Source organism: Roseibacillus ishigakijimensis (genome assembly GCF_016595415.1).
GTDB classification, from domain to species: domain Bacteria; phylum Verrucomicrobiota; class Verrucomicrobiia; order Verrucomicrobiales; family Akkermansiaceae; genus Roseibacillus; species Roseibacillus ishigakijimensis.
On the sequence record NZ_JAENIO010000010.1, the window covers coordinates 1 to 57671 of the forward strand.

Sequence of the window (57671 nt, forward strand, 5' to 3'; positions counted from 1 at the left end):
TCCCCGCCACGGCGGCCCGCATCGCGGAAAGCGGCTGCTTCTTTGCCCGCAAATTCAGCGCGACCTCAAACATCGGTGACTATGGGCTGCATCTCGCAAGCGCACCGACGATAACGACAGCGAAAGTGGCAAGCTCTTGAGCCTTACGACAACGAAAGCACAACTCCATGAAAATCCTCGTAACCGGTTCAGCGGGATTCATCGGACGGCATGTCGTCCGGGAACTCGAAGTGGGAGGGCATGACGTGATCGGCCTGGATCGCCGGGATAAAGACAGCCCCCTCGATCTCGCAACGGTGAACCTCTCTCAGTTTCCCTGCGAGGTCATCATTCACCTGGCTGCCACCAGCGAGGTGCGGACTTGTGAGAAATATCCGGCGGAAAACTGGAATCAAAACGTCCTCCTAACCCAGAAAGTAGCTCGCTATGCGGAAAAAACCGGACTCCGCCTCGTCTTCGCTTCCTCGGCTTCGGTCTATGGGGACCACGATGGGCCAGCCCGCGAAGACAGTCCCACCAGACCGATAGGAAACTACGGGTTGGCCAAGCTCCTCTCCGAACAACTCGTGCGCGCCCGGGTAGCGGACCACTCCATTTTGCGATACTTCAACGTCCATGGCCCGGGACAAACGCGCGGATTGCACGCACTCTTGAAAAAAGCCCGGGAGCGCTTCACGATCCACGGCGACGGTCGCCAGACGAGGGACTTCGTCGCCGTCCGGGAAGTTGCCCGGATCACCGCCCTAGCCGCCACCGAAGGCCTCGCGGGCACCTACAACCTGTGTTCGGGAGAGGCCACGACCATTCTCGACGTGGTGCGGGGCCATCCCGAGCTGTGTCTGGATTTTGCCCCTCCCCCAGAGGAGGATATCCAACATTCCCTCGGCAGTCGGGAGAAACTGGACACCGCACTCGCGCATCTGGCTTGCCAGAAAATCAGGATCGCCTCCTCGCTGTGACTGACCAAATGAACTCCATTCGGCTGTGGACGGTCTCATCCCTTTCACAGTAACCCAAGTGAGAGCCACTGGACAATTTTCACATCAACTTTGAAAGGAATGCATCCGCGAACTCTCCGCAGCCGGCTTTCACCACCAAAAGACCCTCCGCCATCTCCCCTGGCAGCACTTGATGATTTTCGAGAAAAAAGCCCCATGAGCTCCCGGAGATCGCCAGGCACACCCCTTCCCCGGCACGCTCACTCCGCAGACGAACCGGGCAGGAGCGAGAAATGGCTGTGAACAGCTAAAAAATCATCTCCTTTGGGTCGCAAAAAGAGCGTGCACCGACCGTGACGCTCAAAGCGCTGACCGTTCCGAAAGCCGGTGGATTGCCAAAGAGCGCACACGCAGACTTCGCCACTCGCGGCCGCGATGATGTGGGTTCATTCCCAGTCGAAGGAGAATCCCTCCGTCACTGGCCAGACTTTTTTCCATTGTCCATCAAACAACTCAGGCAATCCTTGCACGACTTCGGCAACGGTCCCGAAAGCGTGAACATCCTCGCAAAACAACCGGCTCCCCCCTGCAAAATCGCGCTCACGCACACATTCGGCAAAGTCCTCTAAGAACTTCCTGACTCGCTCCCGCATCACTCTCGGTTTTTCCTTATTTCTTTCCGCCCCGCCAAAGGCGAATTTTGCGCAGCTTACGATTCAAGAACTGTCTGGAAAGCGCTTTTTCGCACTCGCGGGCCAGCTCGGTCATACCCTGGCGACGGGCCTCGCGAGCGAATTCGGCAAAGAGCCCCCGATTTTGCGTGCTTCCCTTCAGGTAGGTGTCCCTGACAGTCTGGAGGTCGCACCCCTCCCCGAAAGCTCCGGGCCGGGGCACTCCACTGAGCCAAAAACAAATCTGGGTGGCCACGCACTTGAAGCAAGTTCCGCAGTTCTTTCCTTTGTCTTCCCCTTCCCAACAAACGCGCAAGAGATCGCAGGCTGCGGGTGACTTCGCGAGCACACGGACCTTGCCCAGCTTGTTTTGCGCGGCGCCATCGTGCCACCACTCCCTTTCCTCCGAAGACCAGAAGTGATTGGTAACGGGACAGCTGCCCCAGGGAAACTTGAGGTCACGATAGGCAAAGGTGGACGGGATCACGATTTGACCGAAGGCGCCCTCATAGCAGGCCAAGGCACTGGCCAGGGCCAAGCCATGCCCTTCCCGGCCCCAGCTCAAGCCACAGTCGGCAAGAACCTCCCGCACGTTGGTCCGCAGCGAGAGGGGCTCCAGGCCAAAAGATTACATCAGCTCGCGACTCCGCTGCCAGGCTTCGCCAAAATGCTCCTTTTCGCGCAAAGGAATATCGAGGCCATGCACCATCAATCCAGCGGTCACGTGCAAGCGCGGGAGAGACTCCGCCACGTGTCCGCGAAAGGCCGAATAACAGCTATCCACCCCTCCGGAAAAGGCACAGAGAGAACCGGGACGAGCCCCGAGAACCTTCTTTTCCCGGCCCAGCCGCAGCTCGATTACTTGCAGCTTGGGCAGGGCGCTGGCGCAGGCCGCTTGCCATTCGTAAAGATTAGGCAGCGTCACCTCGTCGAGATCCTCAGGCAGCTCCAGAGGCAAGCCCAACCTCATGGCAGGCAGGAGAAAGGCAAAAATCAACGGTCGCACCGTGACCGCTGGCAATCCAGCCGCTAGAGAATCCCCTTCGAAGAACACCTCCCTGCAAGGCTGGCCCTCCACCTGCCAGCGACCGACCAGGCGAAATCCTCCCTCCGCTGTGACCGTGTAGTTGTAGTCAATCGTGCTCATCGTCCAGTCTCTCAGGCGATGATCTGCTCCAACTTGATGCCATAGGTCTCCGCGATCTCCGGGGCGTGGGAGGCTTGGTAAATTTCGCGGTAATAAATCTCCCGAATGCCGTAGGCGCAGAGGGTCTGCATACAGGCAGTGCAAGGCATGGTGGTGGTGGCCACGATTTTGGCTTCGCCCCGCTTGAAGAGGCTGCAGAGATTGATCTCGGCATGCAGCATGAACTTTTGCCGTTTGTCCCGGTCGTCCCAGAATCCCTCGGGCGCGTCGAAGCCCGGCGCCAGGCCGTTGTAGGCGGTGGCGATGACGCGATTGTCGAAGTCCAGCGCCGCCGCCCCCACCTTGCGAAAGGGGTCCTCGGATCGCAGGCTGGCCACCTCGGCCAGAGCCATCGCATAGCGCGGGATAGAGAGTCGCTCACTCATCGCGGCCAGTCTCTTCTCCCCCTCCCTTCTGCCAAGAAGAAAAACGAGCCCGTTTTGGCAGTGCCCGGAGTGGCAAGGAAACGCAAAACTCGCACCTTCCAGCCTTGCACCCAGCCGCGTGCGGGGCTAAGCCTTTCGCCGCACCATGCTCGAAAACATCAGAAAATACACCGGCCTCTTCATCGTGGTTCTGGTCCTCATCTTTGTCGGCCTCGTCTTTCTGCAAGACAATATGGGAGGCAGCGGCGGCCCGGGCAGTGGTCCCGTGGTGGTCAAAACCAATGAAAAAAATTTCTCTTACAAAGACATGCAAAATGCCGAGCAGGACATCCGCCTCGGCCAGCGTCTCATCCAGACATCCATGCAGAATGGCTCCTTCACCACCTACAGCGATATTTCCCAATTTCTTGGCACGCTGGAGGCCGGGGGCACCAGCGACGAGAGCTTGAAGCGCTATCTGGTCCACCGCGATCATTTTGAAAAAGCGAAAGCCCAGTTTGGTCTCTACCCCTCCAAGGAAGCGATTGACCTCTATCAGCGCGAAAACATCTTCACCGACCGCAATGGCCTCTTCGATGACGAAGGCTACAAGGACTTCACCGAAAAAGGGCTCAAGGGCCTGGGCCTCACCGTTAACGACCTCAATGACTTCATCGGCGATGTTCTCGCTTTCCAGAAGTTCAGCGACATCCTGAGCGCCGGTGTGCTGGCCAACGAGACCGCGGCCAAGGAGAACTTCATCGCCGGGAGCCAGCGCTTCAATCTCTCCGTCCTTTCCCTCGACCTCGAGACCTTCAAGGAAGGCCTTGAGCCCAGCGAAGAGGGAGTGAAAACCTACTGGCAGGAGCATCGCGGCCGTTACCTCACCGAGGCCAAACGCCGCCTCACTTACTTCACCGCCCAGCCCGACTTCGACAAGCTGCTGGCAGAGAAAAAAGAAGCGGAAGCCAATCGCGAAAAGACCCCCGCCGAACTGGCCGCGGAAGCGGAGCAGGAGGAAGGCGAAGAAAGTGAAGAAGCTCCCGCCGAAGAAGTGGTCCTCACTCCCCAGGAGCGCAAAACAGCCATCGACGAACTGGGCTTGGAAATCGAAGAAAACATCTGGGTGATCCTGCAGGGCCAAATCGAATCGGGCGCGGAGAAAGCGGACCTGGAAGCCCTTGCCCAGGAATACGGCTACGAGGTCAAGACCACCGAGCTGCTGCCTCTGAGCGAACTGCCGGAGGAGATTCGCGGCCCCGTGCGTGGCAGCACCGCCACGGTGGAGCAGGAACTGCAGGAATCCCTGGCCGACACGGGCGATGCCATGGACAGCCTGAGCGACATTCTCGGCGTGGGCACCGACTCCTGGTTGCTCTACCGCGTGGACGAGTCAGTGGAACCGACGGAGATGACTTTTGAGGAAGCGAAAGAAAGCGCCCAGGCCGATTACATTGCCGAGAAGGCCGAAGAAGCCCTCGCGACGGCCATTGAGGAAGCGCGCGAAGCCGTGGCCAAAGCCTTGGCGGAGGAAACTCCCCTCAATGAGGCGGCCGAAGCACAGAATCTTAAGCTCACTAACCAGCTGGAGATGACAGCAGGAGCCCCCCTTCCCGGCGAGCCCGATGCCCGCGAGGTCTTCCGCCTTGCCTCCCAGACCAAGACTGGTGAACTCTCCGATGCGCAAGTGATCGAGCCCAACAAGAACCGCGCCCTCTTCGTCTACGTCAAGGAGCGTGAATTCGTGGAAAGCCCCGCCAACGAGGCTGGCCTGAGCCGCGCGGTGGACCAGCAGGAGCAAGCCCTCCGGGCCGCCCTCGTCCAGCACTGGTTCACGGCTCAATTCGACGCCGCGGAAGTGGAACTCATCAGCCTCAAGTAATTCTGATGAGCGAACGCGACGAAGCCTTTGACCAAGCCAATACCCACCTCGCGGTGGGAGAATTGGCAGAGGCCGAAGCTTGCTACCGGCAGGCCGTCGCGCTCGATGGTAACTTCTTCGACGGCTGGCACGCCCTCGGCATGACCCTGATGAAGCAGGGAAAAATCAAAGAAGCCATCGGCTGCGGCTTGCAAGCCACCCACCTCAAGCCCAACGACCTTCTCGCCTGGACCGCGCTTTCGCAGATGTATGTTCAGAACGAACAAATCGCGGAGGCGGAAAACGCCAAAGGCAACGCCCGCATCCTTTCCATGGGAGGCAAAGTCGTGCGCGAGGAGGCTTCTTAAGCCTTAATCCAAGGGTTCCCCTTCATGGGAAGCCAATTGAGTGGTGGTCAGGATGTATATGGTCTGGCCACCCTCGTTCTCGGAAACATGGAGATACCCCCAATCTCCCGGAATGATCCCACTTTGTTCCACGTTAATCTGCAATCCATCCGGGAATTCAGCATGGGGATTGAGATGAATCCTCGTCCATAAAGATTGCTCCATCCCAAATCCATACCCCGAACTCTTCGCCAAAACCGAGAGTCCCCGCCAACCCGGGTGTCGGAAATTCAAAGCAGGTAGCGAATCAGGTGCAGCCAACTTCGTGACCTCCGACTCTCCATTGCGGGCGAATGCGGATTCCATGGTCAAGGATTCAACGCCAGAGGCTTGAGCAAGTGACTTCCGGATTTCTGCCAGCTCGCCCAAGGGATAATAACCGCTTTCGTGGGCGGATGCATGATTTGTCGTGATAATCACAGGTTTTGTTTCAAAACGCTTCTGGCTCTTGCCTGACAAGCCCTCCAAGAGATGATTCAGAAATTCGCTTTGGCTCTCGGTGAGGGCAGAGGCTAAAACTCCATCCTGCTCATTGTATTGGATACGCTGACCTTCTACCTTTGGCATCCCGAGCTCCATGAGCAGTTCATGAAGGTCATCGCCCGTCGCCGAATCTCGCCCCAGCAGCTTCGCCAACTGGGAAACCGAGTCCGCAGAAAACTGGTCAACTCTTACAGTTTTCAATTCTTCAGAAGACGAGCCCTCTTCACCGAATCGTTGAAAAGCAAGGTTAGTCCCTTCTTGCTCCAACTGCATGCCGAAAAACGTCGCCAGATAGCGAAACCGGGAGGCTAGGTCTCCAGCAGGCAAAGTGAAGGTGCGCTCGGCCCCGAAATCCGCAGGCAACTGATAATAAAAGGCAAGCGGAGCCTGATTCGTGCGAAGGCAGACCTCGTTGTATTGCGCAATGATCGCTTCCAACGACTCATCCAAGGTGGCGACTTCAACCGAAAGCTCCGGTAACAAAAATCGCCCAAGATCCGCGACTTCATGAACGCCCGGCTCTGAAAAATTCTCCATTGGCTCGATATCCGGGGAGCTGGCAGCCACCTGTAACCACCCTGATTTGGAGGCTTTTCTCTTTTCCTCCGCTGACTTCGATAAAGAAGACTTCGTCGCCTGATATCTCGGTGTGGTATTTGCCTGAAGGGAGGGACGCCAGGGATTCTTCACCAGAAGCGCAGCGAGCAGGAGCAAAATGAAAACTCCCCCTAATGCCCAAGACTTTTTCATGCCTCCCATGCATACAGCTCGCGACCCTCTGTCAAGGCCCATTCCTTGAAATGCCTCCTCGAAGTCCGCAGTAACTCCTCCTGCACGCCATGAAGATTCTGCTCGCTCTCCTTCTTTTCTCCCCCTTTCTCCGGGCAGCGCCCAATATCGTCCTCTTTGTGACCGATGATCAGAGCCCCATCGCCGGATGCTATGGCTCTCCCCTCATCGAGACCCCTCACCTCGATGCCCTGGCGGCGGAGGGCACGCTTTTCACGCAAGCCTACGCCACCACCGCTTCCTGCTCGGCCAGCCGCTCAGTCATACTCACCGGATTGCACAATCACGCCAATGGGCTCTACGGGCACACCCACGACTATCACAAGTTCGAGAGTTTTCTCTCCTCCGCGGCGGTGAGCTTACCGCTGCAACTCAAAGCCCTAGGCTACCGCACGGCCCACATTGGCAAGCTGCACGTCGCGCCCCAGGCCGTCTATCACTTCGACCAATACCTGCCCAAAAAAGGCGGCCACAATACCCCGCAGTGGGTGGAATCCTGCCGTCCATTGTTCGAGGAGGACAGTGACGCGCCCTTCTTTCTCGCCTTTTGGACGCAAGACCCCCATCGCAGTGGCCAGGTGGTCAGTGATGTGCCCGAGAAGCTCAAGCCCAATCGCTTTGGCAATCCCGCACCCGGAGAGTCCTACCCCGGCACCGAAGAAGTGATCTATGACCCGGCCGAAGTGCCCGTGCCCGCCTTCCTCCCCGACACCATCGAGTGCCGCCGCGAGCTGGCCCAATATTACCAGAGCGTGACCCGCACCGACAAGGCGCTCGGAGCCCTCGTTCAAGCCCTGAAAGACGCGGGAGAATACGACAAAACCCTCATCCTCTTCACCGCCGATCACGGAATGGCCTTTCCAGGCGCCAAGACCACCGTCTACGAAGCCGGGCTCCATGTTCCCTTCGTGGTGCGCGATCCCCGGGTGAAAAAAGGGGGCGTCCAGAATGCCGCGCTCCTCTCCCACGCCGACATCACCCCCAGCCTCCTCGATGCCGCAGGCGGACTCCGCGAGGATCAAAAGACCCCCCGCCAGCTCCTTCCCGTGCCCAAACCGGGCAAAGGGGAAAATCCCGGCCGCAAGGTGACCTCCTACCACGGGCGCTCTTGGCTGGGCCTCGTGGGCACCAGCGAGGACGAAGGCTGGGACGAAGTGATGGCCTCCCACACCTTCCACGAGATCCAAATGTATTACCCCATGCGGGCCCTCCGCGACCGCCGTTACAAGCTCATCTGGAATCTCGCCGCCCCCCTGCCCTACCCCTTCGCCTCCGACCTCTGGGCCGCTTCCACTTGGCAGGCCCAGTATCAAAAAGGCCCGCAAGCCCCCTATGGCCAGCGCACGGTGGACTCCTATATCCAGCGACCCGCCTTCGAACTCTACGATCTCCAGGAAGACCCGGCGGAATCACGCAATCTCGCCCAAGACCCCGCGCACCGCGAGCGCCTGGACTCCCTCAAAGCCCGCCTCAAAGCCGCCCAAGAGAACACCGCCGACCCGTGGGTCCTCAAATGGCGCTATGAATGACTCCCGCGAAAAGGGCAAACATAGAACATCCTTACCCTTTCGACTGTTCGCGCTTTCAATCTGAAGAAAAGAAGCAAGAATCCGGCCATGAGTCAGTCGGTCTTGGATTTTTTCTCCATCGGAGTCGGTCCCTCCTCTTCCCACACGGTGGGCCCCATGAAGGCGGCGGCAGCTTTTGTCCACTCGCTGTCCGATCTCCCGGTGGCCCGCCTGAGCTGCGATCTCTACGGTTCTTTAGCCGCCACGGGCAAAGGGCACGGCACGGATGGGGCCATCTTGCTGGGCTTTCTCGCTTGCGAACCAGCCACCCTTGATGTCGACCGCATGCCCGAGCTGCTGGAGGACATCCGCTGCTCACAGCGCCTGACCCTCCCCGACGGCCGCGAGATCGCTTTCCAGGAGGACAGGGATCTCAGCTACCACCCGGGGATCAATCTCCCCCACCACCCCAATGGCCTGCACTTTGCCGCCATGGACGAAAAGGGCCACCTTCTCATAGAAGCGATTATCTACTCGGTCGGGGGCGGATTCATCATCCCGGAGGAGGAGTGGGAAGAGCAATTTCGCGCGGAAGCCCCCGTGCCCTATCCCTTCCGCTCCGCCAAAGAGCTGATGGCCCATGGCGAGCGCACCGGCCTGAGCATTGCAGACCTCATTCGGGCCAACGAAGAGACTTTTCGCCCTGCTGCCGAGACAGCCGCCCGCCTCGACCACATCTGGGCCACCATGCGAGCCTGCATCGAGCGTGGCTGCCAGCAGGAGGGCGAGCTCCCCGGCGGCCTACGGGTGCGGCGGCGGGCCAAGGCCCTGCACGAGCGCTTTCTCGGCCAGCTCGACCACGAGAGCCAGTCCCTTTCCCGCCTCGATTGGGTCAATCTCTACGCCCTCGCCGTCAATGAGGAAAACGCTGCCGGGAGTCGGGTGGTGACCGCGCCCACCAATGGCGCGGCGGGCATCATCCCGGCCGTGCTGCGCTATGCCGAGCGCTTTGTGTCCTCGGCCTTGGCCGCCCCCACGCAGGATTTTCTCCTCACCGCCGGGGCCATGGCCGCACTCTACAAGCGCAATGCCTCCATCTCCGGTGCGGATGTCGGTTGTCAGGGCGAGGTGGGCGTCGCCTGCTCCATGGCGGCCGCCGGACTGGCAGCCTGGATGGGGGGCACCTTGGCCCAGGTGGAGTGCGCGGCCGAGATCGGCATGGAGCACAACCTCGGCCTGACCTGCGATCCCATTGGCGGGCTGGTGCAGATCCCCTGCATCGAGCGCAATGCCATGGGAGCGGTGAAGGCCATCAACGCCGCCCGTCTCGCCCTCTCCGGGGACGGCCATCACCTCATCTCCCTCGACCGCGTCATCGCCACCATGCGCGAGACTGGTCGCGACATGATGGACAAATACAAGGAAACGGCCCAAGGCGGCCTCGCCGTCAGCGTGGTGGAATGTTAGCTGCTTGATGAAAATTTGATTTTCACCCTTAAAAGAATCCATATTACCTTTTGAGATAAACCAAAAAATCAGCCCTGCACCATGAAAACAAAAGCAATCGTTCTCTCCCTCGCCAGCCTCCCCCTCTCCCCTTTGACCTTGTCCGGGCAGAGCCTCATCGTAAAGGACAACGTCGGTTCCGAGGTCGACTTCGAGCTCGGGGCCTCGTGGGTGGGCGGCATCGCTCCCGGCAGCAACGACCGCATCCTCATCGATAGCACCCTGGAAGCAGACAAGGTTTTCGGGCGACTGGGAGCCGACCTGAGTGTCGCCGGCCTCAAAGTGAACGATCCTCAAAGTGCCAACATCACCAGCGGATATACGCTCTCCTCCCGCTTGGAAGAGGGTGTCTTTTTGGGAACCCTCAGCTTGGGGGCCGAGGGAATCGACTTTTCGGAAGCCCAGGCCCCCGACCTTTCTCCTCCCTTCAACACTCTTGGGTGGAACAGCTTTTTTAGCATCTCCACCAGTTTGACCCTGACGGCGGATCAAGAGTGGAACATTCCCCGGATGGAGAAGAATCCGAGCAGGGAGCTGAACATCGCAGGCTCCACCGGAAGCAATCCGCGGGTTTTCCTCGACTTGGGGGGTCACGAGCTGACCAAAAGCGGAGACGGGATCGTCACCTTTGCCTTCAATCGGGACATCGCAAACGGCAGCCTCGCCCTCACCGGAGGCACCGCGCTCTTCGTCAATAGTCACAATGGCTCAAATTCCTCGGACTTGAGTTTGCAAGTGGCCGAGAGCTTTTCGGCCACCGTCGAGTCCCCCGGCACTCTCGTCATCGGGCGCGCTCCCGGGGAAGGAGAGGTCGACTGGCAAGCCGACATCGCCCTCAATGGCGGCACCCTCCACCTCGCCGGGGACAATTACGGGGGGGCACTGGCGCTCGATGGCTCCCTGACCCTTCAGGCAGGAAGCGAGAGCACTCTTCTTTACACCAACGCGGCCCCTGGCGACGAGCCCCTTCACCACCTGCTCAATGGCCCTCTGGCAGGCTCGGGCACCCTCCGGTTGGAAGGCTCCTCAAGCCGCACCCGGGACCTCATCGTGCTGGCTGGCAATGATTCCACTTTCAACGGCTCGCTCATCACCTTCGGCGGTTCCTATTCCATTGAAAACAGCTCTGGCAGTGCCACTGGCACCGGCACCCTCGATGTCGATGCCAATGCCCTCCTGACAGGAAACGGCACCACCGGACCAGTCCTGATGGCCGGATTTTACTATGTCGAGCCGGGGGGCCGCCTCTCGGGCCTGACCGTCAACGGCAGCCTCACCTTCGACGACGCGGTTTTTGACATGCCCGCTGACATCGAACTGACCCGGCCCATCTACATTGTGGCCCAAGCAGATAGCATTACGGGAGAAATCACCCCCTTCAATGCCCTCCCGGAAGGTTACGAGCTGGAAGTGGTCACCGTCGATTCCGGGCAACAACTCTGGCTCACCAATGGGCAAACCTACGATCCTTATGGCGAATGGCTGGCTGATTATCCCTCCCTGACCGCCGAGGAATCCACATTGGAGGCGGACCCCGATGGCGATGGTCTGCCCAACCAAATCGAGTTTGTTCTCGGCAGCAGTCCTCTCTCCGGAACGAGGGAGAACCTCCCTCACATCGACTCCACCGGGGACTCCTACCTCTTCACCTACACCCAGCGCGCGGATCTCGCCCTTGCGTCCATGGAAACGGTCGTGCAAGTCTCCCCCAATTTGGAGGAAAACTCCTGGACCGAGGTCGCCAGCAGCTTCGTGAGCAGCGAGGACAATGAGGAAACCCGCCAAGCCACCCTCACGCTCCCCCCGGGGGAATCCCGGCTCTTCGCCCGTCTCCTCGTGCGTCCCTTGCAGTAATCACTCGCCAAGAACAAGGGACGAGCAAACGCGTCCCCCCGCGCAGACCACTTTGGCTAAAGACTCCTCGCGACGAGGCCTCACCCTACTCCTGCCCAAGGAACCAAAAAAAGAACCGGCTGCCCAGATGTGGGAGAGCCGGTTTTTTTCGGACCCGCCTTCTTGCCGGGAAAAGAGGTCAAGAAGGCGAAAGGAAAGCGGAAAGAGAGAGAGTAGCCCCACGAGGACTCGAACCTCGAAATACTGAACCAAAATCAGGTGTGTTACCAATTACACTATGGGGCTGTTGCTAACCGTGAATCTTGGGATTCGCAGCGCGGGGCGAGGGATTTACCTCATCTGGGAGAAGAATCAACCATGAAATGCCAACTTTTGCAAATTTTCTTCCTCCCCCGGGTTCGATTCGGCAAAGCGCACCCTTGACCAACGGCCAGGAAGGCCAGAACCTAGCGGCCACCCATGGATTACGGCTCTCTCATCGCCAAGCGGCGCGCACGGTTCGACGAAATTGAAAAGGCAATGTCCGAACCGGACTTCTTCAGCGACCAGACGCGCGCCACCGCCCTTTCCCGCGAGCACCAGCAGATCAAAAAGGTCATGGATCTCTGGGACGAGCTGCAGAAGTCCACCAGCGAGCTGGAAGACAACCGCGAACTGGCCAAGGGCGACGACGAGCTCGCCGAGATGGCTGCCGAAGAGATCCCCGGCCTGGAAGAAGCCGTCGAGCGCCTGACCTCCGAGGTGCAATACGCCCTCCTCCCCCGCGATGCCTCCGAGGAGCGCAACGCCCTCGTCGAGATCCGGGCCGGAGCCGGTGGCGACGAGGCCTCCCTCTTTGCCAACGAACTCCTCAAGCTCTACGAAACCTACGCCACCAACCGGGGCTGGAAGGTGCAACACCTCGACTCCTCCCCCAGCGACGTGGGCGGCTTCAAGGAAGTGGTCATCAAGGTCACCGGTGAGGAGGTCTTCCGCTACCTCAAATACGAATCCGGCGTGCACCGCGTGCAGCGCGTCCCGGCCACCGAGACCCAGGGCCGCATCCACACCTCCACCTGCACCGTGGCCGTGATGCCCGAGGCCCAGGAGGTGGACGTGGTGCTCAAGCCCGAGGACCTCCACATCCAGGCCACCCGCTCGGGCGGACCCGGCGGCCAGCACGTCAACACCACCGACTCCGCCGTGCAGATCACCCACCTCCCCACCGGCCTGCAGGTGAAGTGCCAGGACGGACGCTCGCAGACCCAGAACAAGGAGCGCGGCCTGGAGATCATGCGTTCCAAGCTTTACGAAAAGAAGGTGCAGGAAGAGGCCGAGAAGTATTCCGCCCAGCGGCGCTCCCTCATCGGCTCCGGCGACCGATCCGAGAAAATCCGCACCTACAACTTCCCCCAGTCCCGCGTCACCGACCACCGCGTCAACCACACCTCGCACAACATCGAGGGCATCATGCAGGGGCAGATCCACGAATTCACCGAAGTCCTGCAAAAGGCCGAGATGGAGCAAAAGCTCGCCGAGGCCGAAGCGGAGAACAGCTAAACCACCCCACCCGCCCACGCCATGAGCCGCCTGACCGTCATCGACCATCCCCTCGTCCAGCACAAGCTCGCCCTCCTACGCGACGCCGCCACCCCCTTCCCCACCTTTCGCCGCGTGCTGCGGGAGACCACCTGGCTGCTGGCCTACGAGGCCACCCGCCACCTCCGCGTGGAAGCCACCCCCATCGAGACGCCGCTGGAAAAGATGACCGCCCACACCCTGCCCGAGCGCGGCCCCGTCCTCATCTCCATCCTGCGCGCGGGCAACGGGCTCGTCGACGGGCTCATGGACGTCATGCCAGAGGCCGCCGTCGGCCAGCTCGGCCTGGTGCGCAATCCCAAGACCCTGCAACCCGAGGAATACTACTGCAAACTCCCCGCCGCCATCGAGGAGCGCCAGGTCATCCTTGCCGACCCCATGCTGGCCACCGGCGGCAGCACCGTCGCCGCCATCGACCGTTTGCGCGAAAAGGGTGTGCGCGACCTCGTCTTTCTTTGCCTCGTGGCCGCTCCGGAAGGCGTCGCCGCTTTACAAGCAGCCCACCCCGAGGTCCCCGTCTTTACCGCCGCCCTCGACCGCGAGCTCAATGAAAAAGGCTACATCCTCCCCGGCCTCGGCGACGCCGGCGACCGCATCTACGGGACGGAATAAAAACAAGGGTTCGCAGGCATCCCGCCAGCCAGTGGGCATTCGACAAAAAAGGCGAAGAAGACTGAGCTTCTATGCCTTTTGCTTGCGATTCGAAGGTGAGCGGGGACTCACATCGCGGCCAGCTTCTGCAAGTATTTGTCCGGATTGGCTTCGAACTTGGCCACACAGGGCTGGCAGCAGAATTTCACTTCCTTGCCCTGATAAACCTTGCTCACCGGGTCGCCCATGGAGCCGAGCTTGTTATCGGTGACCAGGCAGGTGTCGGCGGGATACGGTTCGGCCGATCCGGTCAGGGCGCTTCCGCCACAGGATGCCAGAGCTAGGAGACCGGCTCCGCAGAGGCTACGAAGGGCCGTCTTGCGCTTGAGAGTTCGTGTTTTCATCGTGTTATTTCTTTGTTTTCTTTTGTTCTTTCTCGAATTTCTTGCGGAATTTTTCGGGATCCTCGCGGAAGTCCTTGGTGCAAGGCTTGCAGCAGAATCCGTAAGCCTGCCCTTTGTATTGGAGGTAGAGAGGCTTGCCCATCTCCCCCAATTTCTCGTCGGAGACGATGCAGGTCTGCAGGGGATAGGGAGTCGGCGTTTCCTTTGCTGGCTCGTCGGCCCAAAGCGGGTTGAGCGAAGCCAAGCCAAGAAGAAGGATAAGGAGGGATTTCTTTTTCATTATTGAGTTTGTTAATCGTTGGGGTTCAGGTCGGGAGGCCCGCGCTTTTCACGAGCATCCAGAGGGACATGGCCATCATCATGAGGTTCTCGGTGAGGGAGATGAAGCCGAGGGGGACGCTACTGCCGCCACCGACGCAGGCGCAATTGAGGTCGCGCTTGTCGAGGTAGACGGCCTTAAAGACCGAGATCGCTCCCAAGGTGCTGACCAACAGAGCCAAGGGGGCAACGAGCCAAGTGAAGAGGCCGGCCACCATGAGAATGCCCGCCCCGGCTTCCACGAAGGGATAGAGGTAGGAGTAAGGAACATACCTGCGGGCGAGGAGGTCGTATTGCACAAAGCCGGTGGCAAAAGACTGCAGGTCTTGCAGCTTCAGAATGCCCAGCACGGCCATACTAAAGGCGGTGAAGAGCTCGCCAATGCGGAGGAGAGCCAACTCGCCCTGGGAAGCCCAGGTCATGGTCACCGCGAGGAGGAAGGTCACCGCGAAGACAGCAATGACGGGTTGGTAGGTCTCCCCTTCCTTGGGATCAGGCGGTAGGCCGAGGTGCTCGCGGAGCTGGTCGTAGCCGCCCAGATGCTCGCCCTCGAGGAAGATTTGCGGGGTCTCCTCATAACCTTGCTCGGCCTTGTAGGCTTTGTTGGCCTCCATGGATTCCAAGTGTTCGTCCTCAATCTCATAGTGATGACGGCGGAGGAGGTCGATGGCCTTGATTCCCCAGGGACACAGGTGATCGGGAGTGACCATGCGGACGATTTTTGCCTTTTTCTTTTGGGTCTTAGTCATGGTTGTCGTTTTGGTGATTCTTTTAAAAGCGGAAGCTCACCCCGGCTCCGAGACCGTGCTCGGAATGATAGGTCCCGGTGAGGGAGAATTGTTTGTTGAGAAGATAAGAAGCACCCGCCGACCACTCCCACCGGGTGTTGGTGTCGTATTCCACCTCGCCAAAGAGGGAGAGCCGATCGGTGAGGGGAACCTCCTTCTCCAGACCCACGCGCACGTCCCCCTGCGAGTCAAGGGCGAGAGTGGACTCGATCAGGAAGGGCAAGCGGTAATTCGCCTGAGCGAAAAAGCGGTCCTCGGCCTCGTGGGAGTTGGTGAAGCGGTAGCCCAGCATGGTGGAGAGATTGGGGTCGAAGTAATGCATCCAGTAGGCATCGAGCTCATACTCCCGGTGGTCGTGGAAGCCGTAATCCCACATGAGACCGAAGTCCTCCCGCCCCCACATCACGCGGGCATCGCCCATGGTGTGATGGCTAAGCAACATCCCATCCAGAAGCCAAAAGGTGGGGTTGATGAGCTTGGGATCGAGCTGAGGTTGGTGAGCGGGATTCCGCGCTTTTTCATAGGAAAAGACCCGCGCCATCCCGGCATCCATGTGATAGAGGAGGTGGCAATGGAAGAACCAGTCGCCCTCCTCATTGGCCAGGAACTCGATGGTCTGCCGGCCCATGGGCGGGACATCGACGGTGTGCTTGAGGGGCGAACGGGCGCCCTGGCCATTGAGCAGGCGGAAGAAATGCCCGTGCAGATGCAGGGGGTGGTGCATCATGGTGTCATTGACCAGAGAAATACGCAGGACTTCGCCCTGTCGCACGGGGATGGTGGACTCCTCCGCGAGGGTCTTGCCATTGAAGGACCAGATGTAGCGGGTCATGTCGCCTGTCAGGCGGAGCTCGATCTCGCGCACCGGGGCGGAGGCCGGCAGCGTGGTGCTGCGGCGCGCCTGGAGGCGGCCATAGGGAGCCTGGGGGCGGTCCTGCTCCTGGCCCTCCATCCCGGCCATCGCCATCCCCTCGCCCATAGACCCCATGGCGGCTTCCAGCATGTGGTCCATGGAGTAGAGATTGGGATCGGGCAAATCACGGGCGAGGTGCTCGGGCCCCTCACCTAAGAACAGAGAGGCATGGCCGGAATTGTCCTGTGCCGTAGCCCGGAATTCCCATGACCCCGACTCCGGAATGGTCACGAGCACGTCGTAGGTCTCAGCCATGCCCATGAGGAGCTTCTCCACCCGCACGGGCTGCACTGCGGGCCCGTCAGCCGCTACGATGGTGAGCGGACCGGTCGCGGAATGGGCATAGAAATAAGTGGATGCCCCGGCATTGATCAGCCGCAGCCGCACGGTCTCCCCCGGGGGGGCCGGGAGGCGGCTACGCTGCTGGCCATTGATGAGAAAGGCATCATAATACACGTCGGAGATGTCCATGGGGGCCATGCGCGACCTTTCCCGCTGCCAGTAGTCGCCCCAGGCCCCCGCTTGCCAGGCTCCCAAGAGGCTCTGGGCATTGCCTTTCCTGATGGCGTAGTATTCGGAGCCCCGCATCAGGGTCCGCATCACCTCCTGGGGCTTCTCATTGGTCCAATCGGAGAGCACGACGACATAATCGCGGTCCGCAGCCACGGGCTCGCCCCCTTGGGGAGTGACGACAAGGGAACCATAGACCCCACGCTGCTCCTGCAAACCAGTATGCGAATGATACCAGTAGGTCCCGGCATGGGTGAGCTCGAACTCGAAGAGATGGCCCTCCCCCGGCGGAATGGGCGGCGTGGTGAGGTAGGGCACCCCGTCCATCTCGTTGGGCACGAGAAGACCGTGCCAGTGGATGGAGGTCTCCTCATCGGCAAGGCCATTGTGCACACGGATGCGGGCTGTATCACCCTCGCGAAAGCGGAGAGTGGGACCGGGGATGCCGCCATTGAGGGTGAGCGCCCGGCGCGCTTTCCCGGCGGGAGAGAGGGTCTTTTCGGAGACCGTGAGTTCGTAGTTAACGATTTTTCCCCAAAGCGGGGCGGTAAAGAGAAAGAGAAAGGTCAATATTTTCATGAGGTCTTGGTGGCGTTCACCGGTCCCTACTGAGAGACGGGAGATCCGATGGGTGCGAAATCCGGGATCAACGAGATACCGGGGATTCAGGCCTTCAACGCTTCCGCTCAGGAAGCCGATGCCTGGGAACGAAAAACCCTCGGGTCAGCCAAGATCCACAGCAAGTGGAGCGGCCTTCACGAGGGACACCAAGAACCATCAAAGACGGAAGACTTGCCACAAACTGCGCGTAAGGACGGCAGGAGGCGGGAGAGGAACACTGGGACCCCGCACCTGCACCGCAGGGAACTGCTGCCGGGGTTCGGGCTGCCACTCCAGCGCAGCCAGGGTCCACTCGCTGGCGGGCTTGGCAGGCAGGGCCAGCGGGCTGTCCGGCAGCTCGGCGGGATGGGCCGCGCAGGGGCAAGAGTGACCAATCGGCCCCTCATCCTCCCCCGTATCCGAGCCTTCCTCTGGCTGCTCCTTCTTCTGACACGGACAGGACGACTCCACTGCGGAAGTCTCTGGCGAGGCGGGAAGTTGACAACAACAAGCCGGATTGCCGATCAGCAGGATCAGGCAAAAAGTGACGACTTGGTGCAGGAAACTCACGATTCTAAGATGCCTCCCCCCCCTCATTTATTCCAGAGAAAAGACCGGAAAGGCTCCAGAGATCCCCGGCCCCTCACGCTTCCAGAGGGCCGATGCTCCCCCCCGCAAGGTAGTCGGGCATGACGGCATGCTGCACCGCGAGAGGGTGGCCGGCGACCAACTGCTCCAACATGACCTTGCCGAGGAGACGCCCCATGCGAGCCCCACTGCTGCGATAGCGCGCAATGGAGGGGAGGGTGGCCTCGAGGTTGGCATCGTCCCACATGGCGATGAGGGCAGCCTCCTGCGGGATGCGCTTCTTTTCCCCCAAGAGAAAGCAGAGGGTGGAGATGGAGGCTTCGGTGGAGCCTACGAGGATGCCGGTGGGAGGCTCGGGCTGGCGGGAGAGACGGCGCAGGACGGAGGCAACGGAGCGCGCGGTGCTCTGGTGACTCTCGACGGAGGCTTCCATTCCCAGGGCACGGGCTTCCTCGACGAAAATTCGCGAGGCGGTCTGGTCACCCAGGCTGGTGGGATGCCCGATGAGGTAGAGGACCTTGCGGTGGCCGTATTGGCGAAAGCGCCCGGCGGCATGGCGGGCGGCAGCCAGGCTATCGGGCACCACGGAGGGGAGCTTGATCTCGTCGTGCTTGCGCCCGAGAACGACGGCGGGCTTGTCCCGCTCGCTGAACCAACGGTGGATGCTGGCGGTGCCATAGCAAAGGATCCAGCCCGCGGTCTCCGGCTGGGCATCCCACTGCGCGAGCAAGGAGGGCTTGAAGTGGGTGAAGATGCCCCGATGAGCCTCGAGCTCGAGCTGATAACCGGCCGCCCCCAACCGCTCCCGCAGGGCACCGAGCAGCTCATTGTCGGTGGAGGTTCTCTCCCCCAGATCAAAGGGGGTGAGGACGCGGATGATGCGGCCAGTGCGGGGGACGATGGCGGGGGCGACAGCGAGGATGCGATGGTGCTTGCCCCGCCCTCCGAAGGCGAGAATGCCCTCCTCGGCGAGCAGTTGCAGACTTTTCCGCAAGGTCATGCGGCTGACTTGCAGCTCCCGGCAGAGGGCAGCCTCGCTGGGCAAGGTCCCCTGCCATCGGCCTTGCGATATCTCGCGGCGCAGCACCTGGTAGAGCTGCTGGTGGAGGGCACTGCGATCGAGAGGAGAAGCCATGACGAGGGTGCGGCACGATGCACGCGGCGGGCCAAGCGGGCAGCAGAGTTGTCTAGCCCGCAGACAGCAACAATCACCGGGGAAAAAGGCGCGCTGGCACGCCCACCGCTGACTTGGGGCAGCTATGATTTCACCAAGAACAATCAGCATTCCAGCCCCGCTGGCTCCCATTGCCCGCACTCTTCTGCTCGCTTGGGGGAGTGGCCACCTTTCGGCGGAGACCGTCGTCTACTGGCGCTTCGAGGGCGATGGCACGACCGAACCCACCGAGGGAGCCTATGTGCAGGACACCGATGGCCACACTGCGGTGCAGGCCGCAGGCATCCCCGCCATCGACCTCTCGGGAAATGGCAACAACCTTTATTCGTGGAACAATGATTACTCGGGCCACCAATACCAGGCCCTCGGCACGGCGGGCAATCCCTTCACCACCCTTCCCAACAACGGAGAGGCGAACAACTGGGCCATCCACAATGTGAGCGGCTACTCCGGCAGCTTCACCTGGTCGGAGCAATCCAACCCCACCGGCACGGACCTGGAAACCTGGACTTCACCGACCTGGACCATCGAGGCCTCCTTCCTCACCACGACCACCAATGGGCACCAGACCTTTGTGGGGCGGGACGGCAACGGGGTCTCCAACACCAATGCGGCCAATGCCCCCGTCTACTTCCAAATCACCCCAGGCGGCAGCGTGCGCATCCTCTACGTGGATGCGGCGGGCAATGCCCACGCCGCCCTGGACCCGACCCCGGTGCGCACCAATACCTGGTATAGCTACGCCGCCATCAGCGATGGCGAAACCCTCAGCCTCTGGCGCACGGAGCGGGGCAGCACCTTCCTGGAGGTGGCCTCGGCCGACCTGAGCGAATCCACCAACCCCGCCCTCGCCGACCCGGGGGTGGATGCCAATGGCGAGGTCTGGCCCTGGACGGTTGGCCGGGGACGCTACGGCACCTCGGACAATCCCCACGACAATCACGGCGACCGCTTCTATGGCTCCATCGATGAGGTGCGCATCAGCGATGTGGCCCTCCCCGTAGAGGAGCTGCTCGCTTCCTTCCCTACCACGGCAGAAGACAGCGATGCCGATGGCTTACCCGACAGCTGGGAAACCACGAACTTTGGCACCATCAACTACTACCCCGATGATGACTACGACCTGGACTTCAGCACCAACTACGCGGAATACGCCGCAGGCACCGATCCCGACGACGAGAACGACTGGCCGGATAGCGACGACGACGGTCTGGGCGATGGCTGGGAAATGCTCTACCTCGGTGGCACCCTGGACGGTGGACCCGACGAGGACCCGGATGGCGACTACAACACCAACCTGGCGGAATTCCTCGCCGCCAGCGATCCCTCCAGCGCCCTGAGCTTTCCCGACTGGGACGACGACTATGTCAATGACGGCTGGGAGCTCCATTACTTCCCGGCCTACAGCGATCCGGAGGAGATTGACGTCACCCTCGATCCGGATGGCGACCTGCATAGCACCGAGGCAGAATTCCGGGCCGAGACCGATCCCAACGATATCTTCTCCTCGCCGGACCTCGATGATTTCCTCGGAGACAGCCTTCCCGATGGCTGGGAGGTCTACTACTTCGGGCAAACCGGAGACGACCTGGAGACCGCGGTGGGACGGCAGGGCCCCACGGACGATCCCGATGGCGACGGCTTCTCCAACTTCATGGAATACGCGGCGGCCACCGACCCCACGGATGCCCAATCCTACGAGGCCACACTGGGCTACTGGCGCTTCGAAGAGGCCAGCGAGGGAGAAGTGCCAGCGGGAGGCAATGGCCAATATCTCTACCCGGCCTCCATTCAGGATTCCTCCCTCTACGGCAACCACATGATGGCCTGGGCGGACTATAGCCGCCCCAACTACGCGGCTCTCTTGCCCGCCGCCACCATTCCCGCTACCGGGGAGAGCAATGAGGGGTCCCTCCTCTTCACCCGCAATGGCAATGGCGTCTACTACATCGAAGCGGTCTTCACCACCCCCACCGCGCATCTGGGCGGCGGCACCGCCACCTTGCGCACCGCGACCTTTGAGGAGCTCACCGTCGAGGCAAGCTTCCGCACCGAGGTCTCGGGGGTCTGGCAATCGCCCGTGGCCAAGTTCGGCAATCCCGTGGGTGGCCAGCCCCCCTTCTCCTTCAAGGTCGACACCACCGACAAGCTCCGCCTGGGCTTGATCGATGGCTCGGGAGTCGCTCGCGAGATCATCAGCGAGACAACCATCGCCGTCGGCAGCTGGTATTCCGCCGCCGCCGTGATCACCGCCGACGAGATGCGGCTCTACCTCAAACTACCGGGCGAAGCCTCCTACCGGCTGGAAGGCTCCCTCGCCATCGAGGGCGCATGGCACGTGCCGGAAAGCGGACCGGAAAACACGGTTTGGAACATCGGAGCAGGGATGTGGGCCGGCACCCAGACCGATGCCTTCGGCGGCTACCTCGACGAAGTCCGCATCACCGCCAAGGCCCTCCCGGTGAGCGCCTTCCTCTTCCACGAAGAAAGCACGGGCTCGCCCTATGAGCTCTGGGCCGCGAGCGAAATCCCCGACCCCGCCCAGCGGGAGGCAGGCGCCGACCCCGATGGCGACGGCACCCCCAATGGTATCGAGTTCGCCCTTGCTCTGGATCCGATGGACGCGCATTCCACCTTTACCGCCAGCCTCAGTGACGAGCTCGCGCTCACCTGGCCGGCTGCCGAGGGCCTCAGCTTCACCATCCAGACCAGTCCGGACCTCAGCCCCGGTAGCTGGCAGGACGTGACCACGGTCACCGCCAGCGGAGCGGAGGGCACCTGGCCCCTCCCGGAGGCGAGCGGCACGGCCTTCTTCCGCATCGTGGTGAATGGCAACTAGCCACCACGCCCCCTTTCTTGCCAGCAATCCAGGAAAACCGCAGATGCCCCGGCATCTGCGGTTTTTTTGCAATCCGCGCCAACCCCAAGGCTCTTTCCTCCTGCCGGAGGTCCCCTAGGTAGACGTAGTGCTGGGGTGGGATAGGCCAGGCAGGTGCACCCATCGGGACCGTGGACATCAAACCCGCCGTGCCCTCCAGTGAGGCACCGGCCTTTTTCGGCGGCCTCCTGACGGAAGGCCGGCTATCTCATAAAGGAGCTCACCGAACCGCTTTTTCTAACAGTTTTTTGAAACTTCCACCCGGCCACTCCGGTTAGCAAGGCCCTCTCCCAAGGGAGAGCTTGTTAGAAATTGTTAGACATGAAAACAGCAGCCCGCCTCATCGCGACCCTACTCGCCCTCGCCACCTGCCCGCTCACCGCCCGCATCATTTCTCCGGATGGCTCCGCCTACCTCAGCGTCTCGGCCCACCCCGTGCTGCGGGCCGATTACGCCGCCGGAAACCTCTTCGACCAATACCTGACCGTGAACCAGGACCCGGGCGATGACAACGACAGCGGGCGCGCCTGGGCCTCCGATTTCGACCTCACCACCGCCGTCGTGGAGTTCGAGCTTGCCCAGAGCCACTCCGTAGAGGGCTTCGCCTACTCCCAGCGCCAATACCTCATCAACGACGCCAATGACAAGTTCACCGCCGTAGACATCTGGGTCAGCGAGACCACCGCCTACTCCGCCACCGCCTACTCCGCCACCGCTGCCCCGGCCGACGCCCCCCGGTTCAGCAATATTCCCCTGCGCACCGACGCCACCGATCAGTTCCTCCTCTACCGCCTCCCCGAGGCCATCGAGGGACGCTACTTCCGCTTCGCCTTCAAGCGCCCCTTCAATAGCGAGGGAGTGGCCGGCGGCACCGAGCTGCGCCTGGTCACCGACCTGCCCACCATCGCCACCCCCGCCGACCCTGCCATCATCTCCCCCGACGGCTCGCTCTACACCCATGTCGTCGCCAGTGCCGAGCTCAATGGCAACTACAGCGCTGACAAGCTCTTTGACCAAAACCTCCTCCCCGGTGACGACCCCGGAAGCAATAGCGATGCCGGTCGAGCCTGGGCCATCCAAAGCGGACAAGAAGTCGGCACCCTCAGCTTCCAGCTCGATCAGCCCTACCTCGTCAGCTCCCTCGTCTACTCCCAGCGCCAGTTCCAGGTCTACAACTTCAATGACAAGGTGCGCACCCTGGAGATCTGGGCCAGCGGCAGCAGCCCTCTGACCAGCGAGCCCGACCGCGCCCCCGACGCCACCCTGACTCTCAACGAAGAGCTCACCGATCGCTTCATCGACTATCCCCTGCCGAACACCCTGCGCGGACGGTACTTCTTCCTGAAGTTCCACGCTGCCCCCGGTGACGGCATCATTGGTGGCACCGAGCTGCGCCTCGCGGGCTCCCCCGCAGCGGAGGCGGCCCCCCTGGCCATCACCTCGCTGGTTCGTGGCGCCACCGCCCTCGACCTCGAGCTCACTGTGCCCGCCCCCGGCAACTTCCTCTTGCAATACTCGCACACCCTCGCCCCCGACAGCTGGCAGCCGGTCGAGAACGGCCGCTTCCAAGCCGAATTCCCCCACATCCACCTGCGCGACCGCGAGCCCGGCAACCTCCAGCCCGCCGACGGCAAAGTCTTCTACCGGGTGATTGCGAATTGAGTGACTCCCCTCCCGGCGGGGACACTGACGGTCACTCCGCCATTGCCCCCGCCCCCTTTTTCCGCCAAAGGGAGGTCATGCGACTTGCCATTGGCGACATTCACGGCTGCCTGACCTCTCTAGAGACCCTGCTCGACACCGTCCAGCCCACCCCCGACGACCTGGTGGTCACTCTGGGCGATTATGTGGACCGGGGGCCGGACTCCAAGGGGGTGATCGACTTTCTCCTGGCCTTTCGCCAGACCCACCAGCTCGTCCACCTGATGGGGAACCACGAAATCCAGATGCTGCGGGCGCTGGAGGGCGCGCCCCATCTCGCGCGCTTCCTGAGCGCGGCCTGCGGGGGCCAGGGCACCCTCGATTCCTACGGCGGCAGCTTCGAGGACGTGCCCGGGGAGCACTGGGACTTCATGAAGTCGGCCGCCCTTTACCACGAGCTGGAGGGGCACATCCTGGTCCATGCCGGGCTGGCTGCCGATTTGCCCGTGGACCAGCAGGGGCGCGAGACCTACTACTACCAGCGCTTCTACGAGCAGGAGCCCCACTGCTCGGGCAAGGTGGTGGTCTGCGGCCACACCATCCAGGGCGACCTGCCCAGCGATATCGGCCACGCCATCTGCCTCGATACCTGTGCCTACGGGGGCGGCTGGCTGACCGCGCTGGACCTCGATAGCGGGCACCTCTGGCAGAGCAATGAAAAGGGCCAGTGCCGCGAGCTGGAGCTCGAGGATCTCTAGTAGCGGTAGTCCGCGCCGTCGCGGCTGAGGCGGCAGCTCTCGTCCCACTCCGCCACCGCCGCCTTCAGCTCGCGCAGGAGTTCGGGCTTCTCGGCGGCGAGGTCTTTTTTCTCAAAAGGATCCTCCGCCAGATTGTAGAGCCGCCAGCGGCCCTCCGGCTGGGCCTCGTGCAGGATCTTCCAATCGCCGCGGATGAGGGCCAGGCCATCCACCCCGCGCACGAGGCGCCGGTAGCCGAAGAAAAGGTCCTTGCCGCGCTCCTCCCGCTCCCCGCGCAGCAGGGGCAGGAGGTCGATGCCGTCGATGGGCCGCCCGTCCTTGCCGGTGGCCTCTCCCGTGACCGCTGCCGCGACGGTGGGAAAGAGGTCCACCGTGGCGGTGCGGGTGCGCAGCTTTTTCCCGGCGGGAAGGGAGCCGGGCCATTCCACACAGGCCGGCACGAGCAAGCCGCCCTCATACATCAGATGCTTGTGCCCGCGAAAGCCCCCGGTGGAGGCGATCTCCTTTTTCGCCATGAAGCCGGCCGGACCATTGTCACTGCAGAAGAAGATGACGGTGTCCTCCGCCAGCTCCAGCGCACGCAGCTCCTCGCGCAGCCTCCCGATCTGCTCGTCCATGGCGGTGATGCAGCCGTAGTAGTTCTGCCGCGCCTCCCCGGCCTTGGGATAGAGGGCCTTGTATTCCGGACCAGCCACCACGGGCTCGTGGGGAGCATGGAACCAGACTGTGGCGAGGAAGGGCTGCTCCTTCTTCGCCCGCACGAAGTCAATGACCCGGTCCATGATGATGCGGCTGTCGTCCCCCGAGAGATTCTCGCGCACCTCCACGCCATTGTGGACATAGGGCGCGCCTCCCTTCCAGGGCTCGCCCTCCTTCATCCCCCAGCTCTTCCACCCCTGGGGGGTCACCGTCGGGTCCCAGGTGGGCACCGCGCTGGTGGTGGCAAAGGTCTCCTCAAAACCATGCAAGCTGGGCGGCGAAAAGAAGCCCCGCGAACCCGCATCCGCCAGCTTGACCCAGCCGAGATGCCATTTGCCAAAGAATCCCGTGGCGTAGCCCTCCTCCTGCAGCCGCTCGGCAATGGTCTCCTCCCCCACCCGCATCCCGGCCGTATGCGCGGCAAGCACGCCGAAGCGGAAGGGATGGCGCCCCGTCAGGCAAGACCCCCGGGTGGGCGAACACAAGGGTGAGGCGGCATAGAAGCGCTCCAGCACCACCCCATTGGCCGCCATCGCATCGAGATGCGGGGTGCGGAGGCGCTCGTTGCCATTGAAGCCCACATCCCCCCAACCCTGGTCGTCGCTCATGAGCAGAATGACATTGGGCTGACGGGCCGCCGCCGGGAGTCCACTGAGCACCAGGCCGGCCAAGACGAAGTAAGGAAACAACCACCGCATGACCGCCAGCATCCCGAAATTTCCCCCGGGCCGACAACGGAAAAGAATCACCCGCGTCAGTCTCCATGTCACGCAACTTAGCGCAGGCAGACATTGTCATCCCCGACCCCGCGCGGCACAGTGCCGGAAAGACCGTTGCCGCTCATGAAATCCCTCCTCCTCTCACTCACCGCCCTTCTCGTGCTCCCTCTCACTGCCGAAGACTTCACCCCCGACCGCAGCGTGGTCTACAAGGAGGTCGATGGCCTCAAGCTCAAGCTCGAGGTCTTCGAGCCCGAGGACCTGCAGCCCGACGACGAGCGCCCCGCCATCGTCTTTTTCTTCGGCGGCGGCTGGAGCGGAGGCTCGCCCAAGCAATTCTACCCCCACGCCCGCGAGCTGGCCGGGCACGGCCTGGTGGCCTTCTCCGCCAACTACCGGGTGAAGAGCCGCCATCAGACCACCCCCTTCGAAGCGGTAGAAGACGCCAAGTCCGCTCTGCGCTGGCTGCGCCAGAATGCCGACACCCTCGGCATCGACCCCGACCGCATCGTGGCCAGCGGGGGCTCGGCAGGCGGCCACCTCGCCGCCTGCACTGGCGTGATCAGCGGATACACCGTGCCCGGCGAAGACCAGGCGGGGAGCTCCCGGGCCAATGCCCTCATCCTCTTCAACCCCGTCCTCGATACCAGCCGCGAGACCGGCTTCGCCCCCGACCGCTTTGGCGCAGGCCGCGAAAAAGTGCTCTCCCCCATCCACCACCTCACCCCCAACGAGGAGCCGCCCACCCTCATCTTCCACGGCACCGCCGACCGCACTGTGCCCTTCGAGCAGGCGGAACGCTTCACCGCCGCCATGCAAAAGAAAGGCAACGACTGCACCCTCATCGCCTCCGAGGGCGCGGGCCATGGCTTTTTCAACCACGGATTCTACCGCCCCGGCAATGCCGACGCCCCCTTTTATCGTGACACCATGGACGCCAGCCTTCGTTTTTTGAGAAAACTGGGCTATCTCGCGGAATGACTCCCACCACGCCGCCGCTGAAGTGGGCCGGCGGCAAGCGCTGGCTCCTCCCCGAGCTCCTCCCCCTTTGGCAGCCCCACTCCACCCGCCGCCTCGTGGAACCCTTCTGCGGAGGACTCGCCGTCGCCCTCGGCCTCCGCCCCCGCGCCGCCCTTCTGAGCGACGCCAACCCCCACCTCATTAACTTCTACCGACAGCTGCAGCGTGGGCTCGCCCTCAGCATCACGACCAGCAACGAGGCCTCCCTCTACTACGCACATCGCGACCGCTTCAATGCCCTCATTCGTGCCGGGCAGGCCGACACTGCCGAGGCCGCCCAGCTCTTCTACTACCTCAACCGCACGGGCTTCAACGGACTCTGCCGCTTCAACCGCTCGGGACTCTTCAACGTCCCTTTTGGCCGTCACAAAACCATCAACTACCGCGCGGACTTCGCCGAATTGACCGCCCTCTTCGCCCCCTGGGCCTTCTCGCAAGGGGATTTCACCCACCTCGAGATTGCGCCCGACGACTTTCTCTACGTGGACCCACCCTACGACGTCGAGTTCACCCAATACTCGGCAGGCGGTTTCACTTGGGACGACCAGATCCGCCTCGTGCAATGGCTCGCCAACCACCCCGGCCCGGTCGTCCTTTCCAACCAGCTCACCCCCCGCATCGAGGCCCTCTACCGCGAGGCAGGCTATGACCTCCGCCCCTTGGCCGCCCCCCGCCGCATCTCCCGCACCGGCGACCGCACCCCCGCGCAGGAGGTCCTCGCGACCCGCAATCTGGAACTGTGAGCGCCCCACCATCGCGGGCAGCGCAAAATCAGCTCCGGGACCGCAGATAAGAATGGCTAACAACAGCTTCTCCGAGCCTTTCTCTATCCCATCCCTCCAGAGGAAATCCTAGTTCCGCTGCACCCGGAGCCGGGCAAAGATGCGCTCTTCGCCGGTGGGGAGCTGAAAGGTAATTTCCTCATCATTGTCGATGAGCGGCGTCACTGTGGTCCAGGGCTCCTGCAGATCGGGAGAGGTCTCGATGGCATAACTCAGGTCGCCATTGCCGACCGCTTCCGTCCCTTTTTGAAAGGAAAGCAAGCCCGCAGCCAAGCGACCGGGCGCGGCATCGGTCGAATGGGGATCCAGCCCCAGGGCATACTCGATCAGATTGCTCACGCCATCACCGTCGCCATCACCTTGCCCCCCGCCCGCCACTTCATTCTCGCTCAGCCAAACCGAAAACCCGTCGGAATCATACTGATAGAAGGTGGCATCACCCCCCGCTGAGATTTTTGAGACGGGAGGAAGGTTGGCTGGAAAGTTTATTTGATTAAAAACCCAGACTCCCCACGCGACCAAGGAACCGTCGGCCTTCAAGGCCACCGTGTGGTATAATCCCGCAGCAATGGCAGTCACGCCACTGGACGCTTCCGGTGGAACCCTGATCTGACCACCATAATCAGGTCCCCAAACAAGCACGGAACCGTCGGCCTTCAAGGCTACCGTGTGGAATACTCCCACGGCAATGGCAGTCACCCCACTGGATGCTTCGGGCGGAACCTTGCGCTTACCATCGTTATCGTAACCCCAGGCGACTACTGAACCGTCAGCCTTCAAGGCCACCGTGCGTTCACCGTGTGCTGCAGCTATGGCGACCACCCCACTGGACGCTTCAACCGGCACGGTGCTCTGACCATAAAAATCAGAGCCCCAGGCGAGCACCGAGCCGTCCTCCTTTAAGGCCACTGTGTGATTACGGCCAGCCGCAATCGCGATCACCCCGCTCGAGGCCTCCGCCGGAACCGCGCTCTGGCCATCATCATTGCGCCCCCAAGCGAGCACCGAGCCGTCCTCCTTCAAAACCACCGTATGGTCGGCGCCAGCCGCAATGGCGGTCACCCCGCTCGACGCCTCCTCGGGGACCGTGCTCTGGCCCCAGTCATTGTCACCCCACGCAATCACCGAGCTGTCCCCTTTCAAGGCCAACGTGTGACGACCCCCAGCTGCGATAACATTCACTGTGCTGGATACCACCGCTGGCACCACATTCTGACTAAAATAATTGGAGCCCCAGGCAATCACCGACCCGTCTTCCTTCAAAGCCACCGTATGGAATCCACCAACCGCAATCGCGGTCACCCCGCTCAACCCCTCCTCCGGCACCGTGCTCTGACGATAGTTATCGCGCCCCCAAGCGATCACCGACCCGTCCTCTTTCAAGGCGACCGTATGATCGGCACCCGCAGCAACGGCGGTCACTCCGCTAGACGCCACCACCGGCACCGCACTCTGACCAAAGGCATTGTCTCCCCAAGCGAGGACGGAGCCGTCTTCTTTCAAAGCCACCGTGTGGGATTCACCCGCCGCTATTGCGACAACCCCGCTGGACGCCTCTACAGGCACTGAACTTTGCCCTTCAGAGATTCCTCCCCAAGCGAGCACCGAGCCGTCCTTCTTGAGGATCACCGTATGAGTTCTACCCGCCGCAATGGCGACCACCTCGCTAGCCCCCTCCTCCGGCACCGTGCTCTGGCCATCGGCATTATCTCCCCAGGCGATTACCGAGCCGTCCTCCTTCAAGGCTACCGTGTGGGAGAATCCCGCCGCAATGGCAGTCACCCTGTCGGAAGCCTCCGCTGGAACTGCTAGCTGCCCAGAAGAGTTACTTCCCCAAACGAGCACAGAGCCGTCTTCTTTCAAAGCCACCGTGTGGGATTCACCCGCCGCTATTGCGACAACCCCGCTGGACGCCTCCTCTGAAACCGTACTCTCGCCATTATAGTCACGTCCCCAAGCGAATACAGAGCCATCCTCCTTCAAAACCACCGAGTGTTGATAACCGGCCGCAATAGCGGTGACATCGGTTACAATTGGCACCGCTATTTCTTCAGAAATAGGAGCACTCCTTCGCCCAACATACCCCCATTGACCGGGCTCCTGAGAGTAGAGAGGAAAGTGGGCCAGCACCCAGAGGAGAGCGAGTGCGAAAAGCTGTTTTGGGGGACAAGTTCTCATTCTTCGGAAAAACCAACACACTAGACGACGAAAGTCGAGTGCCTAACACGCTGGAAATTAGGAAAAACACTCCCAAAAAGAACCTGCCTTGTCGGTAATCTCCCAGAATCGGAATGCTTCCGGACGCCCTCATCCAGGAAATTGCCCCGCTCAACAGAAGAGAAATTTGCACAAAGCTTCTGCGGACGCTCACTTCTTCGCCGCCGCATACAGTTCCTTGGTCCGCTGACGCAAGCTCTGCAGGACCTCCTGCGACTGGGGATCGGCGGCGAGGTTGTTTTGTTCGAGAGGATCGTTCTCCAGGTCGTAGAGTTCCTCGATGACGGGATTCTGCTCGTAGTAGACAAAGTATTTCCACCGATCGGTGCGGAGCCCGTGGCAGCGGTAGGACTTGTTCTCCGCGATATGCTTCTCGTTGACGCTCTCGGGGTTGGGATGGTTCCGGGCTCCCATGAGGTTGACCAGAAAGAGACTCTCCATGAAGACGCCGTCCTGCCACTGGGAGAGGTCCTGGGACTGATCGAGGATTTTGCTGAAATCATGCCCTTGCATGGAATCCGGAGGAGTCAGCCCGGCGAGAGAAAGGATAGTGGGGGCGACGTCGACGGAGGAAATGAGGGCGTTCTCGCGGCGGCCTCGCTGAGCCTTGGGCACCCGGCCATCGAAGACGATGAGAGGAGCCTTCATGGACTCTTCGTAGAGCAGGGCTTTGTCAAAAAGTCCGTGGGAACCCTGAAAGCGCCCATTGTCACTGGTGTAGATGACGATGGTGTTTTCCAGGAGCCCCTTCTCCGCAAGCTTGTCCATCATTTTGCCGATCTGCTGATCGACGGTGTAGCCTTGGGCGGCAAAGCGACGGACCTGGCGCTGATAGAGCTCCGGGGTGGAGGACCGCTGCAGGTGCAAGCGGTGGCCACGCCAATAATTCCTGACCACGGCGGGAAGCTTCTCGTTCGCTCCTTCCACCCAGTTCGCGGGCACGGAGAATTCATGGTCCTTGAAGAGGTCGAAGTGGGGACGATGGATGTGGGAATCGCTGTCGTGCTTGACGGCCAGGAAGCTGACGGAGAGGCAGAAGGGCTGGTCCGCAGGCTGGGTATCGAGAAAGTGAAGCATGGCCTCGCCGTTTCTCAGCGTGCGGGTCTTTCTTTCCCCATCCTTATCGTAAATGGCCTGCAGGGTCTCGTCTTCGAGGGGCCAATACTTGCTACCACCGCCGGTATGGGTGCCATCGCCCGCGAAGAAGTCGAAGGTCTCGGTGAGGTGCTCGCGGAAGTCATAGCCTTTCAACATATTCGGCCGTTGCGCCTCGTCGGTGACCGTGAAACCGAATTTGCCAATGAAGCCCGTGCGGTAGCCAGCCTTCTTGAGCTGGCTGGGGTAACTGTCCTGGAAATCGGACTGCGAGAGAGAAAAGTTATAGGGAGGAGAAAAGCCCACCTGGTGACTGGAGAGATAACGCCCCGTCATCATGGTCACCCGGCTGGGCATGCATATCGAGACCGCGTAGTAGGCTTTGTCGAAAAGCACTCCTTCCTTGGCCAGTTCGTCGATGTTCTCGGTGCGAAACTCGGGGCGGCCATAGCACCCCAGATTGTCGCAACGCTGATCGTCGGTCATCAGGAAGATGATATTCGGACGCTCGCTCGAAGAAGCGGCGACCTCAACGAAACTAGACAAACCGAAAAGGAAGAGGAAGAGATGGGAAAGAGCATTCATGGTCTGGGGAACCGGAGGCTAGCCGCCACCGCCTGCCGAACGAGATTTTTCAAAGGAAGGGCCACGGCAAAAGCGAGGGAAAGCCTCAGAATCAAAGAGAGTTGAGAGCAAATGCGACAATCGTAGTCAATCTGTTGACAAGGCCAAAAAAGACTTCATCCCACCAGTTCGCTCTTGCCTACCGCTCAAGCGGCCCGAGATTTTTCCCCTCCCGCAGCAAACTGACACCACCCTCGCGATGAAGACCCTCTCTCCCACAGAAGCCCACGACCATCTACAGAACACCCCCGCCACCGCTCTCGATGTGCGCACGCCCGCAGAATTCTCGGAAAAACACCTCGCCGAGGCGCGCCACATTCCGGTGGATGAACTCGCCAGTCGCCACAAGGAACTCGATGCCTCCCAGCCCTACTGCCTGATTTGCCAATCCGGTCCGCGAGCCGAACGAGCCCACCGGATTCTCAGCGAAGCGGGCTTCACCGACCTCTCCGTTCTCTCCGGCGGCCTTGGAGCCTGGGAGGAGCAAGGCTTGCCCCTGGAGCGCGGCGAGAGCAAAACTCTGCCTCTGATGCGGCAAGTGCAGCTCACCGTGGGGCTTGCCGTTCTTCTCTTCTCACTCCTCGCCTTCTTCGCCCACCCGGCCTTTGCCTTGGGTGCCGCTTTCTTTGGGGCCGGGCTCACTCTGGCGGGCGCGACCGGCTGGTGCGGTCTCGCCATCCTGCTTTCCAACATGCCCTGGAATCAATCATCCTGCTGCCGAGGCAAGAAATAGCTAGTTCTTTCCGAGCCCCAGCTCCTTTTGCAGCACCATATTCAAATCGTTCTCGTCAGGGGTGAGGACTTCGGTGCTGCCGAATTTGATAATCTGGACGCCCTTCTCGGTCTCTCCAATCGCGAGAAAGAGACTTTTCCCACCGGGAAGACCAGAGTATCGGGTCGCCCGGACTTGACCTAAGAAGCGACCATCGCCGCCCTCACTGGTCCTCATCTCCCCACTTTCGGTCATGTAACCTTCCAACTGAACGCTGATCGCATTTTCGATGTAATCTTGAATTTCCTCGGTGGTCATGGGCTCGTGCTCGCACAACGCTGGCCGACCCGCCTGCCGAGAGCGAGTCTCGATCCCTTCATACCACGACGATCCGAAGCATTCTGCCGTCTGTTCTTGGCAAAAGCACGCTTCCCGCAAGGCCTTGCGGCGTCCAAATCAGGGGTAGCGGATATACCGAACCCTAATCTCTTTAGCGTTCAGCAAGATTTTGTGAGTCCTAAAGTAGGAGCCCCAACAGAGGGAAATCCCTGGAAAAAAAGGACAAATGGTCCCCCTAGAATTCTAGCACAGTAGAAAGGCACCTCATAAAGGCACTCTTCTTTTTTGCTTCGGATTATCCGTTGCCCAATCTCGCGACGATAGCGTTGCTTCACAAATTCTGGCACCTGCTGCCGATACGTTCGGATTTGCGTGAACGAATCAAATGGCAGACAGCCATTTCCCCCCATATCTGCATTGAATAACAATCGGCTGCGAAAGACGCTGATTAGGATGGAAACCAATCCAAAGGGGAGAACCCAAAGAAGATTCCAACCTCCTCCCCCATTCACCAAGATTCCGATAAAAACAGCCCATGCCAGCCAAGCCAAAGCGTGATCCCATGACCAGCGAAACTCGAGCGAGGACGAAATCTCTGCATCGGAATGTAAAACGAGAAGAAGGCGCTGGAAGTAATCCCACTCGGCCTTCGACAGCCGAACTTTATGGTCCCTGCAGTCGTCGTAATGGAGCCAGAGAACATGGGACACTTCGTCCACCATGCCATCTTCGCTATGAATGCGCTGTAGCTTTTCGTCGAGTTCGAACGCAGTGATTTGGTCATCCAAGTAGGATTCCAGCACGCTGATCATTTCTGTTTCTGGCTACGCGATCAATCATCATGTTCCTGCCGTTCAACCTAAACTGCGGCCATTCTAATCGAGAGAGCAGTCTGACCCCAGATAAAGAGCTTCCTCCCATGTTCTTTGTTCGGCTGCTTCCATTCTCACGCGTCCATCTCCCCTGCATTTTGAGCGTCACGAAAGAGAGCAATCTGATCGGGCTGCGAGCATTTTTGAAACTCGGGATGAGCGTCTAACCACTCGGTAAAGATTCTCAATTCTCTGCGCGTCAAACTAGTCGCGGAATCAACTTCGTCGTCAGGATTGACAGCATGAACCGGAGGAATATGCGGTGAAGGCCCCTCTATCGGCTGAAACATCAACCGGTCATGAATCCCCCGACCTCCGAACAATAAGTAACACCCCATCGCGGCAGGGGCTCCTACCGAGAAAAGGAAAGTGAGGACGAAAGATAAATTCCCGCCAGACAAAGATGAGAGAAGCAAGTTCCCAGAAACCAGATTAGCGACAAGGAGTCCGACAAAAGTCAAAAAAGCTTGGAAGATCAAGACGATACCGAAGGAACGAATGACCACCCAGCAGAGTTGATTTTTGGTCAGTGAATCCTTCATTTCAATGACACATTTGATAACGTCACTCTCACCGACCTCACAAGACAAAAAACGAATAAACGGTTAGCCTTCCGCCGGGCGATGCAAAAGTGGTGATAGCGGAATGATTTCCAATCCTCCGGGATTGCTTGGGCGTGATCCGTGCGGTCAGCAGGGCAGCTCGGCCCCCGCATGCCATGCAGGCCATTTTGTCACTTGCAGAGTCTTGCCCTGGGGGTTGGCCCGGGTTGCACTTCCCCCAATATGCGCCGTATCCTGCTCTTTCCTCTCACGCTTCTTCTTTTCTCCACCCTCTCGCCCGCAGAGCCGTCGACCACTCTCGCCCCTCCCGCAGCCAACAGTTCCGGGTCCTGGTCGCCGCTCTATCACGGCGTCGCCATTCGCCACGATCGGCGTGAAGAGCCCCGCCTCCTCCGCATCACCACGGTGCGGGTCGATTTGGCGGCAGAAGGCGTGGAACTCTTTGTCACCCCGGGAAATGGCGACCAACCCAAGGAAGACCACTTGCGGCGGACGAGCTCCTTTCTGGAAGAATTCGACCTGGAGGTCGCACTCAATGCCACGGGCTTTCATCCGGTGGCGGCAGAAGGCACGGCGGTCGACATCATCGGACTCTCGCTCTCGGAGGGCGAAGTCGTCAGCGAAGTGCAGCGCGACGCGCCCGTCTTTTATCTTGATGCCAAGGGAAAAGCACGCATCACGGCCGCGCCCTTCGCCCCGGGACAATTCGCAGGGGCCAGGCTGGCGGTGCAGGGCTGGTATGGAGCCAAAGGGATGCTCCTCGATGAGGGCGAGGTCGTCACCGAGGCCGTGGATGTGCATCCCCGCTCGGCCCTCGGCGTCGACCGCGAGGGACGCTTCGTCTATCTGGTGACTTTTGACGGACGGCGCAAGGGCTACAGCCTGGGAGCGGACCTGCCGGAGATGGCGCGGTTTTTCCAAGAATTGGGCTGCTGGCAAGCCATGAATCTCGATGGTGGCGGCTCGACCACCCTGGTGGTGAAAGATCCAGTCAGTGGAGAGGCCACCTTTGCCAACCGCCCCTCGGGGAGCGGGGAACGGGCAGTGGGCAACCACCTCGGGGTGCAGGCGGTGCCCGAGGCAAAGACCGGGCACTAACGGGTGAGAAGCTGCTCGCGGCAACAGGAGGCCTCAGCCGGAGGGGTGGCGGCCTTTTTCTTACGGCGGACGATTTGCTCCGCGTAGTAGGCGCAGCCGAAGGGCTGGTAGCGGACGAAGCGCCAGAGAGCGGGCAGGGCTTGCAGGAAGGGCGAGATCTTCTGGCGGAAAGAACGGGGAGTGGGTTTGTTTGCTGTCATCCCCACGAAATTGCCGGAAAATTCGCAGCATGCACAGAGGCAGAGAATAAGAAAATTGAGCAGATCAGTTCATCTGTCATGGTCTCTTTCGGTCAAAACTGTATCTGTCCTTTCCTGGTTTTTGGCGTTATGCTGGGAGCATGAACGCTGCTCCCGAGAAGCCGACCTATCGCCAGTTGGCGGATGATTTGCAAAAGCTAATCGAGAGCAAGACGCTGCGGCTGAATGACCGCATGCCCTCCCTGCGCAAGTTGGCGCGGGACCGTGGGGTCAGCTTGACCACGGTGCAGAGCGCCTACGAGGTGCTGGAGAGCCGGGGGCTCATCGAGGCCCGGCCGCGATCAGGCTTTTTCGTCTCCCCCTGTGTCTGCAACGGCGAGCGCCTTCCCAGCATGCCACAGCGGAGCCACCAGCGGGCCGCCACCGTGGAACGCCCGGACTTTTACGAAGAGGTGATGACGGCGATCAATGATCCCGAGATCATTCCGCTGGGCTGCGCCATTCCCAGCGATGAGGTCTATCCGGAGAAAACCCTCTCCCGCCTCTCCAATGCCGCCATCCGCCAGCAGGGCGCCAAGGCCTTCCGCTACACCATCTGCCCCGGCCGGGCCGATCTCCGCCACCAGATCGCCCTGCGCCTGCTCCGATCGGGCGCTACAGTGAGCGAAAACGAAGTGATCACCACCACCGGAGCCACTGAGGCCGTAGTGGTCGCCCTTTCCGCCGTCACCAGGCCCGGCGACCTGGTGGCGGTGGAGATGCCCACCTTTTTCGGCATTCTCCGCATCATCGAGGCCCTCAACCTGAAAGTGGTGGAAGTGCCGGTATGCCCCATCCAGGGCATGAACATGGACTTTCTCGATGAGGTCACCACGCAGCACGACATCAAGGCCTGCATCGTGCAACCGAACTTCCAGAATCCTACCGGAGCAGTGATGGGCCGGGCCGACCGCGAGCGCCTCGCCACCCTGGCGCAAGAGCGGGAATTCGCCATCATCGAGGACGATCTCTACGGCGATCTGGTCTACGAAGGCAAACGCCCCACCTCCCTGCTGGCCCACGACAAGGGCGGGCGCGTGATCCACTGCGGCGGGGTTTCCAAGACCCTTTCACCCGGCCTGCGGGTGGGCTGGCTGGTGAGCAAGCATTACTACCGCGATCTCATCGCGGTGAAGAGCGTATCCTTCAGCGCGAGCTCCACGCTCTCGGAGATGACGGTGGCCAGCTTCCTCGCCGACGGAGGATTCGACCGCCATCTGCGCAAGATCCGGCAGATTTACCAGGATCAATCGATGAAGATGCGCGACGAGGTCTTTGCCGCCTTCCCCGAGGGCACCCGGGTCAATGCTCCCACCGGCAGCTTCATTCTCTGGGTGCAACTGCCCCGTCAATACGACAGCGAGCGCTTGGCCAAGGACGCCCTTTCAGAAGGGATCAGCCTGGCGCCGGGCACCATCTTCACCGCCTCCGACTCGCTCCGCAACTGTCTGCGCCTCAATTGCGGCTACGCCTCCGATGAGCGCATCCCAAAGGCCATCCGACGGTTGGGGGAGTTGTTGCGCGCGCAGGAGAAATAAGCTACCAAGAGAACATCCCCTCATGGATGCCCTTTTCTCCTGCTCCCTGGCCTTTGGCGGACTCTTCACCTTCGCTTTCAGCATGGGTTGGATCGTGCCTCTCGTTGCCGCCGTGCAAGAGGAGCGAATAAAGCGGCCCCAGTTGGAAGGGCTCGCCGCCTTCTCCCTCACTTTCATCACGGGCACCCTGACGGCGGGCTCCTTCTTTCTCTTCTAAAAAGTCACCAGAGCCTCGAAGCCGCCAAAAGCCATGCGCTTGCAGTCGAAAGGCATCTCCTCGTTCTCGCTTTCCTTGATGCGCGGATCAGCCATCACCTTGGCATTGACCTCGTCGCGATGCGCGCGGGAGCGGTAACAGATCCAGGCAAAGACCACCGTCTCCCCCTCCCGGGCTTGCGCGAGCTGGGGAAAGCTCACCATCTCGGCCGAGCCCGCATCCTCCAGCACGGTCTCGCGATACTCGAGGGCCCCGTGCTCCATCCAGACCCTCCCCGCTTTTTCCGAGAGAAGGCGATACTCCGCCAGCTTGTCCTGCGGCACGGGAATGACAAAACCGTCAACGTAAGGTTTCATGGGCACGCTGGTCAGGCTTGGGCTTCTCCTTCCGGCTCCACGTTGATCATCCACTTCATCTTGAAGCGGTCCTGCAACAGGCCGAAGCATGGCGACCAGAAGGTTTCGGCCAAGGGCATCTCGACTTCTCCCCCTGCGGCCAGCTGGTCGAAGACCTCCCGGGCTTCCGCCACGCTCGCCGGATTCAGGCTCAAGGCAAAGCCCGCGAAGGCGGGAGCGGGCTCCCCCTCGCAGCAGGAATCCGAGGCCATCACGAGCGAATCGCCAATCTTGAAGCTGGCGTGCATGACCTTGTCCGCGATAGCCTCGCCATCGACCCCGGGAGGTAGGGGATCGGGACAGTCGCGGAACTTCGAGATCATCTCGATTTCCGCCCCAAGGACTTGCTGGTAAAAGGACAGCGCCTCTTCACAAGTGCCATCGAAAAACAGGTAAGGGTGGGTATTCATGGTTCGGTATCAGGAGCGGAAAAAGGAGCCCCCGGACAAACCCGGCAAGCTTCTTTTTCCTTCTCCTCTCCTAGCGGAAAAGAGGAGCGGGCGGAAGAAGAACTCTCCCGCCACGGAGCCTTTTTTTCTCCCCGGCAACTGAGCCATCAGAGAGAATCCAATTCGCCCCATTTTCCCCGGGAATGGGAGAGGAGTCCGTGGTTTCGCCCAAGCCAGAGCCCCCCCACGAATCCACAGAGATGGGCCTCCCACGAAACCCCCGCCTCGCTGGGCAAAACGCCCCAAACCATTCCGCCGTAGACGAGAGCAATGAAGATCCCCGCCGCGATCCAGGCGGGCTTGCGCTCGGTCCAGGCCCGCATCAAAAGGTAGCCGAAGTAGCCGTAAATCAATCCGCTCGCGCCAATGTGCACACTGCCCCCGCGACCGATGAGCCAGGTGCCCAGCCCGCTGAGCAGCACCAGCCAAAAGGTGGTCGCCAGAAAGCGCCGCCCCTCCGCCACCAGCACGAAAAATCCCAAGCCCACGAAAGCGACGGTGTTGTTGATCAAATGGAGCCAATTGCCGTGGAGCCAGGGGGAGGTGATCACCCCCACGAGGCCCCGGGGCTGGCGGGGCCAAATGCCGAGAGCATCGAGGGGAAAGCCGAAAAAATGAAAGACCTGATCAGCCACCTCGACCAGCCAAGCGAGAACCACAAGAGTCAGGATAAGGCCGCAGCCGGGCCGGGAAAGCCGACGGGAAGAGCTGGTGGAGCGCAGAGTGGAGGAATCCCAAGCCATTTCGCAGCGAGCATTATCCAGCTGGGGAATTGTCGCACTGAAAAAATGTGCCAGACTTTTCTCCATGAGCAAGGCCCTCCTCGTCATCCTCCCCTTCCTCCTTCTCGCCTGTGCCAGCCCCTCACAGGAGGCCGGGAGCCAGCCAGAGACCTTCAACGCCCTCACCCTCGCGGCCCTGCGGGAAATGCCCTCCGGCGGAGCCTACTCCGGGACCGATGCCACCAAGAACAAGCTCGTCCTCGCCTGCCGGGCTGAAGGCGCGGACCTCGTCTTCACCCCCTCGGCAGCCCGGCCGAGCTTTTGCTCCGGGGCGACTTATCTCGTCTTCTTGAGAGCGGCGGAAGAGGCGGGCGTGCTCACCCCGGCAGTGGCACAAGCCCTGGTCGTTCAGCCCGACCAACAGGACGGACACGGGGTCTTCGGCCGCTGGAATGCCAATGGGCCCGGCTGTGCCAAATTGATCGCCGATCTCGGCGCCGGGATGAATTTCACCAGCTGGGAGGAGGCTCGCCCGGGCGATTTTCTCAAAATCTGGTGGACCGAGGCAATCGGCGGGCGCGAGCGCGGCCACCACGTGGTCTACCTCGGGCACGACGCGCATTCGGTGCGCTTCTGGTCGAGCAACCAGCCCGCTGGATATGGCGAGAAAACCATTCCCCGCGAGCAATGCCGCCGCTTGCTTTTCACCCGCCTCACTCAGCCGGCCCGCCTCCAGCAGGTCACCCGGTTACCGGCGACCGACGAATGGCTGGCGCGCATGCTGCGGGAGGATTTTACCTGGCAAGAAGTGGTCGAGAAGTGTCACGTGCAGAGGGTGGCGAATTGAGAGATGAGGCCTTTTGGTATTTGGACAGAATGAACGGAATGAAACAGAATTTTTTCTCTGATAAATTGCCTGGGATTTGGACAGGATTGACCGGATGAGACAGGATTCCAATTTCCGCGTTGTCAATCGGTTGCGATGCCCGCAGCACGCCCTCTTTCCGCCTCGAACTTGCAAACCTGAACCTCGCCCCTTTGACCAGGTGGATCTTTTCATGCGTATAACCCTAAAACCCCGACCTCAATTTGCCCCTTCCTGCTTGCAACGGGAACGAGCGAGGGCGAGTCTGATGGCATGAAACAACGTCGATTGGGAGGAAGCGGCATCGTAGTGAGCGAGATTTGCCTGGGCACGATGACCTTTGGCACGCAAGCCGACAAGGCGGAGAGCTTTCGCATCATGGACCACGCGGTGGAGGCCGGGGTCGATTTCTTTGACACCGCCGAGGTCTACCCCGTCCCGCCCACTGCCGAGCTGGCCGGCCTGACCGAGGAATGGGTGGGCAATTGGATGAAGGACAAGCCCCGGGAAAGCCTCATCATTGCCACCAAAATCGCGGGGGCGGCCCACGGCTGGTTCAATCCCCCCATCCGCCACGGCAAGGCCGCGCTTGATCGGGTCCATCTCCGCCGCGCGCTGGAGGGCTCCCTGCGGCGTCTGGGCACCGATTACATCGACCTTTACCAAGTGCACTGGCCCGACCACGGGATGAGGGCGGAGGACACCCTTGAGGAGCTCGACAACTTTGTCCGCCAAGGGAAAGTGCGTGCCATCGGCATCAGCAACGAGGACTCCTACGGTCTCATGAAGGGTCTCTGGACCAGTGATGTGCACGGCTACGCCCGCTACGACACCATTCAGAACAACTTCTCGCTCAACAATCGCCGGGCCGAGGACGAGCTGGCAGAGGTCTGTCGGCGGGAAAACGTGAGCCTCCTGCCCTATTCCCCGCTGGCGGGCGGCGTGCTGAGCGGCAAATACAATGCCGGCACCCCCGAGGGCGCCCGCTTCACCGCCTACCTCAAAGCCGGCCCCCGGCAGGCCAAGATGGCGGAACGCTTTGTCAACGAGCACTCTCTGGAGAGCACCCGCCGCTTTATCGAAATCGGGGAAAAGGCCGGGCTCGATCCGGTCACCCTCGCCACCGCGTGGAGCAAGCAGCACGACTTCGTGGCCTCCACCATCATCGGAGCCAGCAAGGCGGAACAGCTCACCCCCATCCTCGCCGCCGCCGGGCTGCAGCTCAGCGAGGAAGTCCTCGCCGAAATTGACCAGGTGAGCGAAGAGATTCGCTACCCCATGGGCTGACTGATGCCCGCTCATCCCGGCCCACAGCCCCCCTTGGCGACCTGCCTCGAGTGGAAATTTTCGTTTGAGAAAGGTTGGTCAACGCCCGGATTTCTGGTAGCCAAGGGCCCAACAGCTATGAGCGATGCGGATAAAAGCCCCCTCGATTTGACCGGACTCGATTTCGGACCGGCTTGGGCCAAAGACAAAAGCCCCGCCCGGGACTACTCCAAGGAAGTTGGCCCCCGCGAAGGCCGGGACCGCCGAGGAGGCGGTGATCGTCGGGGAGGTGGTGGCGGCCGCGGACGGCAACAGAATGATCGTCGGGACCAACGGGGAGGAAACCGCGGTAAGGACAATCAGGACCGGGGAGATCGTCGGCGCCCGGATCGTCGGCGCGACGACCGCCGGGGCCCGCGGGAACCACGTGTGGAAGTGCCTGCCCCCGAGGGCTTCACCGCCAGCGTGATGCCGGTGGAAGAAGGCCTCGACAACCTCGCCCGCGAGATTCAGGGCGGAGGCCGCACCTATTCTGTCTTCGACCTCGCCCGCGTGGTGATGGGAGCCCGCGAGCGCTTCAACGTCACCTTCGAAGCCCCCAAAGGCAGCAAATTTTTCCGTTGCAAAAGCGACGGCTCCCTCTGGTTAACCAAAGGGGAAGCAATCAGTCACTTCTGGCAGGCCAACCTCCTGCCGGAGCTCTACGAAGAGATTGAGACCGAAGTGGAAGCCCCCAAAGGCAACTTCACCGCCGTCGCCAAGTGCGGATTCTCCGGTGAACTCATCGCGCCGCCCAATTATCACAGCTATCAGGCCACCATTGCCCAACGCCATGCCGAGCGCTTCAGCAACATGTCGCTGGAGGACTACAAGCGCCGCATCCGGGTGGAAAACGGCGAAGAAATCGTCAACGAATGGCTGGAGAGCCAGAAGAAGCAACTCCAGTATCGCCCCCTTTCCACCGAAGAAATTCTCGCTCTGCGCGAAGCCCGCAAAGCCGCCGACAAGGCCCGGGAAGAAGAAAAAGCCGATAGCAAAAAGGATAGCGAAACTTCTTCCGAGGAGGAGCAAGCGAGCCCCGAAGCAGCTGCACCCCAGGGAGAGACCGCTTCCCCGGAACAGGAGAAACAACCTGCCGCCGATGCAGAGCAGCCTCCTGCCAACGAGAACGCTGAGCCCCAAGAGGAAACCGACACCGCGACCGCCCCAGCAGCCGAAGAGGAATCGGCCACGAGCAGTGAGGAATCGGCCGCAGACAGCGCGCAAAAAGCCGCTCTCCTCACCGACCGCCGCGAGGTGGAAGCCCACTTCCTCGCCACCCACTTCAAACACCTCTACGCCGAGGTCGACCGCGCCTGGGTGCCGGGCAACATTCCGGCCAAACTCCTCTCCCCCGGCCTCCTGACCCTGTTAAAGACCACTGTTGGCGACGAGCGACGCTATCCTTCCAAGCTCACTCCCATCCTCTGCCGCCAGCTCTCCGGACGCCACCTCGCCGTCTTCAAGTGGAAGAAAAAGCTCAAGGCCGGCCCCGCCCGCCCCCACGCCGTGCCCGAGGACCTCAGCCTCTCCGAGCGACCCGCCCAGCTGCTCACCTGGATCCGCGCCAATAGCGGCAAAAACCTGGAAGAGCTCTGGAAGGGCGTCCTCCCGGCCGACTCGGCGGAAGAGACCAAGCGCTCTTACTACCACGACCTCCACTGGCTGCTCAATCAGGGTTTTGTGCTTCTGATGGCCGACAGCACCGTCCACTTGGCCAAAAGCAACCCTCCCCAACAACCTCAGCCCCAGGCGAAGGAAAAGAAAAAGGAGGAGACTGCGACCCCTGACGCCGAGGAGACCTCCCAGCCCTCTGAGCCCGCTCCTGCCTCCGCCGAACAACAGGAAGCGCCCAACAAGGAACCGACCGAAGCCCCCGCAGCAGACTCCGCCCCAGCTCCGGAAGCCACCCCCGCAGCCGAGGAATCTCCCGCCACTGCGCCCCCGGCAGAAGAACCCACCCCGGCAGAAGAACCCACCGCGAGCGAAGAGCACGCTACCGACAAAGAGTAAAGACGGAACCCCTTTCCTCCTCTCTCAGGCCGCTTTTTCTCAGGAAAAGCGGCTTTTTTTTGGCTCCTTTCCACCGCTCCTCAACTGCGCACGTGGAACATTTCACCTACCTTGATTTTCAAGAATATTCGATTGATTATCAGCCCTCCTCCTCTTTTTTAAAACTCAGACTTGGCGTGATGGGGATTCCTGATCTAGCGTTGGGATGGATGTAAAATCCGTAGAACGTAATTCATGAAAACTGCAAACGCTGATGCACCTGTAAATGTAACCGTCCGTCACGAAGAAATCACCGACTCCCTGCGGGATTACGCTGTTTCCAAAATTGACGGACTTTCCTTAGACTATCCCCGCATCATCGAGGCCAAGGCCATTCTCGACGTTCAAAAGAACCGCCACATCGCGGAAATCCTGCTCTTTTGCGCCGACCATATTGTCATTGAGGCTTCGACTGAGTCCGAGGACATGTATAAGAGCATTGACAAGACGGTCGACAAGATCGCCCGCCGCATGCGCAAGCACAAGACCCGTTTGCTCAAGAAGCACCGCCCCAAGCCGGAGAACACCATCAAGCACCTCGAGGAGAAATGGTATAATGACGCCATTCTCGACCACCCGGAAGAAGCCGAGGTCGATCCGGAACCCCTCATCGTCCACCGCGAAGGCTACCGGCTGCGCACTCTCTACAAGGAAGAAGCCATCATGGAGCTCGAGCTTTCCGACAAGCCTTTCGTCCTCTTCAAGAACGCCCGGCGCAACCTCAACCAGCTCGTCTACCGCCGCAAGGACGGCGAATACGCCCTGCTAGAGCTGCCCACTGAATAACGTCCGGCAAAGAAGATCAGCTGAATTCAAAAACCCGGCCCTAGCAAGGTGCCGGGTTTTTTGTGCCCTCGGTGCCGCCCCGGCGGAGTTCACTTCCTTCGACGATCGGCAGGTTTTTCACGAAACAGGCGGAACGTCCTTCTGTCTCGCTTGGCATTGTGGTATGAAGGCCAATGGGATTACGGTTCATAAAAGTGACTCCATTTTCTTTATGAAAAAATATAATCCCTCCCTTTGCCCGACGGTTGAACCCTTGTCCCTAACCTCCTTTCCCATGCGTGCGCTCCTGATTTCCCTCTTCCTCACCGGCCTTTCCCCCGCTCAAACGACGGGGCAATTTTTTCTAGAATCCAACCAGCTCGAAGCCTGGCAGTGGGACTTGGATCCTGATGGAGACGGGCTCACGACCCGCTCGGAATACTACGCCGGCACCGATCCCTTCGATGCCAACTCGCGGCTCTATCCTATTTTTGAGCGTCAGAATGACAACTTCCTCCTCTCTTGGAACACCACTCCTTATTCACGCTTTCAAGTGGTCGCCTCGCCTGACCTGCAACTCCCCTTCGAGCCTGTTCCGGACTCGGCAGTCCTTGCCACGGGGTCGGAGGAAAGCCAAACCCTTACCTCCGAAGAGCCCCGCTACTTCTTCGCGGTGGAACCTCTCCCTTCCCTCGATCAGGACAACGACGGCCTCTCCGATCGGGAAGAGGTGATTCTCGGGACCGATATCACGGACGAAGATACCGACGGCGACACCGTGTCGGATGGGCGGGAGATCTTTTTCACCATGACCGATCCCCTCATCTTCGATCCCACCGGGGGGACGATCCAGGGCACGGTCTATCTCACCGCCGACCTCTCCGGGGATTTGACCGACGCCACGCCCATCGCCGGGACGACGGTCTTTCTGGACCGCAACTTCAACGGCCGACTCGATGAGGAGGAGCCTCGCCAGCTGACCGACGACGACGGTTCCTATTCCTTCACCCGACTCTCACCCGGCCTTTACGAGGTCCGCCAGGTCCTCCGCGCAGGAGACACCCAGACCCTCCCGGTGGAAGAATTCCCGGTCCTGCCCGACGGTCTCGCCGACGAGGTGGTGGACTACACCCATGCTCCCGGCTCTCTCCCTGAAGCTTACGGATTTTTCCCTCTCGACAACTATCCGGCCCTGGACGTGGCCATCCTCGGACGCGAGCTCCAAACGGTGGATCCGGACCTCCTTCTCCTGCCAATCGGAGCCCGCCCGGTCAATCCGCCTATTGGCTCCTTTCCCCGGGCCCACCACCTCTCCCTTCCCGAAAATGCCTCGGTGACCGTTCGCTTCGATGAAACCATCGTCGATCTCGAAGGCCCCGATTTTCTCGTCGCGGTGCCGCGCAACGGCAATCAAGCTCGTGCCGGGGAACCAGCCTCCTACTTCCTCGGTCCCGATGAAAGCAACCTCATTGAATACGATCAGGAGGTTCTGCTCGGCGCCTCCCAAGGCTTCACCATTCCAGTGGACCTGGCCGACTTTCCCGAGTTGTCAGCGGTGCGAGTGATCCGGGTGGTTTCGCAGACTTCCGGTGAGGCCACCACAAACAATTCCGACGGAGGATACGGGCTGGCGGGTTTTCAGGCCCTCAACTATCTTCCGCTCAACACCTCGGCCCACCGCGTGGAAATCACGGGCACAGAAACCTTCGACCGGCACTTCGGCCGCTTCTTCCAAGACCTCCCCCCGGCGGTGCTGGTGCAGAGCGATTCCCAAGCTCAGGTTGGCCAGGCGCTCACTCTCACATTCATCGCAAGCGACGATCTCGGCACTCCAGGCCTCTCCGCAATCGTAAATGGCAACCCGGTGGTTCTCGACGAGAATCATTCTGTAACCTTTACCCCCGGCTTTGCTGGCGAACTCCGTTTCTCGGCCACGGCGACGGACTCGGGGGGACAAATGACAACCGAAGACTGGACTTTCATCGTCCTCGATGAAAACGGAGAACTCCCCTACGACCCGCAAGCTTTGGCCGAGCAGCAGGGAGCCGGGACTATCGACCTGCGCCTTTTCTCCCCCCAACCGGGAGAGGTGCCCACCGCAAACCTGACCGTGGTGGGTTCGGTCATTCCCACCAATGGAACGGAAGTGAATTGGTCTCTCGAACTCGCTCCCATTGACGACATCGACCTCACTGACATCTCGATCGCCGACCCCGATTATGTCTCGCTCGCTACGGGCAACACCGCCATTTACTCGGATGCCCTGGGCGATCTGAATATCGATGACCTGGACCCGGGGATCTATTTTCTCCGTCTGAGCGCTACCCCGGCGGCAGGAGGACTGAGCAATTTCCTCGGCCAAGCCATCGGCATCGGGGTCGAGGAGGCCGCCCTGCGGCCCGTAGTGGAAATCATCACCCCGGAACACGATAGCACGGCGGCGATGGTTCAGGAGGTCATCGCCAGTCTGCAGTCGGAACGGGATCTCACCGAATGGACCGCCGAGGTCGCACCCTACGAAGAAGTTGACCCCGCGGCAGTCGGTGCCGACTCCGCAGCTTGGACCGAGATTGCCTCCGGCAGCGAGGCCTTTACGGAGTCGTCCATTGGCACCATTGACACCACGGGTTTGCGAAATGGCCGCTACCTGCTGCGTCTGACCGCCTTCAATGACCTCCGCCTGGGGCGGGTCGAAGCCGTGGAATTCGAGGTCGCGGGCATCGCCAAGCCCGGTCGCAACCGCCAACTCTTTACCGATGCCTCGATCGAACTGGCAGGATTTCCCCTGCAAATCGAACGCGTTTACGACTCACTCAACGCTGGGCAATCGGGCGACTTCGGTTACGGCTGGTCCCTCTCCGTGGGGGATCCCGATCTGTTTGAAACCGTGCCCAATACGGGAGCCACTCTCTTCGGGGCAAGCCCCTTCCGGGTCGGCACGCGGGTCTATCTGACCGCGCCAAACGGCCAGCGAATCGCCTTCACCTTCCAACCCGAATTTGCCGCCGGCGGTCCCTTCGGCGCGATTTACCGCGCTACTTTCGTTCCGGATCCCGGAAATCCCTATCAACTGGAAGTTCCCGAACGGGACCGGCCCTTCCTTTCTCTTACGGGCAGCGGGGACGTCACCTTGAACTTTGTTCCGTTCCCGTGGAATCCCGACACCTATCTGCTGACGGAGATGAATGGCACCGTCCACACCATCCACCAGGAAAACGGCCTCTTGGCCTCCGAGAACACCAGTGGCACGGGCCTCCGCTATGGGCCGGAAGGAATCACCCACACCAGCGGACTGGCCCTCACTTTCGCCCGCGATGAGGCCGGACGCATCACGACCATTACCCAGCCTGACGGGGGTGTTTGGAGCTACTCGTATGATGCCAATGGCGATCTCGCCTCCGTGCTGCCTCCCGCGCAAGTGGTCGCCACCACCTTTGCTTACGATCCCACTTTCGCCCATTACCTGACCTCCGTGACCGACCCGGCCGGGCGCATGGGGAGACGCTTTTCCTACGATGAAGACGGCCGTCTCGCCGAGGTCTATGATGAGTTTGGCAACAAGGAGGAGCAATCGTGGGATCCCCTCGCCCGCAGCGGCACCCTCACCAGTCCCCGCGGATTCGTGACAACCTTGCTTTACGACGATCGCGGCAACGTCATTGAAGAAACCGATCCCCTCGGCAAGGTCACCACCCGCGTTTACGAGGACGAACGCCACCCTGATTTGGAAACTGAAGTCCGGACCGAAAACACCCGCCGCCGCACCCGCTACAATGAGGCTGGCCTGGCGGAGTTCATTGACTTCGCCCCCGAGGGGTCCATCTTCAGCACCGACCTGAGACTGGAGTATGACTCCTTTGGCAATCTCACCCGAGAGCAATCCATCGGCGGACGCAACATCTTGAAGGACTATGATGAACTCGGACGCCTCATCCGCGAGCGGGGCTATGCCATTCCGAACCTCTCTGAACGAATCCTGACTTATTCGGACAGCGGCGCGCTCAAAACTGAAACCCGTAATGGGGAAGAGTATCACGTCACCTACTATGATGAGACCGGGCTCATGTCCCGCCTGCAGGGCCTTGAAGGATTCGACCGATCTTACCACTACGATGAACTTGGACGCCCCCTTCTCATGATCAACAGCTTGGGCGAAGAGATCTCCTTTTCCTACGACGACAGCACCGCTAGCAGCACCGTCACCTACCCGAATGGAGCCACGATCGCAAACAGCTACGCCGAAATGGATGGAGAGGGCATCTACACCGAAACCGATGCGTTTGGCGAAACCCGCACCGAACTTCTGGACAGTGATTTCAACTTGTTGAGCGAGACCATGAAAAATGGCGTCACGGTGCCACGCGAGTTTGATGCCTCCCGCAACATGACCGGGATCACCGTCCCGGGAGGGCATGAAAACACCTTCACTTTCGATGCCCTCGAACGAGAAACCTCCTTCACCGACGCCAACGGCCAAACGGCAACCACCAGCTACGATGCCGAGGGCCGGGTAAGCGAACGAGTCAATCGCAATGGCAAGCGCATCACCTATACCTACAACGAATACAGCCAGATCGCCAGCGAAGCTTGGCACGAGGGGGAGGAGATCATTCGTCAGTTCGACTATAGCTATTTCGGCTCGACCTCTCGGCTCAGTTCGGTGAGCGACGGCGACAACGTCTGGTCCTTCAGCTCGAGCAACATTGGCGGGATACCCGACTCCTTTACTTTCGCCTATCAGGGACAAGACGATTTCACTTTGGGATACATTTTTCTCCAGGGCCGCACCGATGTGCCTTCGCGCCTTACCCTCAGCCCCGGCATCTCGGTCAGGTCAAGCTTCGTCGGCCCCCGGCCCTACGGCTTCAACTATGAAATCCCCCCCACGCCCGATGGCGCCGGGGGAACCACGGACTTCGATGTCAGCGTGAGAATGCGCTACGACGCCGAGGGCAACCAGACCGCCATCGAGAGATACAACGTCTACAGCACCTCGGATTTCTACTTGGAACCGGTTTCACGATCGCTCTTTACCCGGCTCCCGGGCGGAGCCCTCGGCAGCATTTCTCACCAGAATTCCCTGGGCGAACTGGCCTTTCCCGAAAGCGAAGTCACTTTCACCCGCGACTTGGCCGATCAGATCCTCACCCGCGCCCAAGCCGGAAACACCTCCACCTTTGCCTACGATGTGATGGGGCAGCTCACCTCCGCGACTCATACCGCTTTCGACGATGAAAGCTTCACCTACGACCTCGCCGGGAACGACATCAGCGGCGACTTGAGCACCTACGGGGCAGACAACCGGCTCCTCACCCGCGGCGATCTCTCCTTCGACTACGACAACGAAGGAAACATCATCTCACAGCGGAATACAGTCACTGGTGCCGAGACTCTCTACAGCTACGATCACCGCAACCAGCTCACCACCGTCGCGACCCGGCCGGACCAACTCACCGATGCCACCGTCATCGCAGAGTTCGCTTACGATTACCTCGGGCGCCAAATGTCGCGGACGATTGCTGGCACGACCACCTATCTCCTCTGGGACCGGGAACACGTCTTTGCCGAGTTTTCGGAGGGGGCGACAGAGATTAATAAAATGTATCTCTACAATCTCGCCGAACCACTCGAGCGCTATGGCGAATGGACCCCTCAAAACGGCACCCGCTTCTACCTCACCGACCAGATTGGCAGCGTCAACGGCATCCTGGCGCGCGACGGGAATCCCCTCCACTGGGTCGACTATGATTCCTTCGGCAATCCGCGCGGAACGGTCCCGGCTGATTTTGCCTCGATCCGCTTTGCGGGCCGACACTTTTACGAAGACCTCGGCCTCTACGACAACCAGCGGCGTCACTACAACCCGGCCTTGCGCCGCTTCCAGCAACAGGATCCGATTCGCTACCAGGGCGGCGACTACAACCTGTATCGCTACGTCAACAACAACCCTCTCAGCTTCACGGACCCTGCGGGAACCGCCGCCCTCACCGAGTATGGGCTACTCGTCAGACGGGTGGGCAAATGTGTTAAAAACTTGAGAAAATTCTCGAAATGCGTCGATCAAATCTTTGGCGAATCCGCCCGCATCATCGCCGAAGCGGTGTCAAACGGTGGCGGCGGCGGCAAAGTCGATGTCTCATGCCTATCGAAAATTCTGATCGGCGCCAATTGCGCAAGGTAACTCCCCTTCCAGACTTCAGCCTCCCAGATAGCTCATCTCGGCCTTCTTCTTGCTCCCTTGACCGCGCTCTTCGGAGTAGCGGTCAGTGCGCTGTTGCCACACTCCGGCCAGAGCCGCTTGCAGCTCTTTCGCACTGGCCCCACTCCGCAGAAGACTCTTGATCTCCGTTCCTTCGCTCGCAAAAAGACAGGTGAAGAGCCGCCCTTCGGCAGAAAGTCGCAGCCGGGTGCAGTCGCGGCAAAAGGGCTTGCTCACCGAGGAAATGACCCCGAACTCACCCTTGCCATCGGCAAACTGCCAGCGCCCCGCGACTTCGCCGCGGTAACGCGAATCCGCAGGCTCGACGGGCATCTCGGCCGCCACCAGGTCCACGATCTCGCGCGCAGTGAGCACCTCCCCCATGCGCCAGCCATTGCTCTCCCCCACATCCATGTATTCGATGAAGCGCACCGTGACCCCGCTTTCGCGCCCCCAGCGGACGAGAGGCAGCACTTCCTGCTCGTTCACCCCGCGCTGGATAACGGCATTGACCTTGACCGGCAGACCGGCGGCGAGGGCTGCCTCCACCCCGGCCAGCACGCGGCTGACCTTGGCCCCCACACCATTCATGCGGGCAAAAACTTCTTCGTCGAGGGCATCGAGACTGACCGTCACGCGATCAAGCCCGGCCGCCTGCAGAGCCCCGGCATGGCGGGCCAAAAGGGTGGCATTGGTCGTCAGAGCCAGGTCCTCCACGCCCTCGATGGCCTTCAGTTGCGCCACCAATCGGGTGACATCGCGGCGCAGCAGGGGCTCGCCGCCGGTGAGCCGAATCTTGCGCACGCCCAGCGCCACCGAAGCTCGGGTCACGCGCACGATTTCCTCGAAGGTGAGGACCTCGGCCCGGTCCAAAAATTGGTAGTCCGGTCCGAAAACCTCCACCGGCATGCAGTAACGACAGCGAAAATTGCACCGATCAGTCACCGAGATGCGCAGATCGCGGAGGGGGCGGCCAAGGGTGTCGTTCACGCCGGGAAAGTCGCCCCGAGCGCCCTCCCCGACAAGCGGAAATGCTTTTTTACCTGACGAAGGGGCCTGGCCCAGTCAATCTGCCCGGAATGCCGCTCTTGCCCGCCGCCGCCTTCGTCCACGGTTCCCCCAGTCACTGGGCGGCCCTCGCCTGCGGTTTCATCTTCTTGCTCGCCGCCATTCTGACCCACCGTCGCGATCCCGGGCATCCGGCGGCGAAGTCTCTTCTCTGGATTCTCATTCTGGCCAACCTGACCTCCGTCTTTCACACCATGATTTCCCACCGGGTGGCTTTTGAGAATCCCAAGCTCGACAACCTCCTCCCCCTGCACCTCTGCGACTGCGCTTCTCTGGTCGCCGCCGCCGCCCTCCTCACCCGCCGCCCGCTCCTTTGCGAGCTAACCTACTACCTCGGCCTCGGGGGCACGTTACAGGGGCTCATCACCCCCAGTTTGACGCGAGACTTTCCCAACCCGGTCTATTTTTCCTTTTTCCAACTCCATCTCGCCGTCGTCCTGGCCGCTCTCTTTCTCCCCCTCGGCCTCGGTTGGCGACCACGGCGACCTTTGTGGAAAACCACCTTGCGCGTCTTCCTCTGCATCGACCTCTACCTCCTCACGGTTCTCATCATCAATGTCCTCCTCGATACGAATTACGCCTTCCTCATGCGCAAGCCCGAGCAGGCTTCCCTCTTCGACCATCTCGGTCCCCATCCCTGGTGCCACCTCAGTGTGCAGGGCCTCATCCTGCTCATGCTGGCGGTCCTTTCCCTGCCATTCCTGAAAAACAAGCCGCTCACTCCTCGCCCTTGAGCACCTCCGCTTTTTCCTCTGTGCTCAAAGCCCTCATCCAAAGGTAACGGCCGTCGAAATAGGCCCGGGCACCGTGGTGATACCAGGTATTCTCCCCCAGCAGACGGATGCGCGGGGTGCCATCGTCCTGCCAAAGCAGGGTCAACCAAGTGGGCCGTTCGCCTTCCCCATTGTCGACTTCGAACCACGCCGTCGAGCCATTGACTTTTAACGCGCCGCTGAGGTAGCCGACATGAAAAGTGGGGCCGCGCACCACACTGAGCCGCATCTGATACCCCGCCTCCGTCTTCACAATGCCCAACTCGCCACCGTATCCATCGCTGTAAAGTCCCTCGAACTCGGGAGCCTCACCCGCTTGCAACCAAGCCCGCAACCACTTGATGCGCTCCTTGGTCAGACTGCCCGCCAAGTCATACTCCGCTTCCCGGTTTTTCCCATCCGCAGCCGCCTGCCATTCGCTCAACCCAATGCGGTAGTCCACCCACTGACGCTGGTCGGCCTGCACCACCGAAAAAAGTGATTCGCTGAGGCCCTCTTTCACCTCTTGGTAGACCCGATTGAGCTCGGCATCCGCCTTCTCAAACTCCGCCAGGGCCTTCCCAGCATCAGCCCACAGGAAGGGAGAAAAGACCATCAGAACGAGCGCAAAGAGAATTTTCATGGCCTCCCAATAGCAGTTCGCAGCCGCCAAGTCCCGCTCCAAACGATCAGCGCCCGGGACGGAACCACCCTGCAGCCCTCCCCTCAGTCCGGCTCTATGCTCGACAAGCGCGGGTCCATCCTTTACCTCCCTGCCCCTTTCCCTCGCACCACTATGGCATCCGGCTTTCAAACTCTCACAGGCTTCCGCGACTTCGATCCCAACGATTGCCAACTGCGCAACTACCTCTTCGACCGCTGGCGGCAGGTGGCCACCCGCTATGGCTTCGTGGAATACGAAACCCCGCTCCTCGAACCCACCGAGCTTTACCTGAAAAAATCAGGGGGTGAACTTTCCTCGCAACTCTTTCGCTTTGAGGACCAGGGCGGTCGCGACGTCACCCTCCGGCCCGAAGTCACCGCCTCTCTCGCCCGCCTCGCCGCCGCCAAGCAACGCGACTACCCCAAGCCGCTCAAATGGTTCGAGATCGGCCAGTGCTTCCGCTACGAAAAGCCGCAAAAGGGCCGCACCCGCGAGTTCTACCAATTCAACACCGACATTCTGGGTGACGATTCCCCCGCTGCCGATGCCGAACTCATCGCCCTCGCCATCGACACCATGCGCGACCTGGGTTTCGGCCAAGACGACTTCAAAGTGCGCCTCTCTGACCGCAATGCCTGGTCGAAATTCGCCACCGAGCAGAATCTCAATGACGAGCAGCTGGCCGAACTGCTGCAAGTGGTCGACAAACTGGAGCGCGAAAAGCCCGAAGTGACCGCCGCCAAGCTGGCCCCCCTCGGCCTGCAGGCGGAGCAGCTGAGCGCCTTCATCGCCGATCCCGCCAACGAGTCCGAAGCCCTGCGCGAAATCCAGGCCAACCTCACCGCCCGCGGGCTGGGCGACTTCATCGAGGTCGACCTCTCCATCGTGCGCGGACTGGCCTACTACACCGGAGTCGTGTTCGAGATTTTCGACACCAAGAAGTCCCTGCGCGCCGTGGCCGGAGGAGGCCGCTACGACACTCTGGTCGAGACCCTGACCGATGGCAAAGTGAAGCTCCCCGCGATGGGCTTCGCGATGGGCGATGTCGTCATTGGCCTCTTCGTCAGCGAGAACGCCAATGCCCAGCGGCAGTTCGAAGCCTGGCGCCAACGCAATGCCAGCTGCGATCTCTACGTGGTCATCGACGACGAAAAAAAGCGCCCCGAAGCCCTCGCCCTCATCCAGGAATTGCGCGAGAACGGCTTCCGCATCGACTACCCGCTCAGCAAGACCAAGTTCGACAAACAGCTCAAGGCCGCCACCGCCACCCTCGCGCCCTTCGCCCTCGTCATTGGTCGTGATTACCCGCAGCTCGTCCTCAAGAATCTCAGTGCCCGATCCCAAGAGGAGATCGCCCCCAACACCAACCTCATCGCCTATCTCAAAAACCGCCTCAACGACCCCGAAGGTCCCTTGTTGGCTTAGTTTTTCGTCGCAGAGACACCAAGACGCGGAGAATCGCAGAGTCTAATTTGACTATTCTATCAATGGATTTGAACAAGTTGTCAGAACTCGTGATTGGCGCAGCGATCGAGGTGCACCGGATCCTCGGACCGGGTTTATTGGAGCAGAGTTACGAAAAAGCTCTTATCTACGAACTTGAACTCCGCAATCTCACTTGTGACTCCCAAATCACCCTCCCCATTGCCTACAAAGAACTCTCAATTCCAGATGCCTATCGCATCGACCTCCTTGTAGAGAGACGCTTGCTCATCGAAATCAAAGCCGTCGAGAATATTTTACCCGTCCACAAAGCCCAACTCCTGACCTACCTGCGCCACACGCAAAAAGAGCTCGGTCTTCTCATCAATTTCAATAGTTCACTCCTCAAAAACGGTCTCACCCGCATTGTTAACTCTCCAAAATAAACTCTTTCCAAAACCCTGAGAAACTCTGAGCCTCCGCCTCACCACCAAAAACCCTAGACTCATCCAAGAACCTCTGCGCTCCTCCGCGTCTCAGTGTCTCTGCGACAATTATTCCAACCCTTTTCCCATGAGAACTCATCACTGCTCACAACTCCGCTCCGCCGATATCGGCGAAACCGTCACCCTCATCGGCTGGGTGAAGTCTGCCCGTGACCACGGCGGCGTCATCTTCATCGACCTCCGCGACCGCGAGGGCCTCACCCAAGTCGTCTTCCACCCGGAAGTCTCCGCCGAGATGGCCAAGCTCTCCCACACCCTCCGCGATGAAGACGTGGTGCAGATCGTGGGCAAGGTGGAAGCCCGTCCCGAAATCGATGGCAAGTCCACCGCCAATGCCGACCTGCCCACCGGCGACATCGAGGTCTCGGCCACCGAGCTGAAAATCGTCAACAAAGCTGCGGTCCTCCCTTTCCAACTGGACAAGGAACTCTCCAACGAGGACTTGCGTATGAAGTATCGCTACCTCGACCTGCGCCGCGAACGCATGAACCGCAACATGCGCCTGCGCCACCGCGTGACCAAGGCTACTCGCGACTACCTCGACGAAGGCGGCTTCCTCGAAGTGGAGACCCCCATTCTCTCCAAGTCCACTCCCGAAGGCGCGCGCGACTTCCTGGTGCCCTCCCGCATGCACCCCAAGGCCTTCTACGCCTTGCCCCAGGCCCCCCAGCAATACAAGCAGCTCCTCATGGTCGGAGGCATCGAGAAGTATTTCCAGATCGCCCGTTGCTTCCGCGATGAAGACCTGCGTGCCGACCGCCAGCCGGAGTTCACCCAAATCGATATCGAGACCTCCTTTGTCACTCAGGACGACATCATCGCCCTCGTGGAAGGCTTGCTCGGTCGCATCTTCAAGGAATCCCTCGAAGTCGAGATTCCCGCGAACTTCGAGCGTCTCACCTACCGCGAGGCCATGAACACCTATGGTTCGGACAAGCCCGACCGCCGCATTGGCATGGAGATCGTGGACGTCACCGAGGACCTCAAGGACTGCGAATTCCGCGTCTTCTCCGGCGCGGTGGCCAAGGGCGGAGTGGTCAAGGCCATCAACGCCAAGGGCTTCGCCGACGCCACCACCGGGCAGATCGAACGCCTCACCCAAACCGCTATCGAGGCCGGGGCAAAGGGACTCGCCTACATCCAAGCCCGCGACGTGGACCGCAAGACCTGGCGCTCGCCCTTCGTCAAACGCATGACCGAAGAAGAGGTGGAGGCCCTGCGCAGCAAACTCAACATTGAGCCCGGCGATCTCATCCTCTTTGCCGCCGACAAATGGGAGCCCGCCTGCGAAGTGCTCGGCCGCATGCGTCTGGAAGTGGCCAACCTGCGCAATCTCTTGGAAGGCAACAAGGAGCTCGACTTCCTGTGGGTCACCGAATTCCCCCTCCTCGGCTACGACGAAGAGGAAGGCAAATGGAACGCCGTCCACCACCCCTTCACCCGCCCCATCCCCGAGCACGAAGAAGCGCTCAAGAAGGGCGAACTCGGCGACGGCCTCCTGGCCCAAGCCTACGACGTGGTCCTCAATGGCTACGAACTGGGCGGCGGCTCCATCCGGATTCACGAACAAGACCTGCAATCGGCCATGTTCGACGCCCTCGGCGTGACCGCAGAGGAGAAGGAAACGATGTTTGCCCACATCCTGGAGGCCTTCACCTTCGGCGCCCCTCCCCACGGCGGGGTGGCCCTCGGCCTTGACCGCATTGCCATGCTGGTGGCGGGAGAGAGTTCCATCCGCGAGGTCATTGCCTTCCCGAAAAACAACAAGGCCAGCGACCTGATGACCGACAGCCCGGCGGAAGTGGACTTCAAGCAACTGCGCGAACTCCGCATCAAGTCCACCGTGGTGGACAAGCCCGCCGAGTAAGCGACCGGCTCTCCAGAAAACCACTTTTACAAAAAGGGTGTCTGCCTCATCGGCGGACACCCTTTTTTCCTATTCAGCGACTCTGGAGAGAACGTCTCATCTGAGCGTTCTTAGCAACAGTCTCCCCCACTGCCCACGTCACAAGGAACCCCGTTGCAACAAAGTTTTCGCCAGTGAAAAGACCCCCTCCTTTCCAATCAAGATCGCAATCTCTCCCCAAAGCGCCGATCGAAATACGTCAGGCGAGAGCTCGGAGCCATCAAAAGGAGCATACCGACACCTTCCTCGTTTTGCGGCAGAATTAGTCCTTCCCTAAACTTTATTCTTGCGCCCCAAGAACCACTTCACTCCTATCGGAGCACCGTTGCAGTAATCGACCCTGTCCCACTAAAAATGAGCCTCATCGACAAAGGATACCTTGCATCATACACTCTATTTTTCACATTCTGCGGGATGTCTATCTTGGACATGCGGGATAACACGGAACTCTCGAACCTTGGCACAACAAATACAGCTCCTGAGAATCTTCGAAGGTCAGCGGAAAGTCTTAGACTTGGACTTGCCGTTGAGATCGGTTCGCAGACAGCCGGGCAGGTTTCGTCCTCAGAATCTTGGGCTGATTTAGAGGATAAGTTGTCATCCTATTCTCAGCGCCTTGAATTACTAGAGGATCAGAAACGCAAACGGGACATGCTCATCATGTGGCTTTATCTCGCCTCAGCGATTTCAATGACCTTCTTCACGTTTTTCCAGTGCGGAAAGAGACACAAATAATCAAACCTTGTTTTCAGGACAGCCAAGAAAGAATCGGTCAAATAATGGGTTTTCCCCTACCCAAGCAGCTCTTCTCGCCCAGATAGATAATCACTTCTCCCGCACTGGCCAGGAGAGCCCCCATTTGGCGAGATACTTTTTCAGCCGATCGCAATCATTGGGTTTGGCCCGCCTCAGGCGCGAGACGGCGAAAAGCTCCCGTCCAGCGGCCGAGAGGCTGGGTGAGCGCTGGCAAACGGCGATCACGTGAGCCAATTGCACCCGGTCAAAAGGGTCGATCTCGGCCAATTGCGCTGCCGGGAAATAGTGGGTCAAGTCCACTCCCAAAGCGGCGGCGTTCTCTCCCGGCCGATGCCAGCTCGCCCGCAGACGGGCGATTTCCTCCTCCACTTCTTCCACCCGAATCCGCCCCCGGGGTGCCAGGGTGGACATGCGGGTGAGCGCGGCATTGAGGTCCCGGAAGTTTCCCCGCCAGGGGGTGTCGGGCGACTCCGCGAAACGCAGAAAAGCCTCGCGCGCTTCTTTGTTGAAACTGACGCGCCGCCCTTCCTGCTCACTCAAGCGTGCGAGCTCGAAATCGAGATTGGGGGCTAGGTCTTCCCGTCGTTCCGCCAGAGCCGGGAGGGCAAAGGTCCAAAGCTGGATGCGGGCCAGCAAATCCTCGCGAAACCGCCCCTCCGCCACCGCCCGGCCGAGGTCGCGATTGGTCCCCGCGATGAGCTGGAAATCGCTCCTCACCGGCGCATCGGCCCCCACGGGCAGAAAGGTCTTTTCCTCCAACGCCCGCAGCAGCATGGCCTGCTCGTCGCGACCGAGTTCGCCA

Annotated in this window: 50 protein-coding genes and 1 tRNA gene (1 of these 51 running past the window's edge); 27 read left to right on the forward strand and 24 right to left on the reverse strand. The window is 60.7% G+C overall.

Going from position 1 to position 57671, the window contains the following annotated elements; genetic code table 11:
- The first annotated feature begins 167 nt into the window (after positions 1-167).
- Positions 168-959: an NAD-dependent epimerase/dehydratase family protein gene (locus JIN78_RS05575; RefSeq protein WP_234037833.1), complete on the forward strand. Its 792-nt coding sequence runs from the start codon at positions 168-170 to the stop codon at positions 957-959.
- A gap of 648 nt (positions 960-1607) precedes the next feature.
- Here JIN78_RS05575 and JIN78_RS05580 read toward each other — a convergent pair.
- The 3 genes from JIN78_RS05580 to JIN78_RS05590 are packed head-to-tail and all read right to left on the reverse strand — an operon-like array spanning position 1608 to position 3181.
- Positions 1608-2201 carry a hypothetical protein gene (locus tag JIN78_RS05580; protein WP_200390962.1) on the reverse strand — a complete coding sequence of 198 codons (594 nt, stop codon included), beginning with the start codon at positions 2199-2201 and terminating at the stop codon, positions 1608-1610.
- Positions 2202-2237: 36 nt separating this feature from the next.
- Positions 2238-2756, reverse strand: coding sequence for a hypothetical protein (locus JIN78_RS05585; RefSeq protein WP_200390963.1), 519 nt, complete (start codon positions 2754-2756; stop codon positions 2238-2240).
- A gap of 11 nt (positions 2757-2767) precedes the next feature.
- A complete protein-coding gene (locus JIN78_RS05590) occupies positions 2768-3181 on the reverse strand; it encodes a deoxycytidylate deaminase (RefSeq protein ID WP_200390964.1) in 414 nt (137 codons plus the stop codon).
- 145 nt (positions 3182-3326) lie between these two features.
- Here JIN78_RS05590 and JIN78_RS05595 point away from each other — a divergent pair, with 145 nt between their 5' ends.
- A complete protein-coding gene (locus JIN78_RS05595) occupies positions 3327-5042 on the forward strand; it encodes a hypothetical protein (protein ID WP_200390965.1) in 1716 nt (571 codons plus the stop codon).
- A 5-nt stretch (positions 5043-5047) separates the two neighbouring features.
- Positions 5048-5389 (forward strand): tetratricopeptide repeat protein, encoded by a 342-nt coding sequence (locus tag JIN78_RS05600; protein ID WP_200390966.1) that lies wholly within the window; start codon positions 5048-5050, stop codon positions 5387-5389.
- Positions 5390-5392: 3 nt separating this feature from the next.
- On the opposite strand, the gene JIN78_RS05605 is transcribed toward JIN78_RS05600, so the two are convergent.
- A complete protein-coding gene (locus JIN78_RS05605; protein ID WP_200390967.1) occupies positions 5393-6661 on the reverse strand; it encodes a hypothetical protein in 1269 nt (422 codons plus the stop codon).
- A gap of 89 nt (positions 6662-6750) precedes the next feature.
- On the opposite strand from JIN78_RS05605, the gene JIN78_RS05610 reads away from it, so the two are divergent.
- From JIN78_RS05610 to JIN78_RS05620, 3 genes are all read left to right on the forward strand, one after another.
- The gene (locus JIN78_RS05610; RefSeq protein WP_234037834.1) at positions 6751-8229 is read left to right on the forward strand and encodes a sulfatase family protein; all 1479 of its coding nucleotides are present in this window, start codon (positions 6751-6753) and stop codon (positions 8227-8229) included.
- 87 nt (positions 8230-8316) lie between these two features.
- On the forward strand, positions 8317-9675 hold the full coding sequence (locus tag JIN78_RS05615; protein ID WP_200390968.1) for an L-serine ammonia-lyase: 1359 nt from the start codon (positions 8317-8319) through the stop codon (positions 9673-9675).
- Positions 9676-9756: 81 nt separating this feature from the next.
- Positions 9757-11568 (forward strand): hypothetical protein, encoded by a 1812-nt coding sequence (locus JIN78_RS05620; RefSeq protein ID WP_200390969.1) that lies wholly within the window; start codon positions 9757-9759, stop codon positions 11566-11568.
- A 213-nt stretch (positions 11569-11781) separates the two neighbouring features.
- Here JIN78_RS05620 and JIN78_RS05625 read toward each other — a convergent pair.
- Positions 11782-11853 (reverse strand) — tRNA-Gln (locus tag JIN78_RS05625).
- Positions 11854-12027: 174 nt separating this feature from the next.
- Between JIN78_RS05625 and prfA the strand changes: the two genes are divergently transcribed.
- Complete coding sequence (gene prfA / locus JIN78_RS05630; RefSeq protein ID WP_200390970.1) at positions 12028-13107, forward strand: peptide chain release factor 1; 1080 nt, start codon at positions 12028-12030, stop codon at positions 13105-13107.
- A 21-nt stretch (positions 13108-13128) separates the two neighbouring features.
- A complete protein-coding gene (upp, locus tag JIN78_RS05635; RefSeq protein WP_200390971.1) occupies positions 13129-13758 on the forward strand; it encodes a uracil phosphoribosyltransferase in 630 nt (209 codons plus the stop codon).
- Between the two features lie 107 nt (positions 13759-13865).
- On the opposite strand, the gene JIN78_RS05640 is transcribed toward upp, so the two are convergent.
- The 6 genes from JIN78_RS05640 to JIN78_RS05665 all read right to left on the reverse strand — a co-directional run bounded on the left by JIN78_RS05640 (position 13866) and on the right by JIN78_RS05665 (position 18993).
- Entirely contained in the window at positions 13866-14141 is a 276-nt protein-coding gene (locus tag JIN78_RS05640; RefSeq protein ID WP_200390972.1) for a YHS domain-containing protein, read from the reverse strand.
- A 4-nt stretch (positions 14142-14145) separates the two neighbouring features.
- A complete protein-coding gene (locus tag JIN78_RS05645; RefSeq protein ID WP_200390973.1) occupies positions 14146-14421 on the reverse strand; it encodes a YHS domain-containing protein in 276 nt (91 codons plus the stop codon).
- Between the two features lie 25 nt (positions 14422-14446).
- On the reverse strand, positions 14447-15208 hold the full coding sequence (locus JIN78_RS05650) for a glutaredoxin family protein (protein ID WP_200390974.1): 762 nt from the start codon (positions 15206-15208) through the stop codon (positions 14447-14449).
- A gap of 22 nt (positions 15209-15230) precedes the next feature.
- Positions 15231-17249, reverse strand: coding sequence for a multicopper oxidase domain-containing protein (locus tag JIN78_RS05655; RefSeq protein ID WP_200390975.1), 2019 nt, complete (start codon positions 17247-17249; stop codon positions 15231-15233).
- A gap of 198 nt (positions 17250-17447) precedes the next feature.
- Positions 17448-17840 (reverse strand): hypothetical protein, encoded by a 393-nt coding sequence (locus tag JIN78_RS05660; RefSeq protein WP_200390976.1) that lies wholly within the window; start codon positions 17838-17840, stop codon positions 17448-17450.
- 73 nt (positions 17841-17913) lie between these two features.
- The gene (locus JIN78_RS05665) at positions 17914-18993 is read right to left on the reverse strand and encodes a substrate-binding domain-containing protein (protein WP_200390977.1); all 1080 of its coding nucleotides are present in this window, start codon (positions 18991-18993) and stop codon (positions 17914-17916) included.
- A gap of 124 nt (positions 18994-19117) precedes the next feature.
- Between JIN78_RS05665 and JIN78_RS05670 the strand changes: the two genes are divergently transcribed.
- The 3 genes from JIN78_RS05670 to JIN78_RS05680 all read left to right on the forward strand — a co-directional run bounded on the left by JIN78_RS05670 (position 19118) and on the right by JIN78_RS05680 (position 24309).
- Entirely contained in the window at positions 19118-21871 is a 2754-nt protein-coding gene (locus JIN78_RS05670; RefSeq protein WP_200390978.1) for a LamG-like jellyroll fold domain-containing protein, read from the forward strand.
- 360 nt (positions 21872-22231) lie between these two features.
- Positions 22232-23572 carry a hypothetical protein gene (locus tag JIN78_RS05675; protein WP_200390979.1) on the forward strand — a complete coding sequence of 447 codons (1341 nt, stop codon included), beginning with the start codon at positions 22232-22234 and terminating at the stop codon, positions 23570-23572.
- Positions 23569-24309 (forward strand): metallophosphoesterase family protein, encoded by a 741-nt coding sequence (locus JIN78_RS05680; protein ID WP_200390980.1) that lies wholly within the window; start codon positions 23569-23571, stop codon positions 24307-24309. The genes JIN78_RS05675 and JIN78_RS05680 overlap by 4 nt, the downstream gene beginning before the upstream one ends.
- Here the strand turns inward: JIN78_RS05680 and JIN78_RS05685 are convergent.
- Positions 24306-25706 carry a sulfatase family protein gene (locus tag JIN78_RS05685; RefSeq protein ID WP_200390981.1) on the reverse strand — a complete coding sequence of 467 codons (1401 nt, stop codon included), beginning with the start codon at positions 25704-25706 and terminating at the stop codon, positions 24306-24308. The two genes, JIN78_RS05680 and JIN78_RS05685, sit on opposite strands and share 4 nt — an antisense overlap.
- Positions 25707-25850: 144 nt before the next feature.
- Between JIN78_RS05685 and JIN78_RS05690 the strand changes: the two genes are divergently transcribed.
- Complete coding sequence (locus tag JIN78_RS05690) at positions 25851-26708, forward strand: alpha/beta hydrolase (protein WP_200390982.1); 858 nt, start codon at positions 25851-25853, stop codon at positions 26706-26708.
- Positions 26705-27490 (forward strand): DNA adenine methylase, encoded by a 786-nt coding sequence (locus JIN78_RS05695; RefSeq protein ID WP_200390983.1) that lies wholly within the window; start codon positions 26705-26707, stop codon positions 27488-27490. The genes JIN78_RS05690 and JIN78_RS05695 overlap by 4 nt, the downstream gene beginning before the upstream one ends.
- A gap of 108 nt (positions 27491-27598) precedes the next feature.
- Here the strand turns inward: JIN78_RS05695 and JIN78_RS05700 are convergent, their stop codons facing one another.
- Together JIN78_RS05700 and JIN78_RS05705 are read right to left on the reverse strand one after the other, a co-directional pair.
- Positions 27599-29569 (reverse strand): RCC1 domain-containing protein, encoded by a 1971-nt coding sequence (locus tag JIN78_RS05700; protein WP_200390984.1) that lies wholly within the window; start codon positions 29567-29569, stop codon positions 27599-27601.
- A 327-nt stretch (positions 29570-29896) separates the two neighbouring features.
- Positions 29897-31426, reverse strand: coding sequence for a sulfatase-like hydrolase/transferase (locus JIN78_RS05705; RefSeq protein WP_200390985.1), 1530 nt, complete (start codon positions 31424-31426; stop codon positions 29897-29899).
- A gap of 238 nt (positions 31427-31664) precedes the next feature.
- On the opposite strand from JIN78_RS05705, the gene JIN78_RS05710 reads away from it, so the two are divergent.
- On the forward strand, positions 31665-32198 hold the full coding sequence (locus JIN78_RS05710; protein ID WP_200390986.1) for a rhodanese-like domain-containing protein: 534 nt from the start codon (positions 31665-31667) through the stop codon (positions 32196-32198).
- Here the strand turns inward: JIN78_RS05710 and JIN78_RS05715 are convergent, their stop codons facing one another.
- The 3 genes from JIN78_RS05715 to JIN78_RS05725 form a co-directional block, all read right to left on the reverse strand.
- Complete coding sequence (locus JIN78_RS05715; protein ID WP_200390987.1) at positions 32199-32495, reverse strand: hypothetical protein; 297 nt, start codon at positions 32493-32495, stop codon at positions 32199-32201.
- Between the two features lie 179 nt (positions 32496-32674).
- A complete protein-coding gene (locus tag JIN78_RS05720; RefSeq protein WP_200390988.1) occupies positions 32675-33328 on the reverse strand; it encodes a hypothetical protein in 654 nt (217 codons plus the stop codon).
- Between the two features lie 134 nt (positions 33329-33462).
- A complete protein-coding gene (locus JIN78_RS05725; RefSeq protein WP_200390989.1) occupies positions 33463-33930 on the reverse strand; it encodes a hypothetical protein in 468 nt (155 codons plus the stop codon).
- A gap of 243 nt (positions 33931-34173) precedes the next feature.
- Between JIN78_RS05725 and JIN78_RS05730 the strand changes: the two genes are divergently transcribed.
- A complete protein-coding gene (locus JIN78_RS05730) occupies positions 34174-35049 on the forward strand; it encodes a phosphodiester glycosidase family protein (RefSeq protein ID WP_200390990.1) in 876 nt (291 codons plus the stop codon).
- Here the strand turns inward: JIN78_RS05730 and JIN78_RS05735 are convergent.
- Positions 35046-35249 carry a hypothetical protein gene (locus JIN78_RS05735; protein ID WP_200390991.1) on the reverse strand — a complete coding sequence of 68 codons (204 nt, stop codon included), beginning with the start codon at positions 35247-35249 and terminating at the stop codon, positions 35046-35048. The genes JIN78_RS05730 and JIN78_RS05735 overlap by 4 nt on opposite strands.
- A 140-nt stretch (positions 35250-35389) precedes the next feature.
- On the opposite strand from JIN78_RS05735, the gene JIN78_RS05740 reads away from it, so the two are divergent.
- Together JIN78_RS05740 and JIN78_RS05745 are read left to right on the forward strand one after the other, a co-directional pair.
- Positions 35390-36826: an aminotransferase-like domain-containing protein gene (locus tag JIN78_RS05740; protein ID WP_200390992.1), complete on the forward strand. Its 1437-nt coding sequence runs from the start codon at positions 35390-35392 to the stop codon at positions 36824-36826.
- A 22-nt stretch (positions 36827-36848) separates the two neighbouring features.
- Positions 36849-37043 (forward strand): hypothetical protein, encoded by a 195-nt coding sequence (locus JIN78_RS05745; RefSeq protein ID WP_200390993.1) that lies wholly within the window; start codon positions 36849-36851, stop codon positions 37041-37043.
- Here JIN78_RS05745 and JIN78_RS05750 read toward each other — a convergent pair.
- From JIN78_RS05750 to JIN78_RS05760, 3 genes are all read right to left on the reverse strand, one after another.
- A complete protein-coding gene (locus JIN78_RS05750; protein ID WP_200390994.1) occupies positions 37040-37399 on the reverse strand; it encodes a DUF1428 domain-containing protein in 360 nt (119 codons plus the stop codon). The two genes, JIN78_RS05745 and JIN78_RS05750, sit on opposite strands and share 4 nt — an antisense overlap.
- A gap of 11 nt (positions 37400-37410) precedes the next feature.
- A complete protein-coding gene (locus JIN78_RS05755) occupies positions 37411-37848 on the reverse strand; it encodes a VOC family protein (protein WP_200390995.1) in 438 nt (145 codons plus the stop codon).
- A 146-nt stretch (positions 37849-37994) separates the two neighbouring features.
- The gene (locus JIN78_RS05760) at positions 37995-38630 is read right to left on the reverse strand and encodes a rhomboid family intramembrane serine protease (protein ID WP_200390996.1); all 636 of its coding nucleotides are present in this window, start codon (positions 38628-38630) and stop codon (positions 37995-37997) included.
- Positions 38631-38694: 64 nt separating this feature from the next.
- Between JIN78_RS05760 and JIN78_RS05765 the strand changes: the two genes are divergently transcribed.
- From JIN78_RS05765 to JIN78_RS05785, 5 genes are all read left to right on the forward strand, one after another.
- The gene (locus JIN78_RS05765) at positions 38695-39456 is read left to right on the forward strand and encodes a hypothetical protein (protein WP_200390997.1); all 762 of its coding nucleotides are present in this window, start codon (positions 38695-38697) and stop codon (positions 39454-39456) included.
- 291 nt (positions 39457-39747) lie between these two features.
- Positions 39748-40761 carry an aldo/keto reductase gene (locus JIN78_RS05770; RefSeq protein WP_200390998.1) on the forward strand — a complete coding sequence of 338 codons (1014 nt, stop codon included), beginning with the start codon at positions 39748-39750 and terminating at the stop codon, positions 40759-40761.
- A 117-nt stretch (positions 40762-40878) separates the two neighbouring features.
- Positions 40879-42792 (forward strand): hypothetical protein, encoded by a 1914-nt coding sequence (locus tag JIN78_RS05775; RefSeq protein WP_200390999.1) that lies wholly within the window; start codon positions 40879-40881, stop codon positions 42790-42792.
- A 234-nt stretch (positions 42793-43026) separates the two neighbouring features.
- The gene (gene hpf / locus JIN78_RS05780) at positions 43027-43617 is read left to right on the forward strand and encodes a ribosome hibernation-promoting factor, HPF/YfiA family (protein WP_200391000.1); all 591 of its coding nucleotides are present in this window, start codon (positions 43027-43029) and stop codon (positions 43615-43617) included.
- 274 nt (positions 43618-43891) lie between these two features.
- Positions 43892-49777 (forward strand): RHS repeat-associated core domain-containing protein, encoded by a 5886-nt coding sequence (locus JIN78_RS05785; protein ID WP_200391001.1) that lies wholly within the window; start codon positions 43892-43894, stop codon positions 49775-49777.
- 15 nt (positions 49778-49792) lie between these two features.
- Here the strand turns inward: JIN78_RS05785 and moaA are convergent, their stop codons facing one another.
- Entirely contained in the window at positions 49793-50785 is a 993-nt protein-coding gene (gene moaA, locus JIN78_RS05790; RefSeq protein ID WP_200391002.1) for a GTP 3',8-cyclase MoaA, read from the reverse strand.
- Positions 50786-50874: 89 nt separating this feature from the next.
- Here moaA and JIN78_RS05795 point away from each other — a divergent pair, with 89 nt between their 5' ends.
- Entirely contained in the window at positions 50875-51597 is a 723-nt protein-coding gene (locus JIN78_RS05795; RefSeq protein WP_200391003.1) for a YwaF family protein, read from the forward strand.
- Here the strand turns inward: JIN78_RS05795 and JIN78_RS05800 are convergent.
- Complete coding sequence (locus JIN78_RS05800) at positions 51581-52258, reverse strand: lysozyme inhibitor LprI family protein (protein ID WP_200391004.1); 678 nt, start codon at positions 52256-52258, stop codon at positions 51581-51583. The genes JIN78_RS05795 and JIN78_RS05800 overlap by 17 nt on opposite strands.
- 153 nt (positions 52259-52411) lie before the next feature.
- Here JIN78_RS05800 and hisS point away from each other — a divergent pair, with 153 nt between their 5' ends.
- From hisS to JIN78_RS05820, 4 genes are all read left to right on the forward strand, one after another.
- Positions 52412-53704: a histidine--tRNA ligase gene (gene hisS / locus JIN78_RS05805; protein ID WP_200391005.1), complete on the forward strand. Its 1293-nt coding sequence runs from the start codon at positions 52412-52414 to the stop codon at positions 53702-53704.
- 62 nt (positions 53705-53766) lie between these two features.
- Entirely contained in the window at positions 53767-54147 is a 381-nt protein-coding gene (locus JIN78_RS05810) for a GxxExxY protein (RefSeq protein ID WP_200391006.1), read from the forward strand.
- A 127-nt stretch (positions 54148-54274) separates the two neighbouring features.
- Positions 54275-56074, forward strand: coding sequence for an aspartate--tRNA ligase (gene aspS / locus JIN78_RS05815; RefSeq protein ID WP_200391007.1), 1800 nt, complete (start codon positions 54275-54277; stop codon positions 56072-56074).
- A gap of 393 nt (positions 56075-56467) precedes the next feature.
- A complete protein-coding gene (locus tag JIN78_RS05820; RefSeq protein WP_200391008.1) occupies positions 56468-56848 on the forward strand; it encodes a hypothetical protein in 381 nt (126 codons plus the stop codon).
- Between the two features lie 90 nt (positions 56849-56938).
- Here the strand turns inward: JIN78_RS05820 and rtcR are convergent, their stop codons facing one another.
- Positions 56939-57671 carry the end of an RNA repair transcriptional activator RtcR gene (gene rtcR / locus JIN78_RS05825; RefSeq protein ID WP_200391009.1) on the reverse strand. 875 nt of this gene lie beyond the right edge of the window, so only the last 733 of its 1608 coding nucleotides appear in the window; its start codon lies beyond the right edge, outside the window; the stop codon is at positions 56939-56941.

Excerpts from the sequence above, each read along its gene's own strand:
- JIN78_RS05575 (WP_234037833.1), top strand. The coding sequence starts at position 168 with ATGAAAATCCTCGTAACCGGTTCAGCGGGATTCATCGGACGGCATGTC.
- JIN78_RS05585 (WP_200390963.1), bottom strand. The coding sequence starts at position 2,756 with ATGAGCACGATTGACTACAACTACACGGTCACAGCGGAGGGAGGATTT.
- JIN78_RS05590 (WP_200390964.1), bottom strand. The coding sequence starts at position 3,181 with ATGAGTGAGCGACTCTCTATCCCGCGCTATGCGATGGCTCTGGCCGAG.
- JIN78_RS05595 (WP_200390965.1), top strand. The coding sequence starts at position 3,327 with ATGCTCGAAAACATCAGAAAATACACCGGCCTCTTCATCGTGGTTCTG.
- JIN78_RS05600 (WP_200390966.1), top strand. The coding sequence starts at position 5,048 with ATGAGCGAACGCGACGAAGCCTTTGACCAAGCCAATACCCACCTCGCG.
- JIN78_RS05605 (WP_200390967.1), bottom strand. The coding sequence starts at position 6,661 with ATGAAAAAGTCTTGGGCATTAGGGGGAGTTTTCATTTTGCTCCTGCTC.
- JIN78_RS05610 (WP_234037834.1), top strand. The coding sequence starts at position 6,751 with ATGAAGATTCTGCTCGCTCTCCTTCTTTTCTCCCCCTTTCTCCGGGCA.
- JIN78_RS05615 (WP_200390968.1), top strand. The coding sequence starts at position 8,317 with ATGAGTCAGTCGGTCTTGGATTTTTTCTCCATCGGAGTCGGTCCCTCC.
- JIN78_RS05620 (WP_200390969.1), top strand. The coding sequence starts at position 9,757 with ATGAAAACAAAAGCAATCGTTCTCTCCCTCGCCAGCCTCCCCCTCTCC.
- prfA (WP_200390970.1), top strand. The coding sequence starts at position 12,028 with ATGGATTACGGCTCTCTCATCGCCAAGCGGCGCGCACGGTTCGACGAA.
- upp (WP_200390971.1), top strand. The coding sequence starts at position 13,129 with ATGAGCCGCCTGACCGTCATCGACCATCCCCTCGTCCAGCACAAGCTC.
- JIN78_RS05640 (WP_200390972.1), bottom strand. The coding sequence starts at position 14,141 with ATGAAAACACGAACTCTCAAGCGCAAGACGGCCCTTCGTAGCCTCTGC.
- JIN78_RS05645 (WP_200390973.1), bottom strand. The coding sequence starts at position 14,421 with ATGAAAAAGAAATCCCTCCTTATCCTTCTTCTTGGCTTGGCTTCGCTC.
- JIN78_RS05650 (WP_200390974.1), bottom strand. The coding sequence starts at position 15,208 with ATGACTAAGACCCAAAAGAAAAAGGCAAAAATCGTCCGCATGGTCACT.
- JIN78_RS05655 (WP_200390975.1), bottom strand. The coding sequence starts at position 17,249 with ATGAAAATATTGACCTTTCTCTTTCTCTTTACCGCCCCGCTTTGGGGA.
- JIN78_RS05665 (WP_200390977.1), bottom strand. The coding sequence starts at position 18,993 with ATGGCTTCTCCTCTCGATCGCAGTGCCCTCCACCAGCAGCTCTACCAG.
- JIN78_RS05670 (WP_200390978.1), top strand. The coding sequence starts at position 19,118 with ATGATTTCACCAAGAACAATCAGCATTCCAGCCCCGCTGGCTCCCATT.
- JIN78_RS05675 (WP_200390979.1), top strand. The coding sequence starts at position 22,232 with ATGAAAACAGCAGCCCGCCTCATCGCGACCCTACTCGCCCTCGCCACC.
- JIN78_RS05685 (WP_200390981.1), bottom strand. The coding sequence starts at position 25,706 with ATGCGGTGGTTGTTTCCTTACTTCGTCTTGGCCGGCCTGGTGCTCAGT.
- JIN78_RS05690 (WP_200390982.1), top strand. The coding sequence starts at position 25,851 with ATGAAATCCCTCCTCCTCTCACTCACCGCCCTTCTCGTGCTCCCTCTC.
- JIN78_RS05695 (WP_200390983.1), top strand. The coding sequence starts at position 26,705 with ATGACTCCCACCACGCCGCCGCTGAAGTGGGCCGGCGGCAAGCGCTGG.
- JIN78_RS05705 (WP_200390985.1), bottom strand. The coding sequence starts at position 31,426 with ATGAATGCTCTTTCCCATCTCTTCCTCTTCCTTTTCGGTTTGTCTAGT.
- JIN78_RS05710 (WP_200390986.1), top strand. The coding sequence starts at position 31,665 with ATGAAGACCCTCTCTCCCACAGAAGCCCACGACCATCTACAGAACACC.
- JIN78_RS05715 (WP_200390987.1), bottom strand. The coding sequence starts at position 32,495 with ATGACCACCGAGGAAATTCAAGATTACATCGAAAATGCGATCAGCGTT.
- JIN78_RS05720 (WP_200390988.1), bottom strand. The coding sequence starts at position 33,328 with ATGATCAGCGTGCTGGAATCCTACTTGGATGACCAAATCACTGCGTTC.
- JIN78_RS05725 (WP_200390989.1), bottom strand. The coding sequence starts at position 33,930 with ATGAAGGATTCACTGACCAAAAATCAACTCTGCTGGGTGGTCATTCGT.
- JIN78_RS05730 (WP_200390990.1), top strand. The coding sequence starts at position 34,174 with ATGCGCCGTATCCTGCTCTTTCCTCTCACGCTTCTTCTTTTCTCCACC.
- JIN78_RS05735 (WP_200390991.1), bottom strand. The coding sequence starts at position 35,249 with ATGACAGCAAACAAACCCACTCCCCGTTCTTTCCGCCAGAAGATCTCG.
- JIN78_RS05740 (WP_200390992.1), top strand. The coding sequence starts at position 35,390 with ATGAACGCTGCTCCCGAGAAGCCGACCTATCGCCAGTTGGCGGATGAT.
- JIN78_RS05745 (WP_200390993.1), top strand. The coding sequence starts at position 36,849 with ATGGATGCCCTTTTCTCCTGCTCCCTGGCCTTTGGCGGACTCTTCACC.
- JIN78_RS05750 (WP_200390994.1), bottom strand. The coding sequence starts at position 37,399 with ATGAAACCTTACGTTGACGGTTTTGTCATTCCCGTGCCGCAGGACAAG.
- JIN78_RS05755 (WP_200390995.1), bottom strand. The coding sequence starts at position 37,848 with ATGAATACCCACCCTTACCTGTTTTTCGATGGCACTTGTGAAGAGGCG.
- JIN78_RS05760 (WP_200390996.1), bottom strand. The coding sequence starts at position 38,630 with ATGGCTTGGGATTCCTCCACTCTGCGCTCCACCAGCTCTTCCCGTCGG.
- JIN78_RS05765 (WP_200390997.1), top strand. The coding sequence starts at position 38,695 with ATGAGCAAGGCCCTCCTCGTCATCCTCCCCTTCCTCCTTCTCGCCTGT.
- JIN78_RS05770 (WP_200390998.1), top strand. The coding sequence starts at position 39,748 with ATGAAACAACGTCGATTGGGAGGAAGCGGCATCGTAGTGAGCGAGATT.
- JIN78_RS05775 (WP_200390999.1), top strand. The coding sequence starts at position 40,879 with ATGAGCGATGCGGATAAAAGCCCCCTCGATTTGACCGGACTCGATTTC.
- hpf (WP_200391000.1), top strand. The coding sequence starts at position 43,027 with ATGAAAACTGCAAACGCTGATGCACCTGTAAATGTAACCGTCCGTCAC.
- JIN78_RS05785 (WP_200391001.1), top strand. The coding sequence starts at position 43,892 with ATGCGTGCGCTCCTGATTTCCCTCTTCCTCACCGGCCTTTCCCCCGCT.
- JIN78_RS05795 (WP_200391003.1), top strand. The coding sequence starts at position 50,875 with ATGCCGCTCTTGCCCGCCGCCGCCTTCGTCCACGGTTCCCCCAGTCAC.
- JIN78_RS05800 (WP_200391004.1), bottom strand. The coding sequence starts at position 52,258 with ATGAAAATTCTCTTTGCGCTCGTTCTGATGGTCTTTTCTCCCTTCCTG.
- hisS (WP_200391005.1), top strand. The coding sequence starts at position 52,412 with ATGGCATCCGGCTTTCAAACTCTCACAGGCTTCCGCGACTTCGATCCC.
- JIN78_RS05810 (WP_200391006.1), top strand. The coding sequence starts at position 53,767 with ATGGATTTGAACAAGTTGTCAGAACTCGTGATTGGCGCAGCGATCGAG.
- aspS (WP_200391007.1), top strand. The coding sequence starts at position 54,275 with ATGAGAACTCATCACTGCTCACAACTCCGCTCCGCCGATATCGGCGAA.
- JIN78_RS05820 (WP_200391008.1), top strand. The coding sequence starts at position 56,468 with ATGAGCCTCATCGACAAAGGATACCTTGCATCATACACTCTATTTTTC.